The sequence below is a fragment of the Paracoccus nototheniae genome (genome assembly GCF_004335005.1).
Taxonomy (GTDB): domain Bacteria; phylum Pseudomonadota; class Alphaproteobacteria; order Rhodobacterales; family Rhodobacteraceae; genus Paracoccus; species Paracoccus nototheniae.
The window spans coordinates 1-55,968 of record NZ_RQRT01000004.1; the positions used below are offsets into that span (position 1 = coordinate 1).

The following is a 55,968-nucleotide window of genomic DNA, read 5'->3' on the forward strand; positions in this document are numbered from 1 at the left end:
CGGATGCGGGGGGCACGGACAACGACGCCGCCGGGGGCACCGGCGGCAGGTCGGACAGATGCGGCAGATCGGCGGCCTGCCCCTTGTGCCGGGCATCCAGAGGGGATGCGGTGCGGGCGATCCGGGACCACAGGTCGCGATCCTCGGGGGACAGGCCCCTCGGGCGGCGCATCACTCAGCCAGTCGCGACAAGCTGCCAGTTCGGATCGTCCTGACCCATGTGGCGGGCAAAGGTCCACATGTCCTTTTGCTTGCGCGAGGCCTTGGGATCGCCCTCGATGACCTTGCCGTCGGCGTCGCGGGTCGCGGCGATCAGCTCGCCGACGAACCGGACCGACACCTCGGCCAGTCCGGTGGCAGGGTCGTATTCGGCCAGCGCCAGCGAGGTGTCGCGGGTGCCCAGATATTGCGCCTGCACGGTCCAGCCGTTGGCGGCGCGCTGGTCGATCACCGACTGGAACGCCTCGGCGACCGGATCAGACAGAAAGGCGCGCACCTCGGACAGATCGCCGCGCTCAAAGGCCATCAGGATCATCTCATAGGCCTGACGCGACCCGGACAGGAAATCGCGCAGTCCAAAGGACGGCTCGGCCTGCTTCATTGCGGCCAGCGCCGTGGCACTGGCGGATCCGGCCTCGGCATGGTCCAGAATGTCATGGTCGGGTTCGTCGGCGCTGCCCTCGATCACCTCGAAGCGGGTTTCGGTCCGGGCGGGCTGGTCGACCTGCGGCGGCTCGAAGCCGTCGCGCGTTCCCAGCACATTGCGCAGCCGGAGGATCAGGAAGATCGCGATCCCGGCAAGGACGATCAGCTGGAGAAGCGGGTTGGACATACGGGCAACCTCTGGTCAAACGGGTCGTTGGTATCGGACGGTCTGTGCGTTATGTAGGGAGTGCCATGGCGCAAGTCCAGTTTCCGCGCCGTGCAGGAAGGGGAATTCGCATGCGGTTGCTTGCATTGTTTCTGGTGATCCCGGTCATCGAGATCGCCTTGTTCATTCAGGTCGGCGGCCTGATCGGCCTGTGGCCGACGCTGGCCATCGTGCTGCTGAGCGCCGTGATCGGCGTCGCGCTGATGCGCAGCCAAGGCGCGCATGCCTGGGCGGAAATCCAGCGCAGCTTCAGCGAAATGCGCGATCCCACCCGGCCTTTGGCGCATGGGGTGATGATTCTGGGCGCCGGCATGCTGTTGCTGACCCCGGGGTTTTTCACCGATGCGGTGGGCATGGCGCTGCTGATCCCCGGCATCCGCAATGCGGTAATGCGGCAGGTCGGCAAGCGCATGACCGTGACCCGTGTCGGCATAGGTGGTGCGACCATGGGCCGCGACCCGCACCGCCCGCCCTATGACGATGGCGTGATCGACGGCGACTTCGTCGTCACCGACGACGAGCCCGGTCGCACCGACCGACGCCCGCCGGTCGATCTGCCGCATGAGATCGACGACCAGACGCCGCCGCGCGCGCCGCGCGGTTCCGGCTGGACCCGGCATTGAGCGCGCAGGCGCGGGCTGATAGAAGGCCCGTCAAGACCGCATCGAGAAGGTAGACCCATGGCCGAAGAAGACACTCCGCAGAACAACGGCGCCGCACAACCGCAGCCCAGCCCCCCCCAGCCCCGCATGCAGATTCTGGCGCAGTTCATCCGCGATCTGTCATTCGAGAACGCGGTCGCCCAGAAAGGCGCGCCGCAGGGCGAGGTTCAGCCCGAGATCACCGTGCAGGTCAGCCTGGATGCCCGCAAGCGCGGCTCGGACACGCAATACGAGGTGATCACCAAATATCGCGTCACCTCGACCAACAAGGGCGACGGCGCGACGCTGTTTCTGGCCGAGCTGGATTACGGCGGGGTCTTTCAGATCGACGGGGTCGCGGCCGATCAGCTGCATCCCTTCCTGATGATCGAATGCCCGCGCATGCTGTTCCCCTATGTCCGCCGGATCATTTCGGACATGACGCGCGATGGCGGTTTCCCGGCCTTCAACATGGACCCGGTCGATTTCGTGGCCCTGTATCGTCAGGAACTGGCGCGGCGCGCGCAGCAGACCGCGCAGACGCAGGTGCCTGCCGACCAGAAGCTGTCGTAAGGGGCGATGGCGCCCCCGCCCCGGCGCGCCTGGCAGCGGATGCTGTCAGGCCGCAGGCTGGACCTTCTGGACCCGACGCCGGTCGATATCGAGATCGGGGACATCGCCCACGGCCTGGCCTTTGTGGCGCGCTGGAACGGGCAGACGCAGGGCGACTGGCCCTATTCGGTCGCCGAACATTCGCTGCTGGTCGAACAGATCTTTGACCGGATGCAGCCCGGCGCCGATCCGCACTGGCGGCTGGCGGCGCTGCTGCATGATGCCCCCGAATATGTGATCGGGGACATGATCTCTCCGGTGAAATCGGCTTTGGGGCGGGAATATGGCGCGATGGACGAACGGCTGGCTTCGGCCATCCATCGTCGCTTCGGGCTGCCCGCGACGCTGCCCGTGCCCGTCAAGCGTCGAATCAAGGCCGCCGACCGCGTCTCGGCCAGGCTGGAGGCCGTGTCGATCGCGGGCTTTGGCGCCGCCGAGGCGCAGCGGCTGTTTCCCATCCCCGACACGCAGTTGCTGGACGGACTGGCCATCACCCTGCGGCCCCCTGCCGAAACGCGACAGGCCTTTCTGGCACGTTTTGCCGATCTGATCGTACTGATCGACGCGGCGGCATGACGGGCCGGGCCACATGACAGGCGCGGCGGCATGACAAAAGGGGGCCGACCGGCCCCCTTTCTTCAAAGCAACAGACGTGGAATTCAGATCGCCAGGTCTTCCAGTTCCTTGCCCTCTTCCAGGCTTTCCACAACCCATTTGGGTTTGCGGCCGCGTCCGGTCCAGGTCATCGTCGGATCGGCGGGATTGGCGTATTTCGGCGCGACCGATCCGGTCTTCTTAGGCTTCGAGCCGGTCAGTTCGGCCAGATTGAAACCATGTTCGCGGGCGGCCTCTTCGATAGCGGTCATGGCCTCGCGGCGCTTGCGGTCCTCATAGGAATTGATCGCGCGGTCCAGACGAACCCGCAGATCGCGCATTTCCTTGAGAGACATCTTGTCGAAATCAATGCTCATGTTCACGTTTTCTTTATATTGAGTGGTTTATCTTCCCCCTGAATATAAGCATGATTTTATTTCTTCAAGATAAGAATATGATTATCTCGGCCCGCGCTTGGCAAGAATACGCTGAAGGGTCCGGCGATGCATATGCAATCGCCGCGCCGTTTCGCTGACATTGCGTTCGCATTGCTCATAAACGCGCTGGATATGTTCCCACCGCACACGGTCCGCGGACATGGGATTTTCCGGCGGGGGCGGCAGGAATTCGCCGCTGGACAAAAGCGCGGAGGTCACGTCATTTGCATCCGCCGGCTTAGCCAGATAATCGGTGGCACCCATTTTCACGGCGGCAACCGCCGTCGCAATCGCGCCATAACCGGTCAGAACGATAATGCGGGCATCGGCGCGCTTGTCGCGCAGTGCCTCGACCACGTCCAGACCGTTGCCATCCTCCAACCGCAGATCGATGACGGCATAGGCCGGGGCGCGACGTTCGATCAGCCGCATCGCGGCGGCAACGCTCAGCGCGGTTTCGGTTTGAAAGCCGCGCTTTTCCATGGCGCGGGCCAGCCGGGTCAGGAAAATCTCGTCATCGTCGACCAGCAGCAACGAAGGGTCGGCACCGATCTGCAGGTTCATGTCATCCATTTCGGGGCCCTCTGGCGCTAAAACTTTTCGTTCAGATGGGCAGTATCGCAAGGAAAATCAAACCCTGTGCGACAAACTGCCTTAGGTTGCGGCGTCCATATAACAGGCGACCGTCTCGGCCATTTGTTCGGGCGGAGTATCGCGGGAAAAGAACTCGACCGTTTGTTCTCCTGGCATGACCAGATAGGTATTGGTCATGTGATCGACCAGATAATATTCCTGATCTTCCTCGTCATTCGCCTTATAGTAATTGCGCCAGCCTTTGTTGACGGCGGCGATTTCCTCGTCGCTTCCGGTCAGGCCGATCATATCGTCGGAAAACAAACTGGTATAATCAGCAAGGATCTCGGGCGTATCACGGCGGGGATCGACGGTGACAAAGACGGTCTGCACCTCCTTGCCGCTTTCTTCCAGAAGGGTCGCGGCCTCGGCATTGCGGGCGCTGTCCAGCGGGCAGACATCGGGGCAGAACGTATAGCCGAAATACAAAAGCGAGGGCCGGTCGAACACCTCGGCCGAGGTCACGCGCTGGCCGTCCTGCCGGGTCAGGGTGAACTCTGTCCCGAAACTGTCCATGCCCCCGGCCACGGCGCTGTTCGAACAGCCGCTTGTGTCGGTGCCGCCCTGCAGCGTCAGGAACAGCGCCCCGCCCGCCAGCACGCCGATGGCCGCCGCAGCGCCGATCAGCAGGATTTTCCGGTCCGCCGTCATGGCATCCCCCTTGGTGTCAAATGCCCGCATTGATCGCCCATCGCGGCGCGGGTATCAAGGCTGGGCAATGTCGCAGCCAAGGGCCGCCGATGAACCGTCAGGATGCCGTGCCGCCTCTGCCCGACCCGATCGAGCCCTTGCTGATCGAGACCCCCAAGGCCGAACCGATCCGCATGCGGACGCTGGTGCATCTGCGCTGGTTCGCCATCGGGGGTCAGATGGCGGCGGTGCTGGTGGCATGGTCGATGGGCATCGGCTTTCCCAAGCTGCCGATCATTCTGCTGATCTCGGCCTCGATCATGATGAACCTGTGGCTGTTCCTGCGTCCGCCCAAGCGGACCTCGGCGGGGCGCGCGGTGGGGCAGCTCAGCTTTGATCTGGTGCAGATCTCGACCTTGATGGCGCTGACCGGGGGGATGGCCAATCCCTTTGCGCTGCTGGTGCTGGCGCCGGTGACCATCGCCGCCGCCTCGCTGAACGCGCGCCAGGTGCTGGCCTTGGGGCTGGCGACGGTGGCGCTGATCTCGGTCGCGGCGGTCTTTGGGGTGCCGCTGCGCGAACCGGGCGGAGAGATCCTGCGGATGGAACCGATCCTGGCGCTTGGCCACTGGGTCGCGCTGGTGATCGGGGTGGTGTTCTTTGCGGGCTATGCGCATCGGGTGACGGCGGAACTGTCGGACACCTCGGGCGCGCTGTTCGCGACCCAGATGGCCCTGTCGCGCGAACAGCGGCTGCAGCATCTGGGCGGCGTGGTGGCGGCGGCGGCACACGAGATGGGCACGCCGCTGGCCACCATCAAGCTGATCGCCGGAGAGCTGGCGGACGAACTGAGGGACGATCCCGACCTGCATGCCGATGCCATCGCGCTGCGCGTGGCCGCCGACCGCTGCGCCGCGATCCTGCGCAGCATGGGCCGCGCGGGCAAGGACGACCTGCACATGCACACCGCCCCCTTGCGCGCCGTGCTGGAGGATGCCGCCCAGCCCCATGCCGATCGCGGCCCGCTGGTCGAGATCCATGCCGAAGGCCCCATCATCCGCCGCGATCCCGCCATCACCCATGCCCTGCGCAACCTGATCCAGAACGCCGTCGATTTCGCCGAAAGCCGGGTGGTGATCGAAACACAGATCACCAAGGGCGCGCTGGTCGTGACGGTGCGCGACGACGGTCCGGGCTATCCGGTGCAGCTTCTGTCGCGGATCGGCGACCCCTATCTGACGCGGCGCGCCGAGGCGCAGCGCGGCAGCTATGAGGGGATGGGGCTGGGCCTGTTCATCGCCAAGACCCTGCTGGAACGGTCGGGCGCGCGGCTGACCTTCGCGAATGGCGGGCCGGGGGCGGTCGTCTCGGTCCGCTGGCCGCTGGAACGGATCGTGGCGCAGGGTCAGGGCCGGGCGGCGCTGGCCCATAATCCGAACTTCGAAGGCTGACCGCCTTAACCACATCTTAAGGTTCGCCCGGCTATGGTCGCCTGCAAGATCCATGAGGGGGCGTGGCGCGATGATGGTTCAGGGTGCGGGCTTGGTGGTGACGGCGGTCCTGTGCGGGACGCTGTCGGTCCTGCTGGCGGCGGCGGTCATCCGCCTTTGGGACTGGCGCCGCAGGGCGGTGACGGGCCGGATCAGGCTGGCGCCCCCGCCGCTTGAAGGGCAGGTCCAGCCGATGGTCTTTCTGTTTCAGGCCGGGCGGCTGGTCGATGCGACGCCCCCCGCGCGCGCGCTGCTGGACCGGGGCGGGCCGGCGGATGACGACTGGACCCGCCTGATGCGGTGGATCGGTCCGCGTTTTCCCGACGCACCCACGCGCCTGACCCATCTGCCCCGGCGCGGCCGGGTCGAGATTGTGGGTCAGCAGGGTCAGGGCCACGCCACGCTGCGCCTGCTGGCCGAGGAACTGGGCCACGGACTGTCGCGCCTGACCGTCACCGATCCGGGCGCGGACCATGCCGGGATCGTCGTCGATTCGATGTCCCTGCAGGCGATGGAGGAGGAATTGCAGCTGCTTCGCGGCGCCCTGGATCAGACCCCCATGCTGGTCTGGCGGCAGGATGCCGACGACCGCGTCACCTGGGCCAACGGCGCCTATCTGCGCCATGCCGAAACGCAGGATGACGGCGCGCTTGGCTGGCCCCTGCCCCGGCTGCTGGATGTGCCGCGCCCGATTCCGGGCACCGAACCCGCGCCACGCCGCGCCACGCTGGAGGATCGGGGGATCGTGTCGTGGTATGACTGCCACAGCCATCCGATGGGCGATCAGGTGATGATGTTCGCCCTGCCCGCCGATGCCGCCGTGCGCGCCGAACGCAGCCTGCGCGAATTCGTCCAGACGCTGACCAAGACCTTTGCCGACCTGCCGATCGGGCTGGCGATCTTTGATCAGGGCCGCAAGCTGCAGCTGTTCAACCCGGCGCTGATCGACCTGACGCATCTGCCCACCGGCTTTCTGACCGCCCGGCCCTCGCTGATGGATTTTCTCGACCAGCTGCGCGAACAGCGGATGGTGCCGGAACCCAAGGATTACCGCAGCTGGCGCCAGCATATGACCAATCTGGAAAGTGCCGCTGCCACCGGCCACCATGCAGAGACGTGGTCCCTGCCCGGCGGCCAGACCTATCGCGTGACGGGCAGGCCGCATCCCGGTGGCGCCGTGGCTTTCCTGTTCGAGAATATCACCACCGAAATCTCGGTCACCCGCAGGTTCCGGGCCGAACTGCTGCTAAGCGCGCAGGTGCTGGACGGGCTGGACGATGCCGTGGCGGTTTTCACCGCGGCCGGTCAGATGGTGCTCAGCAATCGGGCCTATCGCAAATTGTGGGGCCCGCCGCCTGCCAGTCTGGCCGACATGATTGCCGGATGGCAGGCCGCCAGCCCGCCCCATCCGGGGCTGACCGCGCTTTGCGCGGCGCTGACCCTTGCCGACGAAGCGCCCGAAGGCGCCGCGCAGGACGGCGAGGCGATGACCGGGCTGCAGGGCCAGGATCTGAACTGGACCGTGACCGACCTGTCCGGCGGGCGGCGCATGCTGCGGTTTCACACCGCACAGGGCCATGCCCCCGTCGCGCAGGGCAGTGTGGCGCAGATGCCCGCCCCGCATTACCCCTCCAGCCGGAGCGGTGGCTGACGCGCGCTTTTCGTCACCGCGCGCCCCGGGCAGACGCCCGGAAGCCCGGCCCTTGGCCCTTTCGTCGAATGCCGCGCCGACCGGTGAACAGAGCCTCAGTAATCCCGTTCGAAGAAGACCCCTATGGAACTGCCGCCTTCGTTGCCCACCGATCCCCGCGCCCGCAGCGATCGGGTGATGTCCAGGTTCAGGTTGATGCTGGTCCGCCCCCCCTCGCCCACCGACAGGTCGGTATAGACATTCTCGGACAGATAGCGCCCGGCGCGCAGCTCGATATTGCCATCATCGTCGGTGGTCAGGTCCAGATCGTCCAGACCGGCGCTTTCACGCAGATTGCCGATGATTCCGTCGCCCCCGCGCCCGGCCAGCACCGCGATGGCATTGGCCAGCTGCGCGGCCTGCAGCGGGCTGATGCTGTCCAGACCGCGTCCGAACAGCAGCTGGGACAGAACCTCTTCCTGCGGCAGTTCGGGCGAGGATTCGAAGGTGATGTCGGGGTCGCGGACCTCGCCGTCGATGATGATGCGGGTGGTGATGCTGTCCCGCTCGGTCTCGGCGACCAGACGGATGACAGGGATCAGGCTGCCCTGCAATTCGACCAGCCCCTCGGTCAGCACGAAGCGGTTGCCCAGCAGATCGACCCGGCCGCGGATCAGCTGCAGATTGCCGATCGGAATGGCATTGCGGGCCGTGCCCTGAATCTGGAAGCCCCCGCCCAGTTCGGCATCGACCCCCCGCCCCCGGATGAAGACCCGGCTTGGCGCATTGATCACCAGATCAAGCGCCGGCGGACGTCCCGGCGTGGCCGGCGGACCCGACATGCCCGCATCGCGCGAGGCCTGGCTGGGATAGGGCTCCAGTCCTGCCTTGGCGCGGGTGGCGCGGACCGGCGGGCGCTGGTTGCCGACATGGCGGATATCGGGGATCGCCTGTGCGCCCCCCAGCCCGGTCGAGGGGATGCGGATCTCGGTCTCGCCCAGATCGATCTGCCCCGAGATCAGCTGCCCGCTGGCGGCAGAGCCGCTGAAGCGCACATTCCCCGTCACGCTGGTCTGATAAAGATTGGGATCGCGCAGCACCACCTCGGCCAGCACCACCGCGATATCGACGGCGCCATTGGTCAGATCGACCGGTCCGTTCAGCGTCACCCGCCCCCCCGACGAGACATTGGCGGCCCCGTCGATCTGCAGGCGTTCGCCCTGAAAGGCGGCGGTGACGTTGATCGCCTCCAGTCGCAGGCCCAGACCGGGATCGGCCAACTGGCCATCCTGCAGCCGGACCTGCCCCGACAGCGCCTGTAACGACGGGGCGCCCTGCAGCCGCAAATCGATCAGCAGCGGGCCGGAAACGCTGCGGGTGCGCAGCGTCGTATTGGCCAGCGCCGAATCGGCGCGGCCCGCAATGGCCAGATCGGTGGTCGATCCGTCCCGCGCCGCCGTCCCCGCAATGGTCAGTTCGGTGCTGCCCGGCGCAGTCGCGCGCAGATCCAGCGCGAAATTGGCACCCTGTTCGCGCACCGTCCCGGTCACCGCGACGGGCCCGGGAAATTCGGGCACGATCAGGCCCAGATCGGCAAGCCGCGCCTGCAGGTTGATGCCCGAAGCAGGCGCCCCATCCGCGCTGACCTGCAGCTGCGGGTTCGTCACCTCCAACCGCTGGACCGAAAGGCCATCGGCCCCCTGACTGGCGGCGATGTCAAAGCTGGTCTGCCCGGCCAGAACCGGATCGATGCGGGGCTGGCCGACCGACAGGCCGCTGGCCGAACCGGTCGTCTCGACCCGCCGCGTGGTGCCGTCATCTGTCAGCCGGGCCGTGGCGGTAACCGCGCCGCCGATGCCGTTGCCCAGAAAGCGCAGGTCGCTGGCGTTCAGATCCGCTGTCACATCGGTCGCGCCCACACCGACCTGTCCGGTCGCGCTGGCGCCAAGACGCGGGTTTTCGATCTGTGCGGTGTCGATGGTAAAGATACCATCCCGTTCGGTTCCGGTCACGGCAAGCCGCGTCTCGCCGGCCAGGGCGCCATCGACCTGCGCCTGGCCAAAGGACAGATCACGCCCGGTTCCGGTCAGTTCCAGTTGGCGGACCCCCTCGGCGGCCTCGCGAAAGCTGCCATCGGCCTGCAGGCTGCCGCGCCAGCCGGGACCGAAGGGCGCCAGCGACGCGACATCGACATCGCCGGTCAGATCGGTCACGCCCTCGCCATAGGTGCCCTGCACCGTGGCGCGCATCTGGTCATTGCTCAGCCGGCCTTCCGAAATGGTGATCACGCCGGCCTGTTCGAACGCGCGCAGGGTCAGCTGGGTGGTCCCGGTCAGGGCGCCATCTGTCGTGCCCTGCCCAAGCGACAGATCCTGACCGCTGCCGGTCACTTCGATCAGGCGGGCGCCGTTCTTTTCGCTCAGGGTGGCGCTGGCCTGAAAGCCGCCCGCCCAGTCCGCCCGGATTGATGACAGGTCGGTCACCGCAAACCGGGCCACGGCATCCAGCGCGCCCTGGGCAAAACTGCCCTCGGCCTCGGCGCTCAGCTGCGGGTTGGTCAGGGTGAAATCCTCCAGCCGGAAACCGTCGCGCGCCTGTGCGGCACTGACGGTCAGCTGGGTCTCACCCGCCAGCGCGCCGTCCAGTGCCGCGATGCCGACGCGCAGATCCTGCGCCTGACCGGTCATGGCCACCTGCCGCTGGTTCTGCGGGCCGGTCAGCCGGGCCTCGGCCTCCAGCGAGCCGCCGAAATCGGGACCGGCATCCTCCAGCGAGGGCATCGAGATGCGCGCCTGCAGCGTGCTGGAGGCGCGGTCGATCAGGCCCTGCGCCGTCGCGGTCAGGCGGTTGGCGTTGACGCGGAAATCCTCGATCTCCAACCCCAGCTCGTCCCGGCGGGCCTGCAGAAGGATGGTCGAGGCCCCGCCCAGCAGCGGATCCAGCTGCGGCTGGTTCAGCGTGATGTCGCGCCCCTCGACGCGGGCATCGATATCGAAGCTTTTGTTCAGAAGAACGTAATAGCCCTGAACGGTGGCATCCGCCGCCCCGGTCAGGGGCCGTCCGGCCAGACCCGACAAGCGCGTCAGATCGGTATAGCGCCCACCCGCATCGACGGACAGGGTGATGCCGCTGCCCAGACCCGAGACGATGAAATTGCCGTCAGCGCCGTAATCGGCCCCGCGGATCCGCAGGTTCGTGACGTCCAGCGCATTGCCGGGGGTAAAGCCAAAGCCGGTCCGCCCTTGGATCTGCGGGCCCACGGCTTCGGCCAGCGACGGGTCGTCGAAGGCCAGATCGCGGACCGCGAAATCCAGCGCGCCGATGATTTCGGACAGGGCGCCGTCCGACTGGAACACCTGCCCCCGTCCGGCCAGATCAACCTCGCCCAGGGCGACATCGCCGACGTCCAGCGCGCCGACACGGCCATCCAGCCGCCAGCCATCGCTGCGCGCGGCGTCGAACTGAAACGACAGGCGGCCCGTTTCGACGGTCGCCTCTTCGCCCGCAAAGGGCAAGGGGACCGGCACCTGCGTGGCCCCGGCATCGCGGCCAAGCGTCACCTGCAGCTCGGCCCGCTGCGGCGCCGACTGGTCGTTCGTGGAAAACGAGCCTGCGATACGCAAAGCCTCGGTCCGGATGTCCAGACGGGGGATCTCGATCCGTCCGGTCTCGGCCCGCCAGCCCTCGGCCAGCAGCTGGGTTTCACGGCCAAAGAACGCCCGGTCCTGCGGGCGCAGCAGCGAGGCCACGTCGCCGCCCAGTTCGAACCGGAATCCGGTCCCGGCCGAGCCATCCTCGCCCGTCTGGCCATTGGCGCTGACCTGACCGGTGATGCGCGGCTGACCGTTGGTGGCCAGCCGGATATCGGCGGCGAAATCGCGGATATTGCCCTCGCCGCTGATCTGGGCGGTGACGGCGGGGCGGTCGTACAGGTTGACCAGATTGACCAGCAGCCCGTCGGCGGCCTCGTCCAGACCCAGATTGAGGCGCAGCACCTCGGTTTCATTGCTGTAACCGGTGTCCAGCACGAACTGGCCGCGCGGGCCGTCCAGCCGGTCGATGGTCAGCTGCGCCGTCCCCTCTCCGCCTTCCAGACTGAAGCCGCCCGCGATGCGCAGCGCGGCCTCGACCCCGATCACCGGCTGGCCCAGTTCGACGCGGTCGACGCTGATCTGTTCGATGTTCAGGGAAACCGGCAGTTCCGGCAGCGCAAAGACCGGAGCCTCGGCCTGAACACCGGTATCCTCGCCCTGCGGCAGGCGGGGCAGGATGATGGTCTCGGCCGACAGTTCGGCGATCTCGACCCGGCGGCGCAGCAGGGCCGAACGGTTCCACTGGATCGCGCCGTTGCGCAGGGTCAGCCACGCGCCGTCATCATCGGAAATGCGCAGTTCGGTAAAGGTCGCGCGGGACGACAGCGCGCCTTCGAACCCTTCGATGACCACCTGACGCCCGGCCCCCGACAGGTTGCGTTCCAGAAGGCCGGTCAGAAAGCCGCGATCATCCTCGGCCCCGGCGGCCAGTTCGGTCAGGCTTTGCGCCAGCACGGCCAGCGGGAACAGGATGGCGAACAGGGTGATCCAGAAGGTGCGCATCAGAATGCCTGCCCCAATCCAAGGTAAAGTTGCACGCCGCTGCCGGTGTCGCCGCTGACCGGCCCCGCCACGTCAAAGCGCAGCGGTCCGATGGGTGTGTCATAACGCACGCCCAGGCCCGCCCCCGTCTGATCGCCGCTTTCGCCGCCAAAGCTGCCTTCGGTCCAGACGCGCCCGTAATCGGCAAATGCCACCAGCCCGATTTTTTCGCGGACCTGCATGCGGATTTCGGCGGTGGCGCTGGCGACCGACAGACCGCCGGTCTTGATCGGCACGCCGCCCGGCCCCGAGATTTCCTCGACCCCAAGCGATTGATAGGGATGGCCGCGCACGGTGCCGCCGCCGCCCGAAAAGAACAGATAGTTGCGCGGCGTCGTTTCGATGTCGGTTCCAAAGACCGACCCGGCTCGCGCCCGGCCCGCCAGCGTAAAGCGGTCATCCGCGCCAAACGACCGGAACGCCCGCCCCTCGCCCAGGGCACGCAGACCCGAGCTGGTGTCCTCGAACCCCGTAAAGGGGGTCACCTCGGCGGACAGATAGAAGCCCCGCTTGGCGTTGTTCTGATCCTCGCGCCGGTCCCAGATCACCTCGGCAGGCAGGGCCAGAACCTTGAAATCGGTCCGGCCATTCGCGTCGAAAACCCGGCTGTACTGGTATTCCAGCGCGATATCGGCGGTCAGGCGGTCGCTGAAGATGTGGTTCAGACCAAAGCCAAGCGTGGCGGTGTCCTCGTCATAATCCTCTTCGCGCATCTGCTGGACCTCGGCCTCGACAAAGGCGGTGGTGTCGGCGGTGATCGTGGCGGGGCGGTCCAGACGGATGGTCAGTTCGTCATCGCGGTCGCTGGTTTCCGATCCGATATCCTTGACGCGCCCGTCGATGCGCAGCCGCTCGCCGCCGCCCAGCAGGTTGCGGTGCATCCAATAGGCCGACAGCAGCGCCCCGTCGCTGGTCGAGATTTCGGCCCCCGCGCCGATGCGCCGGGTGGCCTGTTCGACCACGGTCAGATCGACGTCCAGCGTGTCGCCCGGTCCCAGATCGTCGGCCTCTTGCAGGGTGATGGCGGAAAAGATGCCAGTGCGGCGCAGGCGCTGGCGCACGGTTTCCAATTCGTCGGGGTCGAAACGGGTGCCCTCGGGATAGCCTGCGATCTTGCGCAGGCGGCGTTCGTTCAGGCGCTGATTGCCGCCGACCGTCATGCGGCCAAAGGTGACGGCGGGGCCGGGCGCCAGGGCGATCTGGCTGTCGACCTGCGCCGCATCGTGATCGGCCACGATCTGCTGGTCGCCCACATCGGCCTTGGCATGGCCTGCATTGCGCCAGCCATCGACGCCCGCCAGCGCGGCGCGGCGCATCAGGCCGGTGCCGGCGATCTCTCCGCTGGCGTAATCGGTGGGGATCTCGCTGTCCGGGGCGACCGGGGCGATGGCGGCGCGGGAAAAGCGGAAGGTGCGGCCCGGTTCCACGGCCACCACGACGCGGGCGACCTGCGCCGGCGCATCCAGCGGCGCGACCCCGGCCGCCTCGATGCCGTCCAGCGTGATGCTGATCGCGGCGTCATAGAAACCTTCGTCATAGAGCAGCCCCAAGACGCGGGCGTAATCGCCGCGTGCGGCGGCCAGAATATCCTGTCCGGTGGTCCGATCCTCGTCCAGCGCGCCGGTGACCAGCAGGGATTGCCGGATGCGCCGGGTCAGCGCGCCATCCTCGCCCCCCTCATCGCCCGAGACCTGCACGTCCAGCGCGACCGGTCCCTCGGCCCGGCTGCCGCCGCCGAACAGGCCCGAAAAGGGCGACGAGCTTTGCGCCAGCGCCCCACCGCCCATCCAGGCCGCCCCGCCAAGGGCCGTCCCGGCCATCAGGATCGCCGTGAGATATGCCCGCATCTGCCCCGCCCGTCTTTTTTTGCTTGGGGCAATAGAAACAGGAACGAACCGGTGAATCCAGTAAACTTTGGGCTTTGACCGGTATTAACGGCTAACCTTTGTCAGGCCGACACAGGGTCAGGACAGGGCGGCCAGACATCCCTGCAGCGCCGCCATATCGTCGCGGATCAGGAAAACCGGCGTGTTTTCCGGGATATGGCGCATATGCGCCTCGGCCAGAAAGGCCGGTTCGAACAGCCCCATCCGGTCGGCGATGCTGCGGCCCACGCTGCCCGCCAGAAACAACCCCTCCAGCGGCATGAAGCGCAGCGCCAGCTCGCGGCACAAAAGCCCCACCAGTTCGGCAAACAGATCATAGGTCGCCACGGCCTGCGGATCGCCCGCCTCGGCGGCGCGGGCGATCTCCTCGCTGCGGATCGGATCGGTTCCGGTCAGCGCCGCATGCAGGCGCGACAGGCCCCGCCCCGCAAAGGTTTCCTCGGTCGAGAAGAAACCCTGTGCGGCGTCGCGGCCGACGCGATCCGTCAGCAGGGCCATGATATTGGCGGGCAGATGGGTGTGGCCCTCTTCGGCCTCCAGCACTGTGATGGCGCCGCCGGGCAGCACGCGCACGGCGCAGACGTTGAAGCCGGTGCCCAGTCCCACCACCAGCGCCTGTCCGTTGCGCGACCGATCCGCGGGGGCGGCGCGCAGCGTGGTCAGCTGATCGCCGGTCAGCGCAGGCGTGGAATAGCCAAGCGCGGACAGATCGTTGATCAACCGCACCTGATCGGCATCGGTCAGCCGCGCCAGATTATCCTCGTCAAAGGACCAGTCGCGGTTGGTCAGCTGCGCACTGCCGCCGCTGACCGGCCCCGCCACGGCGATGCACATGGACGAGATATGGGGCTGATGCTGATGCGCCATGAACTGGCGCACCACATCGTCGAAGCTGGCATAATCGTCGCCCTTGAACCGGGTGACGGTGGCCGCATCGATGGTCCCGTTGCGCGCGATCGCCAGCCGCGCATTGGTTCCGCCCACATCGCCCAGAAGCATCGCCATTCGTTCACCCCGTCAGTTCAACCGTTCCCCGTCTGTAGGCGAGAAATACGACACTTTCGAGAGGTCGAATGCCAGAGGGAACATCTGACGGGCCTGAACCGCGCTTTCGGCGCGCAGCCGCGCGGTGACCGCCTTGCCGCCCAGATGGGTGACGGCAAAGGTGTCGGCGCCTGCCGGTTCGACGATCTCGATCATCACGTCGCCGCCCGCGCCATGGGCGGTGCCGGGCAGATGGGCGTTGCCGGTGGCCTCGTGGATATCCTCGGGGCGCACGCCCAGCACGATCTGGTCGGGCAGGTCGCGGGCCACCGGATCGGTGATGATCAGGGGCGCCGCACCGTCGCGTTCGATCGCGATCCGGGTCTGGCCGCCTTCGGACCGGACGCGGGCCGGGATCAGGTTCATCGCCGGACTGCCCATGAAATCGGCCACGAACATATTGGCCGGACGGTTGTAGATTTCCGCCGGGGTGCCGATCTGCTGGATCACGCCGCCCTTCATGACGACGATCTTGGTGGCCAGCGTCATCGCCTCGATCTGGTCATGGGTGACATAGACGATGCTGGCGTTCAGATCCTGATGCAGCTTCTTGATCTCGGTCCGCATACTGACGCGCAGTTTCGCGTCGAGGTTCGACAAGGGTTCATCGAACAGGAACAGCTTGGGGTCGCGCACGAGCGCCCGGCCCATCGCGACGCGCTGGCGCTGGCCGCCCGACAGCTGCCCCGGCTTGCGGTGCAAAAGCGGTTCGATCTGCAACTGGCGCGACACCTCGGCCAGTTTGGCAGCCTGCGTGGCCTTGTCGACGCCGCGCACCTTCATGCCGAAGGTGATGTTCTTGGCGACCGTCATGGTCGGGTACAAGGCATAGGACTGGAACACCATCGCGATGTCGCGGTCCTTGGGACTGACGCCCGTCACGTCGCGGCCCGCGATCTGGATATCGCCGCCGGTGATCGGCTCCAGCCCCGCGATGCAGTTCAGCAGCGTCGATTTTCCGCAGCCCGAGGGGCCGACCAGAACAAGGAAATCGCCCTCTTCGATGCTGATGTTGATGTCATGCAGAATATGGGTGTCGCCATAGGCTTTCTGCAGGTGGTCGATCTGAAGGATGGGCATGGGTTATCCCTTGACGCTGCCGGCGGTCAGGCCGCGGATGAAATACTTGCCGGCGACGACATAGACCAGCAGCGTGGGCAGGGCGGCGATGATCGCGGCTGCCATGTCCACGTTGTAGGCTTTGACGCCGGTGGTGGAGTTGACGATGTTGTTCAGCGCGACGGTCACGGGTTGCGACCCGGCCCCGCTGAAGCTGACCCCGAACAGGAAGTCGTTCCAGATCTGCGTGAACTGCCAGATGACCGACACGGTGATGATCGGCAGCGAGATGGGCAGGAAGATCGACCAGAAGATGCGGAAGAACCCCGCCCCGTCGACCTTGGCCGCACGGACCAGTTCCTGCGGAATGGTGACGTAATAATTGCGGAAGAACAGCGTGGTGAATCCCAGCCCGTAAACGACATGGACGAAGATCAGCCCCGGGATGGTGCCCGCGATTCCCATCAGGCCCAGCATCTGCGCCATCGGCAGCAGCACGACCTGAAACGGGATGAAGCAGCCGAACAGGATCGCCGCGAACAGCAGGTTCGCGCCCCGGAATTTCCATTGCGCAAAGACATAGCCGTTCAGCGCCCCGATCACGGTCGAGATCATCACGGCGGGCACCGCCATCAGGACCGAATTCCAGAAGAACGGGCGCAGGCCTTCGCATTGCGTGCCCGCGCAGGCGGTGGACCAGGCCTCGGCCCAGGGGGCGAAGGTGATGTCGCGCGGCAGGGACAGCAGGCTGCCGGTGCGGATCTCCTCGAGGCTTTTCAGCGAGGTCGTCAACATGACGAACAGCGGCATCAGATAGAACAGGGCGAACAGGATCAGGATCCCGTAAAGGCCCCAACGCAGCAGGGTTTTACTGGTCACGGCGGGGCCTCAATTCACTGTAGAGATAGGGGACGACGATGGCAAAGATGACCATCATCATGATCATGGCGCTGGACGCCGCCTGCCCCAGATCACCGCGCGAAAAGGCCATCGCATACATATAGGTTGCGGGCAGATCGGTGGCATAGCCGGGGCCGCCACCGGTCAGCGCGATGACCAGATCAAAGGCCTTGATGGCCAGATGGGCCAGCACGATGAAGGCCGACAGAAAGATCGGCGCCATCGTCGGGATGATGATCGCGGAATAGATGCGGTGGGTGGGGATGCCGTCCACCTGTGCGGCGCGGATGATTTCGCTGTCGACCGACCGCAGACCGGCCAGAAACAGCGCCATCACGAACCCCGAGGCTTGCCAGACGGCGGCCAGAACGACGGTATAGATCGCCATGTCCGGCTGGATCAGCCAGTCGAAGGTGAAATCCTCGAACCCCCAGCCCCGGATGGCCTGCTGGATGCCCAGACCGGGGTTCAGGATCCATTTCCACGCCGTGCCGGTCACGATCAGCGACAGGGCCATCGGATACAGATAGATGGTGCGCAGCACGCCCTCGGCCCGGATCTTCTGATCCAGAAAGATCGCCAGCATCAGCCCGATCACCATGGAAATCACGATGAACAGTCCGCCAAAGATGAACAGGTTGTTCATCGCCACATCCCAACGCGGCGCGGCGAACAGGCGGGTGTATTGCGTGACACCGTCCAGTTCATAGCGCGGCATCAGCCGCGAGCGGGTAAAGCTGATCCATGCCGTCCAGGCGATGAAGCCATAGACAAAGACCAGAATCGCCACAAAGGACGGTGCCAGGACCACCTTGGGCACATTGCGTTCAAGCCATTCCATTTCCGGTATCCCCAAAGAAAAACCCCGCGCCCGGACCGGGGCGCGGGGGGTGGTCAGGCCGTGATCACATCGCGTTGGCGACGGCGTCCGACAGTTGCTGAACGGCGTCATCCGACGACATGTCGCTGTTGAAATGCGCGGTCACCACATCGGTGATCGCACCGGCGGGCGCGCCGCGCAGGGCCATGCCATGGGCATAGCTGGGCAGCAGCGATCCGTCTTCGGCATCCGCCGTCATGTCGGCATTGGACTGGGTGGCGCAATCGTCGAAATCATCCAGCGCCACATCGGTGCGCGCCGGGATCGAGCCCTTGTTCAGGTTGAATGTGTGCTGGAATTCCGGCCCCATGATCAGGCTGGCCAGCAGCGCCTGCCCTTGCTGCTTGTCCTCGCCGTCCAGCTCGAAAAAGGCAAAGCTGTCGACATTGTACAGGAAGCCCTCGCCCGGGGTCGGGGCGCAGACGAAATCGACGCCCGGCACCTTGCCTGCGGCCAGAAACTCGCCCTTGGCCCAGTCACCCATGATCTGGAAGGCGGCCTCGCCGTTCATGACCATCGCCGTGGCCAGATTCCAATCGCGACCCGAGAAGTTGTCATCGACATAGCCGCGAATGACCCGCATCTCGTCAAAGACCGACTTCATCGTGTCCGAGGTCAGCGCCTCGGGGTCCAGATCGACCAGCGACTGCTGATAGAATTCCGGCCCGCCCAAGCCCAGCACGACGGTTTCGAAGATCGTCGCATCCTGCCAGTTCTGGCCGCCATGGGCCAAGGGCGTCACGCCCGCCGCCTGCAGCTTTTCGGCAGCGGCGTTGAATTCTTCCCAGGTGGTCGGCATGGTGATGCCGTTATCGTCCAGGATCTGCTTGTTGCCCCAGATCCAGTTGACGCGGTGCACATTGACGGGCGCGGCACACCACTGGCCTTCGCATTTCATATGCTCGGCGATCTGGGCGGGCAGGACGGCGTCCCAGCCATTTTCCTCGGCCACGGGGCCGATATCGGCCAGACCGGTTTCTTCGTACCACTCCTGAATGGCGGGGCCCTTCAGCTGCACGGCGGTCGGGGCATTGCCCGACAGGACGCGGGCGCGCAGCGCGGTCATCGCGGCGTCACCGCCGCCGCCTGCCACGGGCATGTCGGTCCAGGTGCCGCCCTGGGCTGCGAACTGCTCCTGCAGCACGGCGACGGATTTCGCCTCGCCGCCCGAGGTCCACCAATGCAGGACTTCGGCGGTGGGTTCGGCCATGGCGGGCACGGCCAGCATCACGGCAGTCGAGGCTGCCAGTACGGATTTCAGGGTCATGGATCCTCCCAGATCTTGCTTGCGCGGATGATCGCCTCCGCGTGTGGCAGGATCATGCCAAATCCCCAGCCATGTCCGCAACGCAGGACAGCCATGCAAAATGCAGATTTCGGATCGTTACGTTACAGTCTGTTACGCAAGCCCCCCGGTCCGGTGTAGAACGACCGCAAGGGAGGATCCGTCATGAGCCTGCACCCATGAGCCTGCACCGACTGCTGCTGGTCGAGGATGATGCCGACATGGCCGCGATGCTGGCCGCCTATCTGCAACGGCAGGGCTTTCACGTCGCCTGCGCCCATGACCGGGCGGGCGCGCTGGCGGCGCTGCGGGGCGGGCGTGTCGATCTGATCCTGCTGGACGTGTCCCTGGGCGATGACAACGGCGTGCAGATCTGCGCCGAGATCCGCGAGGCGCAGGACGTGCCGATCATCATGGTCAGCGCGCTGTCTGCGGATCATCAGCGCATGGCGGGATACGAGGTCGGCGCCGATGATTACATCGCCAAGCCCTTCAACCCCGACCTGCTGCTGGCCCGCATCCGCGCGGTGCTGCGCCGGGCCGGGCGCGTGCCCAGCCTGTCGCACCGGCGTCGCGACAGCCTGCTGCGCTTTGCCGGCTGGCGCTATGACGCCCGGCGCGACGAGGTGACGGCGCCCGGCGGCTGGCAGGTCTCGCTGTCCTCGCGCGAGACGGCGTTGCTGCGGGTGTTTCTGGCCAATCCGCTGATCCCCCTGACGCGCGAGGAAATCGCCGCCGCTCTGGACGATGACGAGACTGCGGACGGGGCCGCCGATGGCGCTGCCGGGGGCCGCGCCATCGACATGCTGGTGGGCCGCCTGCGCCACAAGACCGAGGCCGGTCTGATCCGCACCGAACGCGGCCTTGGCTATGTGCTGACGACCGAGGTCACGCGTGAGCCTCAGTGACCGGCTCAGCCTGCGGGGGCTGGCCAGCCTGTGGGTGGTGCTGGCGATGGTCGCGGGCGGCGCGGCGGTCTGGCTGTGGATGGCCAGCGACGCGGCATGGCGCGCGCATCTGGACCGCGCCTATGTGGCCGGGCTGGCGCTGGCCGACGGTCTGGACAATGGCAGCCCCCTGCCCGACGGTCTGGCGCTGATCCAGCTGGATGCGGCGCCCGGCCTGCCGCCCGGATGGCGCCAGACGGTGCTGACCCTGACCGGCGGCGGACGCCCCGATCTGGCGCGCGGCGCGCGGCTGTCGCTGCGCATCCAGTCGCCCGACATCCTGTATCCGGCCGCCGGGGTGGAGAGCTTCGGCGGCGGCAGTCAGGCGACGGGGCTGGCCTCGGTCACCCGCCTTCTGGCGCGGTTCTGCAGCGATCCGCGCCTGTTCGTACAGCAGGACAGCGGGCCGTGGATGCGCATCGACGGGGCGGCGGTCTGGGGCTGCGATGCGGCACCCCCCGACCGGCGGCTTTGGGCCGGGGCGCTGGCCCTTGGCGCGCTGGCGCTGCTGCTGGGCTGGGTGGCGGGGATTTCCGGCGCCTTTACCGATTTCGCCCGCGCGCTTGGCGATCACCGGGCGCGCAATGCCGCCCTGCCGGTGGGCGGCGTGGCCGAGCTGCGCCAGACCGCGCAGGCCGTGAACGCCTATGTCGCGCAGGACCGCGCCGCGTTGGAAAACCGCGCGCTGGTCCTGTCGGGGGTCAGCCATGATCTGGGCACCCCCGCCACCCGCCTGCGCCTGCGCTGCGCGATGATCGGGGATGCCGATCTGCGCGCCCGGCTGGAACGCGACATCGACCAGATGACGGTGATGATCGACGGTGTGCTGACCTATACCCGCGCCGAGATCGGGGCAGAGCCGTTCCGCGATCTGTCCCTGACCTCGCTGGCCGAGGCGGTGGTGGCCGATTATCAGGATGTCGGCCTGCCCGTGTCCCTGCGCGCAGCCGCTGCCCGGCCCACCCGTGCGGGCACGCTGTTTTCCCGACAGACCAGCCGTCCGGCGGCCCGCACAACGGCAGAGCCCCATGCAATGCTGATGCGCGGCCAGCCCACCGCCCTTCGGCGCGCGCTGTCGAACCTGATCGACAATGCCCTGAAATACGGGCGAGAAGCCGTGGTGATGTCCGATGCCGATGCGGACGAGGTCTGGATCACCGTCACCGATCGCGGATCGGTCCTGACCGGCGACGATCTGGCGCGGCTGACCGGGGCCTTTCAGCGCGGCGAGAATGCGGGTGCGGCGACCGGGGTGGGTCTGGGTCTGGCGATCGTGTCCACCATCGCCGCTCAGCACGGTGGCAGGCTGGAATTTCACCGACGCTCCGAGGGGGTCGAGGCGCGTCTGATCCTGTCGCGGCGTTGGGCCTGACGCGCCTGCCGGATCGGAGCATAGGCAGAAAAACGGAACCTTGCGGTCAAACTCTGCGTTTTCAACACATAGACGCATTAAAAGGCCTTTCATCATGACCCGCACAGATCGCATCGTCCGCCTTGGCATTGCCGGCAGCGTCGCCTTGCTGAGCGCCATGCCCGCCCTTGCGGCCAGCCCCTCGGATCCGACCGTGCAGGTCTGGAGCGCGATGCGGGGCACCGAACCCGCCGCCCTGCTGGCTTCGATCGACAGCTTGCCGGTGTCGGAGCTGGCCATCGACGATCAGCCCTATTGCGCTGCCGATGGCGAAATCGCGGCGACGCTGGAACAGGATTTCAACGAACATCCCGTCGATCTGGACAATGCCAGCGGGACCGAGCTGTGGGGGTCCGATCTGATGGGCACCTGGACGCTGGTCGCCCCGCGCGAAGATGACACGAGTTGCATCATCGCCAGCGGCATCGGTTTCACGACCGACAAGACCGCCGAGGCTTTCTACACCATCGCCGGTCTGTAAGTCAGGCGCCTAGCCGACCCGGCGCAGAAATGCGCGGGTCCGGTCGTCCTGAGCGTTTCCGAACATTTGTTCCGGTGGCCCCTGTTCGACGATCCTTCCGCCTTCCATGAACACGATCCGGTCCGCGATCTCGCGGGCGAACTGCATTTCATGGGTGACGATCAGCATTGTCTGGCGACCATCGGCGATGCGGCGGATCAGGTCCAGAACCTCGCCCACCCATTCGGGGTCCAGCGCGCTGGTCGGTTCGTCAAACAGCATCAGATCCGCATCCAGCGCCATGGCCCGCCCGATTCCGACGCGCTGTTGCTGACCGCCCGACATGGCGGCGGGATAGCTGTCGCCCCGGTCGGCCAGCCCGATCTGGGCCAGAATATCGCTGGCCCGCGCATCGGCCTTGGCCTTGGACCAGCCGCGCACGGTCGTCAGCCCCTCGGTGATATTGGCCCGCGCGGTCTTGTTGGCAAACAGCGCATAGTTCTGAAACACGAACCCCGTCCGCCGCCGCAGGGCCAAGATATCCGACGCCTTGGCACGCGCGGCGTCCACGCTGACGTCGCCCATACGGATGATCCCTTCCTCGGGTCGATCCAGATAGTTCAGGCAGCGCAGCAGGGTCGATTTGCCGGTGCCCGAGGGGCCGATGATCGCCACCCGCTCTCCGGGTTCAAGACACAGGTCGATGCCGTTCAGCACGGTGTTGGTGCCGAACCGCTTGACCAACCCGGTGATCTCGATCTGACAGCTCATCGTGCCACCGCCTTTCCAAGGCTCAGTTCAAGCCGCCTTTGGCCCACCGACAACGTCTCGACGATGACCCAGTAAGACAGCGCGACGACCAGAAACGCCTCCAGATACAGGAAACTGCCGGCGGCTTCCTTTTGCGCGGCGCCCATCATCTCGGTCACGCCAAGGGTAAAGGCCAGCGAGGTGCTTTTGATCATGTCGATGAAATAATTCATCAGCGTCGGCGCCGCCGTGCGCGCGGCTTGCGGCAGGATGATCCGGCGCAGCAGCTGGCCCCGCGTCATGCCAACCGATTGGGCGGCCTCCCACTGGCTGCGATCGACGCCCAGAATGGCGCCCCGGATGCTTTCCGCCATATAGGCCGAGAAATGCAGCGTCAGACCGATGATCGCCGCCGTCACGCCGTCAATCCCGGTCATCGCGGGAAAGACCTGCGGCAGGCCGAAATAGAACAGGAACAGCTGCACCAGCAGCGGCGTGCCGCGAAAAAAGCTGATGAACACCGCCACCACGCGATCCAGCACCGGCACGCGCAGCACCCGCACGATGGCCAGCGCCGACCCAAGGGTCAGCGCCGCGACCATCGCGACCACCGCCATGAACAGCGTCAGGGGCACATATCCCGCGATGACCGGGACCAGATCCCACATATAGGCGGTGTCCAGCGGGCGCATCTATTCGGTCGCAGGCGCGGTCACGTCCGCATCAAGCCATTTTTCCGAAATCCCGGTCAGGGTGCCATCCTCTTTCAGCGTGGTGATCGCGGCATCCACGCGGTCGCGCAGGGCCTGACCTTCGGCATCGTTGCGAAATGGCAGGGCGTTGCGGATTTCCGAGAAGGGCTCCCCCGCCAATGCCAGGGGCAGCGGGCTTTGCGCGATGACCTGAGCGGACGACACGCGGTCCATCACAAAGGCATCGACCCGGCCAAGGGCGGTGTCCTGTTCGATATTGCTTTCATAGGTGCGGATGTCGATCTGATCCGCGTTCGGCAGTTCCCGCAGCAACTGTTCAAAATTCGACCCCAGATTGACCGCGACGGTCTTGCCCGACAGGCTGTCGGGACCGGTCACCTCGGCCTCGTTGCCGGCGCGGGTCACGACCTGCGCGCCGTCAAAGACATAGGGCTGGGTAAAGGCGAAGGCCGCCTCGCGTTCCGGGGTGATGGTGATCTGGTTGGCGATCGTGTCGATGCGGCCCGATTCCAACGCGCCGATCAGGCCGGAAAAGGACATGGTCACGAATTCGACCTCGTCCCCGGTCTCTGCGGCCACGGCGTTGAGGAAATCGACCTCGAACCCCTGCAGCTGGTCGGCACGGGTGAATGTAAAGGGGAAATAGCCCCCCGACATGCCGACGCGGATCGTGTCGGCTGCGGCGGGCAGGGCAGTGGTCAGGGCCAGAACGGCGGCGACGGCAAGTTTGCGCATCGGAAATCTCCTTTGGGTCTTGGCCCTTACCTGCGATCTGACGCATCGGTTCACAAGGCTGTGGCGATCAGAAAAGAACGAACATCCCGGCCCGGCGCCGCTTGGCACACCGGCCTTGCGGGCGAAACGACGGGCCGCGAACATCGTTCCGCGCCGGGCACCGGGTTCTGCGATGCGACCAGCCCGGCCGGGTCATGCCCCGACTTGGCCCGACATGCCGCGCGATGCCGCGCGGGGGGGGCAGACCGCACGACGACGGCTCCGTCGGGGCGGCCGATCGTCAGCAGGGACAGGCCCGCCCGATGCCGGCTGCGGATCACGACTTGTTCCCTTTCCCTTTCGGCGGCACTGTGTCAGGAATGCCACGCCACTTGGAATTGCGAAAGGTTTTCATCATGCACCGTCCCCTTGCAACCTCGGCCATCGCGCTGATTCTGGCTGCAGGCCCCGTGTTCGCGGATGTGACGCCGAACGAGGTCTGGCAAAGCCTGCAGGACAGCTATGAGGACATGGGCTATCAGGTCGATGTCGGAACCGAGGAAGGGTCCGGCGACACGCTGACGCTGACCGATGTGACCCTGACCGCCGCCGAAGACGACAGCACCGACATGACGCTGATCATGCCGCGGATCGAATTCACCGCGACCGGTGATGGCGGCGTGCGGTCGGTGATCGACGGGCAGATGACGCTGGAAATGCGCGACACCGGCCCCGAGGGCGAGGAAATCGGCTTTGCCATGACCATGGACGCGCCGGGGAACGAGACGATCTCGACCGGCACGCTGGAGGCGATGCAGCACGATTTCACCATGCCGACGCTGATGATCGAAGGCCGCGCGCTGGATGATGTGAACACTGTCCCGGTGACCGCGACCCTGACCAATGTCACCGGCACCCAGACCGTCACCACCGCCACGGACGGCAGCGCGACCCAGACCGGTCAGGGCCGGGCAGAGGCGGTCGAGATGCAGATCACCGCGACCGGCCCCTCGCCGACGCTGGAAGACCCGACACTTGAAGACCCGGCGCTGGAAGACGACATGACGAATGGCGCGGGCGATGATGCGGCGACGGAGGGCACGGCCACCGCCGAACCCGCACCGGACGCCACCGACAGCTTTGGCGCGACCCTGCGCATCGCCGATCTGACCTTCGAGGGCGAAGGCACCACCCCGGCAGGCGAGGTCAGCTTTGGCAGCCAGCCCTCCGAGGCGCTGAAGGCCGGATTTTCCGGTCGGGGCAGCTTTGCCACGGGCGAAATGACCGGCCAGTTCACCTCGGACGTGGCGGCGCTGGAGGGCGGGTCCAGCCAGTCCAGCGGCGATTTCAGCGCCGCCAGCGGCACGCTGGCCGTGTCGATGAGCGAGGAGGGCCTGACCTATGAGGGCTCGACCACCGACATGCAGACCAGCCTGACCTCGACCGATATGCCCTTCCCGATCTCTTATGTGGCGGCGCTGAACAGCTTCCGGCTGGCGATGCCGGTCGTCGCATCCGAGGCGGAGCAGCCGTTTTCACTGCGCTATGTGCTGGAAGGTCTGACGCTGGACGACGCGATCTGGCAGGCGATGGACCCCGAAAGCACGCTGCCCCGCGATCCGGCCAGCCTGTCCATAGATCTCGAGGGGCAGACGGTTCTGACCCAGGATTTCATGGACCCCGACTACATGGAAGGCACCGCGACCGGACCTGACGGCGAACCGCAGATGCCGTTCCTGCCGCGCAGCCTGTCGATCAAGGACATCTCGCTGGATGCCGTCGGCGCCAGCATGCAGATGGCGGGCGATCTGACCTTTGGCGACGATCCCAGCCAGCCGGTCGGCACGGTCGAGGGCACGTTCTCGGGCATCAACACGCTGCTGGATCGTCTGGTGCAGATGGGCGTCGTCCCGCAAGAGCAACTGATGGGTCCGCGCATGATGCTGGCGATGTTCGCCCGCCCGGTCGAGGGCAACCCCGACCAGCTGCAGACCGAGCTGGAGTTCCGCGAGGGCGGATCGATCTTCGCCAATGGCCAGCAGATCCAGTAATCTGCGCGCTTGGGGCCGGGGCGTCATGCGCCCCGGTCTTTATCATCTGCAAACCTTTTTCCGGTAAGAACCCCCTCATGACCAGCGATCCCGCAGATCCCTTTCGCCTGAAGCGTCTGGCCGAGGCGCTGATCGATGCCGCCCGCAAGGCCGGGGCCGATCAGGCCGACGCGCTGGCCGTCGATGGCCGCGCGATCGGCATCGACGTGCGCGCGGGCGGGCTGGAACAGGCCGAACGGTCCGAAGGGATCGAGATCGGGCTGCGCGTTCTGACCGGCGGACGGCAGGCGGCAGTGTCGTCATCGGATCACGGGGACGCGGCCATCGCCCAGATGGCCGCCCGCGCCGTCGCCATGGCGCGCGAGGCGCCGGTGGACGATCATCTGGGGCTGGCCGATCCATCACAACTGGCCACGCGCCGCGATGCCGCTTATCTGGACATCGCCGAGGATGCGCCGGAACCCGACCCCGCCCATCTGCAGGACATGGCCTTGCGCGCCGAGGCTGCCGCCCTGTCCGTGCGTGGCATTGCCCAGGTCGAGGCCGCCAATGCCAGCTACAGCCACCGCCGCATGTGGCTGGCGGCGTCGAACGGGTTTTCGGGCGGCTATGCGCGGACAGGGCATGCCCTGTCGGTCGTCGCCATCACCGGCGAAGGACTGGGGATGGAGCGTGACTACGCGGGCGAATCCCGCGTCTATGCCGCCGATCTGCCCAGCCCGGAAGAAATCGGCGCCTTGGCCGCCGAACGCACGCTGGCCCGCGCCGGGGCTCGAAAGCCGCCGACCGGCGCGTTTCCGATCCTGTATGACCGCCGCGTTTCGGCCTCGCTGATCGGGCATCTGCTGTCGGCGGTGAATGGCAGCGCCATCGCGCGCGGGGCCAGCTGGCTGCGCCGCGATCTGGGCGAGGGCGTGCTGCCCCCCGGCATGGATCTGACAGAAGACCCGCTGCGCCCGCGCTATCCCTCGTCCCGGCCCTTCGATGCCGAGGGGCTGGCGACGCGGTCGCGGCTGATCGTCGCCAATGGCGTTCTGCAGGGATGGACGCTGGATCTGGCCACCGGGCGCAAGCTGGGGATGGACAGCACCGCATCCGCCGCGCGGGGGCTGGCCTCGGCCCCGCAGCCCAGCCACAGCAATGTCGTGCTGACGTCGGGCCGGTTCAGCCAGCCCGATCTGATCGCCCAGATGGGGCGCGGGCTGGTCGTGACCTCGATGCTGGGGGCCTCGGTCAATGGCACGACGGGGGATTATTCGCGGGGCGCTGCCGGGTTCTGGGTCGAAAACGGCCAGATCGCCTATCCGGTCAACGAATGCACCATCGCGGGCAATCTGCGCGAGATGCTGATGACCCTGATCGCCGCCGACGATGCCCTGCCCTGGCGCGGGACCGAGGTGCCCAGCCTGCTGGTCGAGGGCATGACCGTTGCCGGTGCCTGAGGCCGATCTGGCCCTGCTGACCGAAGCGGCCCGTGATGCGGGCCGGATCGCCCTGCGATACTGGCGCCGCGATCCGCAGGCCTGGGACAAGGGCGGCGATGCAGGCCCGGTGACCGAGGCCGATCTGGCCGTCAACGACGCGCTGGAGGCCCGGCTGATGGCCGCGCGGCCCGATTACGGCTGGCTGTCCGAGGAAAGCGAGGCCGATCCGGCACGGCTGGATGCGCGGCGCTGTTTCATCATCGACCCGATCGACGGCACCCGCGCCTTTATCGACGGGCAGGACGGGTTTTCCCATTCGCTGGCGATTGCCCAGGGCGATGACATCATCGCCGCCGTCGTGCATCTGCCGGTACTGGATCTGACCTATACCGCCTTTGCCGGGGGACCGGCACTGCTGAACGGCGCGCCCATCGCGCCCACCGATGCCGATATCGACGGCGCGCGGGTGCTGACCTATCGCGCGGTGACCGAGGATGCGAACTGGCGCGGCGCCCTGCCGCCCTTTCGGCGGGAATTCCGATCCTCGCTGGCATGGCGGCTGTGTCTGGCGGCCGAGGGGCGGTTCGACGCGGCCCTGTCGCTGCGGGCCGCGTGGGAATGGGACATCGCGGCGGGCAGCCTGATCGCCGAACGCGCGGGCGCAACGGTCAGCGACCGGCGCGGCCAGCCGATGCGGTTCAACAGCCCCCGCGCGCAGGTCGACGGGCTGGTCGTCGCGGGCGCGCGGCTGCATGGGCAATTGCTGGCAGAACTGGCCTGACAGGCCGTCTCAGACCCCAACCCTGATCAGAACAGCGGCGGCAGCTCGAATTCATTCCCGGCGGGCACGGTGGTGGCGATCGTGGCGCCCGGCCCCGACAGCTGCGCGATCTGCTGCGCCAGCAGAGAGATCGCCTGACTGGCCGCAGCCGCCGTGGCCGCAGGCCCCTGGGCGGTCATCGGCACGCGGATATCGAAGCTGCGCGCATGATTGGTCCCGCCGCCGGACAGACCGTCATCGGACACGAAATACCGTCCCGACAGGCGATAGCTGTTATCGGCCCCGGCCAGCGCGCGTTCGACCCGCACCTCCAGCCGCCGGGCCGGGGGCTGGGCCAGCGGCCAGGGTTCGCCGATGACAGTCGCGCCGGACACTTCGCCGATGGCGCGGGCCAGCGTGGTGGTGAAGGCGCGCGACGGGCTGTCGGCCCACAGATCGTCGGGGTTCGAGCGCACGGCGCCGTCGGGGGTCTGGTACGCGACCTCCTGATCGCCTGCATATTCGGGCAGGGACACGTCCTTCAGCTCGGCCGTGCCAAGGCGGTTCGGCACCTGCACCCCGGCGGTGGGCGGGTCGATCAGATAACGGCCCGTATCCTCGGGGTTGGAACAGGCGGCCAGAAGGCTGGTGCCAAGCAGGGCCAGAAGGGGCAGGGCGGAATGCATCATGTCTATCGTCCCAGGATGAAGGCGCGGGGATTGCGTTCGATCAGCCGGGCGACCGAGCCGATGGATTGGGTGGCACGACGCAGCTCGCGGAGCGCGCCGATCAGTTCACTGTTAAAGGCCGAACGGTCGCCATAGCTGGCAAACAGCGTATCGGCGCGCACGGCAGTCTGTTGCAGCCGCGCGATCAGGTCGGGCAGCTGCTGGACGGACGCGGCGATCTGATCCGCCGCCGTGCTGGCCGAATCCAGCGCATTGTTCAGGCTGCCGACCGCCCCGCCATCGCGCAGATCGTTCAGCAGACCGGTCGCGGCCTCCAGTGTGCTGGACAGGTTGCGGGGCAGCTGTTCGGCATCTTCGCTGCCCAGCATGGCGCGCAGATCGGCCAGGATGCCCTCGGCCTGCAGGCTGATCTCGGCAAAACCGAATTCCTCGACCGAGGCGGCGGCGATCTCGATCTGTTCGACCATTTCGGGGACGCCGACCGTCGCCTCGCTGACGGCGGTAAAGGCGGCAGAGGCCTCGTCCAGCATCCGGGCCAGCGTCTGGCCGCTGTCGGCCTCGCGCAGATCGGTGGTGATCGCGCTGATATCGGCCAAAGCCAGACTGCCGCCCTCGATCGCCTCGCGCAACGCGGCGGGGATGGCGCGGGTGTCCTGGGACGTGGCCAGCGCGGTCACGCTGTCCATCATGTCGCGGGCCGAAGTCAGAACCTCTTCGATGGGCAGATTGCCAAGGCGGTTGACCAGACCCTGCGCGCTGGCGGTGAAATCGTCCAGATCCCCCTCGACCGAGGGGATCAGCGGGTTCGGTTCGGCCGTGGTATCGATGCTGGCGGCTTCCGCGCCGGGGATCTGAACCAGTTCGACCATCAGGGTGGTGCCAAGGAATCCGGCGCTGGCGACGCGCCCGCGCAAGCCATCCCGGACCTCTTCGGTCAAAAGCGCCAGCGCATCGGCGGCGGTCGAGCCGTCCGGCAGGCCCAAGCGGCGCGGCGAGATCATCATCGTCACCAGCTGGCGGGGCTGCACGTTTCCGTCGCCTTCATCGGTCAGGCTGACCGCCAGATCGATGACCCGCCCGACCCTCAGGCCCTGATATTGCACATCGGCGCCCTGCTCCAACCCTTCCAGACTGTCGTCGATCAGCATGCCAACCCGCAGCAGCGACGTGTCGTCATCGTCAAAGCGAGAGGCCCGCGCCGTGCCCTCGTCGGGCTGAACGGTGAATTCCTGACCGGGCTGGATTGGCGCACCGCCGCTGACGAAAGTCTCGAACGCGATGCCGCCCTGCAGCAGCGAGGACAGCGAATTGACATTCAGCGCCACGCCCTGCGCACCAAGCGACACCGAAAAGCCCGACGTGTCCCAGAAGACGCTGGCGCTGGTCAGCCGTTCGTTATGCGGCGCGTTCACGAAGGCATCGGCCAGTACGCGGTCGCTGCCGTCATCAAGCCGGATGTTTTCCATGCGACCGACCTCGACCCCGCGAAACAGGATCGGGGCGCCTTCGGACAACCCGTCGGCAGTGTCCATCGCCAGCGTGACCCAGCTGCCGGGCTGATCCTCTCGGACCAGGGGCGCACGTTCCAGTCCGACGAAGCGTTCCGCCGGGGCCGATACCTGGGAATCCCAGTAACCCTCGATAAAGGCACCGCTGAGCACCGTGTCCAGACGGGTCACCCCTTGGGCGCTGACCTGCGGGCGCACGATCCAGAAGGCGGCCTGATCGTCGATATATTGCGCGACATCGGTATCGACGCGGACAGAGACGACGACGCGGGACAGATCCTCGGTAAAGCGCACGCCTTCGACCCGGCCCACGGTGATCTCGCGAAAGCGCAGGGTGGTGTCGCCGGGGGTGATGCCGGTGGCGTCGGCAAATTCGATCTCGACGACGCTGCCGCGATCGCGAAACGCGTTCCATGCGATGCCAAGCGTCACGATCAGCGCCACGATCGGCACGATCCAGACGACGTTGATCCCGGCCTGCGCCGCGCGGTTGGCCGTCTTGCGCACCGGGCTGGCAGGTTGCAGGGGCGGGGGGGCATCACTCATCGGGTCGCTGTCCTTGGCCGTCATTGTCGGGATTCATTCAGTCGGTCTTGCTGCGCAAGGGCAGGCCGCGCCAGATCAGCCGGGCGTCGAAACTTTGCGCGGAAAGCATGGTGAAGGCAACCGACAGGGCAAAGGACGCCGCCGCCGGACCGGGATGGATCGAAGCCACAAAGCCCAGCTGCACCAGCGCCGACAGGATCGCCACGACGAACACGTCGATCATCGACCAGCGCCCGATGAATTCCACGACCTCATAGATCTTCAGCCGCGTATGCGCCTGATCGACCGAGGCCGGGCGCCCGGCAACCCGGGCCAGCCAGGCGATGGCGATGAACTTGCCCACCGGCACGATGACCGAGGCGACAAAGACGATGATCGCGATGTCATAGCTGCCGTGGTGCCACAGCTCGACCACGCCGGCCAGGATCGTCGCCTCGGAATTGCCGGCAAGGCCCGCGAAGGTCTGCGTGCTCATCATCGGAAAGACGTTGGCGGGGATATAGGCGATCAGCCCGGCCAGCCACCATGCCCAGACCGATTGCAGGCTGCGCCGGTCAGGTGGCACCATATGTGCGCCGCAGCGCTGGCATTTGACCTGATCGGATGGCCAGACCCGCCCGCAACGCGCGCAACCCGCCAGACCGGCGCGATGCGCGGTCAGGATCGGGGCGGCAGGCTGTTCGGACGGCGCGCTCATGCGTCCTCGGGACGGGGCAGGGTTTGCGGGGCCGGGGTGACGGGCGGGCCGAATTCGGTTTCCAGCCCGGCATCCTCGATCGCGTCCCAGATCGAGGTCTGGCACATGAAGGCGCGACTGGCCAGATTGACGAAGATCAGCGCGCAGAAGGCCCAGAAGGCCGGGCCCAGATGCACCGTCGCAAGGCCCGCGACCTTGACCAGCGCGACCGCCGTGCCGATCACGAAGATCTCGGCCATGGACCACGGGCGCAGGATTTCCGACCAGCGATAGGCGCGGGCGGCATGGCGATGCGGCGGGCGCCCCTGCGCCAGCGGCACCAGCGTGTAAAGCAGCAGGAAGGACCGCAGGATCGGCAGGCCGATGATCATCGCCAGCACCGCCAGCACCAGAGGCAGCAGCACCCCTTCGGCAAAGGCCAGCGCGACGTCGAACAGGGAACTGGCATTGCCGAACCCCATGGTCGAGACTTCCAGAAAGGGAAAGAACACCGCGCCCACCAGCAGCACGACCGACGTGAAGGCCAGCGCGATCAGCTGCGCGAAAGCCCCGTCGCGCGGCTTGGCCAGAACCGTGCCGCAGCGGATGCACCGCGCGGTTTCGCCCAGATCAAGCTCTTCCTCGACATGCAGGGCGTCGCAGCGGGGGCAGGCCATCAGTCCCCGGCCGGTCGACAGATCGAAGCTGTGTTCATGTTCCATGGTGCAAAGATAAACCAGCACAACCGCAGCGCAAGCGCGCCGCGCGCGCACCACGAGAATTTGCACATCTGCGCGGCTTCAATGTCGAGATCCGGCCCTTGCGGCCGAGGTCAGGACCACCTGACGGGGGCTGCCCGCCGGGCCGGCATGACCCTGCGCCAGCCGGAAGGCCAGCGTCAGGGAATAGGCGCCGTCTTCCTCGGTGGTGTCGATATCGCCTTCCAGCTGCATCGCAAAGGCCTCGATCAGCTGGCTGCCAAGGCCCGTCCCCCCGGCAGCGCCGCCCGGACCAGTGGAATTCACCACGCTGAGCAGGCCCTTGCCCGGCTCCGGCGTGGTCAGCGAGACGCGGACCCAGGGGCGGCCCCCGCCACGGGTCATGCCCGCATATTTCACGGCATTCGTAAAGGCTTCGGTCGCAAGCAGGGTCAGCGGCACGGCCTGATCGGGCAGCATGGTCAGCGGTTGGATATCGACATCGACCTGCAGATCCCGCCCGGCCCCCTGCGTGGCCCCGGTCAGCTGCGCGATGATATCCATGATCAGCCGGTCGGCATGGACCGCATCCAGCTGTTCGGCCTGATAGAGGTTGCGATAGATCGTCGCCAGCGCCGCGACCCGGTCCTGAACCGACCGCAGCACCCGCTTGGCGTCGGGATCGTCGATCAGCCGGCTTTGCATGTTGATGATCGAGGCGATCAACTGCAGGTTGTTCTTGACCCGGTGATGGACCTCTTTCAGCAGGACCGTCTTTTCGGCAACGGCCTGTTCCATCGCCTCTTCGTCACGGATCAGGATGCGGGCCATGTTGTGGAATGTCTGGCTGACATCGGCGATCTCGGTCGGGGCATCTTCCAGCACCGGGGGGGCAGTGTCGCGGTTGCCGATGGCAAAGCGGCGCATCTGGCCGCGCAGCACGGTGATATGGCGCAGAACAAGCCGGAAGACCGCGAAATAGGCCACCGCCAGCGACACGACCCACAGCGCGGCGGGCAGCAGCACGGCTCCAAAGCGCGACAGCTGGAACAGCCCGACCCCCGCGATGCTGGGGCTCCAGCTGCCCAAGGCATAGACCAGCCCCGGAACGACGGGGACGACCGTAAAGACCCGGAATTCGCCATTGTTGGCGGTGGCGCGGAAGGTCACCTCTTCATCGCCGGCCAGACTGGCCAGCGTCACGTCGCGCGGCAGCAGATCGACCGGATCGCCGCCAGGCGCATCATCGGCGATCAGCACCCGACCGGCATGGTTGAAGGTCAGGATGCGCGCGCCTTCGGTCCCCAGATCCAGCGCATGGGTGGATCGCAGCAGTTCCTGCGTCAGCGACAGGGTGGTCAGACCCAGAAGTTCCCGGTCGCGGTACAAAGGCTGCAGCACGACGATCACCGGCTGGCCGCTGACCGGACCCCGCGCCAGCGAAGTGACGGTGGTCTTGGGCGTCGCCATCAGATCGGAAATCAGGGTGCTTTCGGTCAGATCCAGCGTCGGGGCATCCGCATCGGCGGACTGGCATTGCACCCGGCCATCGACCGGGATGAAGATCGCATGACGATAGGTGCCGCTGCGCTGCACGAAATTGCGCAACAGATCCGAACAGGCCTCGGGGCGGTCCAGACTGTCCAGAATGGCGGGCCCCAAGGCATCCGCCGACCCAAGCGCGCTTTGCAACAGCGCCCGTTCACCCGCCGCAGCCGAGGCCGTGCGGCCCAGCAGCGCGATTTCGGCGCTGCGTTCCGCCTCTCGTGACAGATGCAGGTTCTGAACCAGCGAGATCAATCCGATGGGCAGGATTGCGACCGACAACAGCATCCCGAGGCGGAATCCGAGACGGCGGGTAAATTCCATCCGTTCGGTGATCCGCCTCAGCACCGGCCAGCCTCAGCGCGAGCTGTAGTTGTTCTGGGCCATCACGGCGAGGGTCGCCTGATCGGTCATGTTCAGTTCCTCGCCCTGTTCCAGATGCAACAGTTCGGCCAGCTTGCGTCTGCCCCGGTTGGCCCGCGACTTGACGGTTCCGACGGCCACGCCGGTCATCTCTGCAGCCTCTTCGTAGGAAAAACCCGAGGCGCCCACAAGGATCAGCGCCTCTCGCTGTTCGTCGGGCAGCTTCTGGAAAGCGGTCCGGAAGTCGCGCAGCGCCAGGCGTCCGTCATGATCGGGACGGGTCGCCTGCCTAGCCGCGTGGATGCCGTCGCTGTCGCTGACCTCGCGTTTGGTCTTGCGGCGCGAGGAATAGAACGTGTTGCGCAAAATCGTGAACAGCCAGGCCCGCAGGTTCGTGCCCGCCTGAAACTTGTCCATGTTCGTCCATGCCTTGACGATGGTGTCCTGCACCAGATCGTCGGCTGCCGCGCCTTCGCGGGTCAGCGACAGGGCAAAGGCCCGCAATGCCGGCAGATGATCGACCAGCTGATCGCGGGGATGGACCGTGGGGGATTGGGTCATGGGACTGTTTTACCGGATTGCAGGCGCAAAAAGAAGGGTGCTGACCGGAAGGCGGATCATTCCTGATCCTTCAACTTCTTCAGCAGATCAAGGAACCTGTCCGGAATCTGATCCGTCGCGTCCTGTTCGTAAACCCGCTTGAGGTTCTCATCGATCTGTTTTTCCACTGCCGCTCTCCGGCGATCATCTCGCTTAGGTGTCATATTCGTGTTAGTCCCGACAAACTTGTGCGCACAGCATGCAACCGATTGGCGGTTCCGTTGGTTCCTTGCAATATGCGAATAATGAGGATGTGTGATGACTGTTGCCGATCTGGCCCAATCCATCGGGCGTGAGCTTCCGTTCCTGCGCCGCTACGCGCGCGCCCTGACCGGCAGCCAGCGTGCCGGGGACAACTATGCGGCCGCCACGCTGGAGGCGATTCTGACCGACCGCAGCGTGCTGGACGGCGAGGATGATCTGCGCATCGCGCTGTTCAAGACCTTCCACGCGATCTGGCAAAGTTCCGGCCAGCCGGTCGAAGAGGCCGACATGACCGCCCGCGAACGCCGCGCGCAGGATCATCTGCGCGGCCTGACCCCCAATTCGCGCGAGGCCTTGCTGCTGCGCACCATCGAGGAGCTGCGCAGCGACCAGATCGCCCGCGTCATGCAGATCGACGTGGCCGAAGCGGACGAACTGGTCCAAATCGCGCTGAGCGAGATGGGCAATTCGCTGCGGGGCAAGGTCATGGTGATCGAGGATGAGATGATCATCGCGATGGACCTCAAGGGCATCGTGCAGGCCATGGGCCATGACGTGACCGGCGTCGCGCGCACCCATACAGCCGCGATCGAGCTGGCGGGCAAGCAGCGCCCCGACCTGATCCTGGCCGATATCCAGCTGGCCGACGGATCGTCGGGCGTGGATGCCGTCAACGAGCTGCTGGGCAGCATGGGCGACATCCCGGTCATCTTCATCACCGCCTTCCCCGAACGGCTGCTGACGGGCGACCGTCCGGAACCGGCCTTCCTGATCTCCAAGCCGTATAGCGAGGAACAGGTGCGTTCGGCGGTCAGTCAGGCGATGTTCTTTGCCTCGACCGAGGGGCTGGAGGGCTGAGCCCATCCCGACCCGTTGATCCGAAAGGCGCCCTGCGGGGCGCCTTTTTCATTTGGCCTTGCCCGATGCCAGTTCGGTAAAGCCGCGCCGCGCCTCGCGTGCGGCCCTCAGGCGGCGGCGGCGCGCCAGTTCGACGTTGATCAAGGCCCCCAGCAGGACCGAGAACCCCGCCAGATAGAACCACATCAGCAGCGCCACGACCGTCCCGATCGAGCCATAGATCCGGTTATAGCTGTTGAAGCTGCCCAGATAGGCCGAGAAGGCGATGGATCCCGCCGACCACAGGACGGCGGCGAACAGCGCGCCCCAGGTGAAGATCGGCGTCCGGGGCGTCTTGACGTTGGGGCCATAGCGATACAGCACCCCGATGGTCAGGATGACCAGCAGGAACATCCCCGCCCAAGGCAGCACCGTCAGCAAGGATGACCGGAAGGGTGCAAAGACCATGAAATTCAGCACCACCGGCACCACAACGATGGTCGCCAGCCCGGCCAGCGAGATCCCCACGATCACCAGCGTCAGCAGATAGGCCAGCAGAAAGCCGAAGATCGTGGAATGCGCCCGCACCCCATAGGCCGCGTTCAGGCCCCGGATCAGCGCGTCGACCCCGGCCCGCGCCGCGATCGTCGCGATCAGGAAGGACACGAAGGATGTCCAGCCGACCGAGGTCTGGCCGTTATCGGTCAGGTTCGTGACCTGATCATCGACGATATCGGACGCCCCTGCGGGCAGGAATTCATGCGCCACATCCAGATAAGTCAGCACGACAAGGGGATCGAACCACAGGCTCCACAATGCGATGATGGCGGCAAGGCCGGGAAAGACCGCGAACATCGCATAAAAGGCAACCCCTGCGGCAATCAGGGTCATATGGGTCTTGTCCATCCGTTCGAAGATGGCGCCCCAGAACGATCCGAATTCGCGCAACCAGTCCAGCATCATGCCCCACACCGCTTTGATCCAGCATGAGGCGCGACCGCCCGTCGCGCAAGGCCGCCGTCAGGGTGCGACAAATCGCGTCCAGACGGCCTGTTCGCCAAGACCCGCCACGAATTCGGCATGCGCCTGTGCCTCGGCCCCGGTCAGGCGGGGCGGCAGGGGGCGCGGACGGGCCGCGCGAGGCTGGATCTGGCCGTCCGCGCCACGGGTTTCACTGTCCGCCGATGCGGGTCGGTCCAGCACCAGATCGGGCTGGCGGCCGCCGATCAGCTCCAGATACACCTCGGCCAGCAATTCGCTGTCCAGCAGGGCACCGTGCAGATCCCGACCGCCATTGTCCACGCCGAAGCGGCGGCAGAGCGCATCCAGCGATGCCGGAGAGCCGGGGAATTTCTCTCGCGCCAGCATCAGCGTATCCAGCGCCCGTGACCAGGGCAGGACCGGATGACCTGCGCGTTTCAGTTCGGCATTCAGGAATTTCATGTCGAAGCTGGCATTATGGATGACCAGTTTCGCATCCGGCCCGATGAAATCGATGAAATCGCGGGCGATAGCCGCGAATTTCGGCTTGCCGCGCAGGAAATCGTCACCCAGCCCGTGAACGTCGAACGCTTCTTTCGGCATCGGGCGTTCGGGGTCGATATAGACGTGAAAGGTTTGCCCGGTGGGCAGGTGGTTGAACAGCTCCAGCGCGCCGATCTCGACGATGCGGTCGGCGCCTTCGGCGTCGAAGCCGGTGGTTTCGGTGTCCAGAACGATCTCACGCATGGGGCAGAACCTCTTTCACGATGCGGGCGACGGCGGCGCGGGCGCTGTCCGGGCTGTCGGTCGGAATGATCCAGTCGGCACGGGCGCGCTTTTCCACATCCGGCATCTGCCGCGCAAGGATCATCTGCAGCATGGCAGGCGTCATGCCGGGTCGGGCCAGCACCCGCGCCGCCTGCGTGGCGGCATCGGTGGAGACGACCGCGACCCCGTCCAGATCCGGCGCGCTGGCGCTTTCGAACAGCAGCGGGATGTCCAGAACGACCAGAGGCCGGTCGGCATGGCGGATCAGAAAGTCCTGACGGTCCTGCGCCACCAGCGGATGGACCAGCGCCTCCAGCCGGGCGAGGGCGCCGGGATCGGCGGCCAGCGCGGCTTTCAGCCCCGCGCGGTCGATGCCGCCATCCTTCAGCGCGGTCGGAAAGGCCTGTGCCACGGGTGCCACGGCGCCGCCGCCGGGGGCATAAAGACGATGCACCGCCTGATCGGCATCCCAGACCGGATGGCCCAGATCGCGGAACATCTGCGCGGTCGTGGATTTGCCCATGCCGATGCTGCCCGTCAGGCCAAGCCGAAAGCTCATCCCAGGGCGACCCTGCGGGCTTCGTCGTCAATCTCGGGGCGCTGGCCAAACCAGCGTTCAAAGCCGGGCGCCGCCTGATGCAGCAACATGCCCAGACCATCGACGATCCGGCAGCCGCGCGCCTGCGCCTCGGCCAGAAAAGGGGTCATCAGGGGCGTATAGACCAGATCGGTGACCAGAGCATTGGGCGACAGCGCATCCATGGGCACGCGCAGGGGCTGTTTCCCCTGCATCCCAAGCGAGGTGGCGTTGACGACCGTGGTCGCGCCTTCCAGCATGTTGCCGACCTGCGCCCAGTCATAGACGACCAGCCGCGCGCCGAATTCCGCCCTGATCTGTTCAGCCCGCAGACGGGTGCGGTTGGTTATGCGCAATTCCTTGACGCCGCTGTCCAAAAGCGAGGCGACCACGGCCCGCGCCGCCCCGCCTGCCCCGATCAGCGCCGCCGGGCCCAGATCGGGCTGCCAGTCGGGCGCATATTGCCGCAGATTGGCGATGAACCCATAGCCGTCGGTATTGTCGGCATGGATCTTGCCGTCCGGACGAAAGATCAGCGTGTTCGCCGCCCCGATCAGCGCGGCGCGATCGGTGACGGTATCGGCCAGCGTCAGCACGGCCTCTTTATGCGGGATGGTGACATTGGCGCCGACGAAACCCGCGCGCGGCAGGATGCGCAGCACCTCGGCCAGATGTTCGGGCATGACCGGCAGCGGGACGTAATGGCCTGGCAGGCCATAACGCGCCAGCCAATGAGCGTGCAGACGGGGTGAACGGGAATGCGCGATGGGCATGCCGATCACCCCGGCAAGCGGCGCGTGGATTATCTGGCTGGCTGGCAGGTCGTCTGGCATGGGCATGTTCATCGCTGACCGTTTCAGATCACAGAGTAAGGGCAGGCCGCGCGGGGCGAAAGCCCTGACCGGCCACATGCAGCATTTGCTGTGGCTGGGACGGCGCAGGTGCGGCCTGTGGACAAAAGCCGGGGGAATCGGGGCGGGGCCTGAAGACAACCCGCGTCAAGCCCTGACAGCCGCAAACTTTGCCCTGGAACGGAGCCGGAACGAGGATGGGTTGCGCACAGGTGGACAACCGGGCGCGGCACGGCGGGCCTTCTGTGGGCAAGTTTGGCACGGGACTCTTATCCGCAAACTTATCCACATTTCACCGCTTTGTTTACAAACATTTTTCAGGCTCTGTCATGGGTTCCGCACATCCTTGTCCACAGTGGGCGATTCTGAGGAAATCCCGGTGGGTAGAGTCCACATCCTTGTGTCCACAGGCCCTACTACAACAACATTCCTTTCTCTCTTCTTTCTATTTAAGTGGGGAAGACGGAAAGGAACCGCGATGTTCGACGGATTGGCGCTGATCTATCCCTATGTGAAGGCATTCCATGTGATGGCGGTCATCTCGTGGATGGCGGGCCTGTTCTATCTGCCCAGATTGTTCGTCTATCACGCCGAACGCGGGGCCAGCGGGTCCGAACCGGTCAGCAGCTTCGTGATCATGGAAGACAAGCTGCTGCGCGTGATCATGCGCCCGGCGATGATCGCGACCTGGATCAGCGGGCTGTCGCTGGTGCTGACGCCGGGGATCGTCAGCTGGTCGATGACCTGGCCTTGGGTCAAGGCCGTCTGCGTGATCGCGATGACCGTGTTTCACATGTGGTGCGCGGCCGAACGGCGGCGTCTGGCGGCCGGATCGGCGCAGACCGGGCGGCGATATCGCATGATGAACGAGGTTCCGACCCTGCTGATGGTGGGGATTGTCACCTCGGTGATCGTCAAGTTCTGATCGAAAAGATTGACTCGAGGGGGCGGGCGGCTTATTTGCGCCCCAACCCCGGCCGTCCGGTACGGGATTTTCCACACACAACGTCTTGTCCGCCCGATCTGTCGCGCGGCCGAAAGTATTTGCCAAGATGACCGAAGAACGCCTGAATCTGATCGACCTGAAAGCCAAAAGCCCCGCCGACCTGCTGTCGATGGCCGAGGAATGGGATGTCGAGAACGCCTCGACCATGCGCAAGGGCGAGATGATGTTCTCGATCCTCAAGGAGCATGCCGAAGAGGGCTGGGAGATCGGCGGCGAAGGCGTTCTGGAGGTCGTGCAGGACGGTTTCGGCTTTCTGCGGTCGACCGAGGCGAACTATCTGCCCGGACCGGACGATATTTACGTCAGCCCCGACATGATCCGGCAGCATTCGCTGCGCACCGGCGATTCGGTCGAGGGCGTCATCCGCGCACCCGGCGAGAATGAGCGGTATTTCGCGCTGACCAAGGCCGAAAAGATCAATTTCGAGGATCCCGAAAAGGCCCGCCACAAGGTCGCCTTTGACAACCTGACCCCGCTTTATCCCGATGAGCGGCTGAACATGGAAATCGAGGATCCGACCCTGAAGGATCGCAGCGCGCGGATCATCGATCTGGTCGCACCGATCGGCAAGGGCCAGCGGTCGCTGATCGTGGCCCCGCCGCGGACCGGCAAGACGGTGCTGCTGCAGAACATCGCGCATTCCATCGAACGCAATCACCCCGAATGCTATCTGATCGTGCTGCTGATCGACGAGCGGCCCGAGGAAGTGACCGACATGCAGCGCAGCGTGCGCGGCGAGGTCGTGTCATCGACCTTTGACGAACCGGCCAGCCGCCACGTCGCGGTGTCCGAGATGGTCATTGAAAAGGCCAAGCGTCTGGTCGAGCATAAACGAGATGTTGTGATCCTTTTGGATTCGATCACAAGACTTGGGCGCGCCTTCAACACTGTTGTGCCCAGCTCGGGCAAGGTGTTGACCGGTGGTGTCGATGCGAATGCGTTGCAGCGCCCCAAGCGGTTCTTCGGTGCCGCGCGGAATATCGAAGAGGGCGGCAGCCTGACCATCATCGCCACCGCGCTGATCGATACCGGATCGCGTATGGACGAGGTGATCTTTGAAGAATTCAAGGGCACCGGCAACAGCGAGATCGTTCTGGATCGCAAGGTCGCCGACAAGCGCGTCTTCCCGGCCATGGACATCCTGAAATCCGGCACCCGGAAAGAAGAGCTGCTGGTCGATGCCAAGGATCTGCAAAAAACCTATCTGCTGCGTCGGATCCTGAACCCGATGGGGACGACCGATGCGGTCGAATTCCTGATCTCGAAGCTGAAACAGACCAAGAGCAATGCCGAGTTCTTCGACTCGATGAACGCCTGACGGGGCAGCGATGGACCTGATCTTTGCAGAAGCCACCCCGCCCGGGCGGGGGGGCGTTTCGATCATTCGCCTCAGCGGGTCGGGTGCAAGATCGGCTGCCGAGCGTCTGGTCGGTCCCATGCCTTCGCCAAGGGTCGCATATTTCCGCGATCTTGCGGATGCGGATGACCTGATCGATCAGGTTCTGGCGATGTGGTTCGCAGACGGGTCCAGCTTTACCGGTGAGGAAGTCGCCGAGTTGCACCTGCATGGCGCCCCCGTCATTGCGCGTCGGGTGGGGCGTGCCTTGGTGGATCTTGGGGCGCGTCCGGCAGAGGCCGGTGAATTCACGCGGCGTGCTTTCCTGAACGGGCGCATGGATCTTGCCTCGATCGAGGGGCTGGGGGATCTGCTGGCAGCCGAGACGGAAGAGCAACGCAAGCTTGCGCTTCGGACAGCGTCGGGTGAGTTGGGGCGCAAAGCCGAGGATTGGCGCAGGTTGCTGGTCGAGGCCGGAGCGCTTGTCGAGGTCAGCGTCGATTTCGCGGATGAGGATGTGCCGGATGACGTCCCGCAGCGGGTCTTCGAGGCGATCGAGGAACTGCAGATTGCACTGCGTCGGGAATTGGACGGTTTCGGTGCGGCCGAACGCTTACGCGCAGGGTTCGAGATTGCGATCGTTGGGCCTCCGAACGCTGGAAAATCAAGCCTTTTAAACCGTTTGGCAAAACGGGAGATGGCGATTGTTTCCGAAACAGCCGGAACGACTCGTGATGTGATCGAACTGCGATATGACCTTCACGGGCTTGCTGTCACCTTTCTGGACACGGCGGGACTGCGGGATGCCGAGAACGCGATTGAGGCCGTAGGCATTGAACGCGCAAGGCAGCGAGCAGCGTTGGCCGACCTTCGGATCCATTTGTCCGTTGACGGAACACCAGTTCGGGATCTGTGGTTTGAAGGTGATCTTGCTGTGCAAGGGCACGCGGACAAGCTGGCGCATGTCTCTGGTCTGGCCGTGTCACCGATAACAGGTCAAGGTGTTGAGGCTTTGCTCAGTACGCTTCATGCCCGGTTGCAACAGCGTGTCGCGCATGCAGGTGTTATCAGCCATGACAGGCAACGCGCAGAATTGGCAACGGCCCTGTCCGCGCTTGAGAATATTGGCGATTTTCCCGCCGAATTGATTGCCGAATCGCTGAGGATCGCGGCATCCTCATTAGACCGGCTTGTGGGACGGATTGGGGCCGAGGACTATCTGGACCTGATCTTTTTGTCTTTCTGCATCGGTAAGTAGGAGTTGTTCCACGTGAAACATTACCATGTCGCCGTGATCGGTGCCGGCCACGCCGGTCTTGAGGCCGCGACGACTGCTGCCCGGATGGGCGTGTCGGTTTTGCTGATTACGATGCAACAATCCGATATTGGGGCTTTGTCTTGCAACCCGGCCATTGGTGGCTTGGGAAAGGGGCACCTTGTTCGCGAAATAGACGCCCTTGATGGAGTCATGGGCCGCCTTGCAGACCGGGCTGGCATTCAGTTTCGCCTTTTGAACCGCAGAAAAGGACCGGCAGTCCGAGGCCCCCGGGCGCAGATGGACAGGTCCTTGTATCGGGATGCCGCTTGGACGCTGATCAGCACTTACCCTGGCGTCGATCTGAAATTCGCCGAGGTTACGGAGCTTCTGGGAAGCGAACGAAGTGTAACCGGCCTTCGCTTGTCAAATGGGGAGGAAATCGTCTGCTCGACCGTCATTCTGACCACCGGCACGTTCCTGAACGGGCTTATTCATATCGGTGATGTGACGCGTGCGTCTGGCCGGTGGGGTGATGCGTCCGCAAACGGCCTTGCAGAGTCGCTGAAGAAGTTCGGATTGCCTTTAGGGCGCCTGAAGACCGGGACGCCACCGCGCCTTGATGGCCGGACCATCAACTGGCCGGTTCTTGAGCAGCAACTTGGCGATGAAGAGCCCGCCACCTTTTCCTACATGGACGCCGGACCTTTGTCCGAGCAGATTTCTTGCGGAATTACTCATACGAATGAGACCACGCACAGGATCATTCGCGACAATCTTCATCGCTCTGCCATGTATGGCGGCCATATTTCTGGTCGCGGTCCCCGCTATTGTCCCTCGATCGAGGATAAGGTCGTTCGCTTTGCGGATAAATCATCCCATCAAATATTCCTGGAACCGGAAGGCTTGGACAGCCATTCCGTCTATCCGAACGGGATCTCGACGTCATTGCCGGTCGAAGTTCAGCGGGCCTACGTTCGATCCATCCAAGGGTTGGAGAATGTCGATATTCTGCAGCCCGGCTATGCGGTCGAATATGATTACATCGATCCCCGCAGCCTTGATGCATCGCTGGCCGTAAGGACCGTCGATGGACTTTACCTTGCTGGCCAGATCAACGGGACGACCGGGTATGAAGAGGCGGCGGCCCAGGGGCTTGTGGCGGGCCTGAACGCGGCCTTGGCAGCGACCGGACGTGATCCTGCGATTTTCAGCCGCGCGGAAAGCTACATCGGGGTGATGATTGACGATTTGACCAATTTTGGGGTGACTGAACCTTACCGCATGTTCACGTCGAGAGCAGAGTTCCGACTGACGCTGCGGGCTGATAATGCGGACCAGCGCCTGACGCCCTTCGGCATCCAATTTGGATGCGTCGGTGTAGAGCGTCAGGTCATGTTCAATGCACGGCAAGACCGTTACACCAAGGCTCGGGCTTTGGCGGAAGCGACCAGCCTGACCCCAACCGAGCTTGCGCGGTGCGGCGTCAATGTGCGCCAAGATGGGCGCGCAAGGTCGGTGTTCGATTTGCTTGCAGTTGTCGAAATTGAAGATTCCACTATTCGCCAGATCGCACCTTGCTTGGGTCAGGTCTCTTCAGTGACGCTGAATCAGCTTCGGAATGACGCCATTTATGCCCAATATGTTAAGCGGCAAGAAAAAGATGTCGATGATTTGAAGCAAAGCGAGGGGTTGGTTCTGCATGTGGATATGGACTACCAGTCCCTCGGTGGCCTATCCAATGAGATCTCCCGCAAGCTGGCGGACATCAAGCCCCGCAATCTGGCTGAGGCGGCGAGGATCGAGGGCATGACGCCAGCGGCGCTGACTCTTCTGATTGCAGCCACCAAGCTAAAGATGCGCCATTCAGCATGACCAATGTTTCACGTGAAACAGAAAACTTGCTGCTGGCATATCAGTCTCTGGTCGCCAAATGGAATCCAAAAATCAATCTGGTCGCCGCATCGACCATTCCGGACTTTCGCTTTCGCCATATCCAAGACTCGCTGCAGCTTGTTGCGCTTGCTGATCCTTCAGGTGGGCATTGGGTCGACCTGGGGTCTGGCGGCGGTCTGCCCGGCATCGTTATCGGGATCATGACCGCTGGTTCGGCCCTAACGGTTCATTTGGTTGAAAGTGATCAACGCAAGGCGGCGTTTCTTCGGACTGTTGTGCGCGAACTTGAACTGCACCAAGTGACTGTCCTGTCTGAACGGATCGAGTCCACCGAACCGTCCCGCGCGGATCACCTCTCGGCACGCGCTTTGGCGCCGTTGCCCAAACTTCTTGAAATGGCAGAAAGACATTTGAAGCCGGGGGGAACCGCATGGTTGATGAAGGGTCGGACATGGAAGGCCGAGTGCGAACAAGCCTCTGTCGATTGGCGATTTGATTTCGCCGCATACCCGAGTAGAACGGATCCAGAAGCCGCAATCCTGAAAGTGACCGGAGTGTCTCATGCCTGAGCAGCATATCGTGGCCATCGCCAATCAAAAGGGCGGCGTTGGAAAGACGACGACCGCTGTAAACCTTGGGACAGCGCTGGCGCAGGCGGGCCATTCGACGATATTGGTTGATCTTGACCCTCAGGGCAACGCATCGACCGGCCTTGGCATCAGTGGCGATCAACGCGATTACACGATCTATGATCTCCTGACCGGAGAGGTCGACCTTCAGACCGCCGCCTTGGAAACGGACATCAGGAACCTCCGTGTCGTCCCGTCCACGTCCGATCTTGCATCGGCAGATGTTCAACTGTCTCAGGCACTTGATCGGACCAGATTGCTGGAACGGCAGCTTTCCTCGGCACCTGCGGGAACGATCATTCTGATCGATTGTCCACCTGCGCTTGGTTTGTTGACGGTCAATGCGATGGTTGCGGCCACCAGCGTGCTGGTTCCACTGCAGGCCGAGTTCTATGCGCTCGAGGGTCTTTCCCAGCTTCTTGCGACCGTCAAGCAGGTCCGGCAGGGTGCAAATCCCCGTTTGCGCATCAATGGCATCCTGCTGACCATGTCGGATTACCGCAACAACCTCTCCCAACAGGTGGAGGCGGATGCCAGGGAAACCTTGGGCGATCTTGTCTATCCGACCGTCATTCCCCGGAATGTGCGCGTGTCAGAGGCGCCGTCGCACGCACAGCCGGTTTTGATCTATGACCCCTCGTCCAAGGGCAGCGTCGCGTATCGTCAGTTCGCGGCCGAATTTACGGCGCGCCTGAACCTTCAGCCGGAGAATGCCTGATGTCGGATAACAAACTTGCAAAGCGCGGTCTGGGGCGTGGCCTGTCCGCCTTGATGGCCGATATGGATCTTGACGGCAGCCCGGCAGCCGCACCCGTCCGCGACCGGACGTTGGTGCCGATCGAACAGATCACCGCCAACCCCGACCAGCCACGGCGCAGCTTCGATCCCGAGGCGCTGGAAGAGCTGGCGGCATCGCTGAAGCAACGAGGCATCCTGCAGCCTTTGATCGTGCGGCCGCACCCCGACGACAAGGCGCTGTTCCAGATCGTCGCCGGGGAACGTCGCTGGCGCGCCGCACAGATGGCGCAACTGCATGAAATTCCGGTCATTATCCGTGAGATGACCGATACCGAGGTGCTTGAAGTTGCGATTATCGAAAACATTCAGCGCGCGGATCTGAATGCCATCGAAGAGGCCGCATCCTTCCGCCAGCTCATGGACCGCTTTGGCCACACTCAGGAACGCCTGGCCGAGGCGTTGAACAAAAGCCGCAGTCACATCGCCAACCTGCTGAGGCTTCTGACTTTGCCTGAACAGGTTCAGGACATGGTCAAGTCCGGCAAGCTCAGCGCGGGCCATGCCCGTGCGCTGATCACGGCGCCCAACGCGCCGCAACTGGCCATGAAGATTGCCGAAAAGGGCCTCTCGGTCCGCGAGACAGAGGAAATGGTCCGCAATCAGGCGCAACCGTCCGATGCCAAGGCCCGGAAGGCGTCGCGGCACACGGAGAAAGATGCGGACACGCGGGCGCTCGAGGCTGATCTTTCTGCGCATCTCAAGATGAGGGTCGACATCTCGCATGTCGGGACCGAGGGCGGCCATATCACGATCACCTATCGCGAACTCGACCAGCTCGACCAACTCTGCCAGCTTTTGGGTGGTCAAGGCTAACCAGATATAGACCGGATTTCGAATTTTTATCTATATGCAGTCATGCTTCAGGCCGGGTGATCAAGAACGCCGCAACGCTCGCGCAGATCCCGGCCTGCGTGGCAACGACCCATCCGGGCATGCCCGCATACCATGACAGCCCGACCCCGGCGCTCATCGCGGTGATCGCCCAGATCTTCGCCAGCCTGCTCACCGCTCCGCGTTCCTGCCACGCCCTGACCGAGGGGCCATAGGTCGGATGATCCAGAATGCGGCGATGCAGCACGGGGGATGACCGCGCAAAGGCCCAGGCCGCAACCAGCAGAAACGGAACGGTCGGCATGACGGGCAGGGCCACACCGATGATGCCCATGCCCAGAAACAGCCATCCGACGATCAGCCACAGCTGCTGACGCATCGCTCAGACCGCCAGATCGCGCAGGATGGCGTTCAGGACGGGACGCCCCTGTCGGGTGGCCATCAAACGGCCATCCTGACGGCGGATCATGCCCATTTCCGACAGCGAGGCGACCACATCGTCGTCAAATCCGCGGCCCGCCAGTGCGGCATGCCGTGCTTCGTCTAATCCTTCGCCAAGGCGCAGGGCCATCAGCAGATACTCCGTCGCCTGTTCGTCACGGGGGATGAACTCGCGCAGGCTCTCGCCCGTTCCGCCTGTCTCGACGGCAGCCAGCCACGCGCCGGGCATCCTGTGTGCTTCAGTCGCCACGCGGCCCGATGCAAGCGTCAGGCGGCCATGCGCACCGGGCCCGACCGCAGCCCAATCCCCCTGCCGCCAATAGACCAGATTGTGCCGGCTTTCCGACCCCGCCCGCGCATGGTTCGAGATTTCATAGCAGCCCATCCCGGCGGCCTCGCAAATCTCCTGCGTGTCGAAATACAGATCCGCGGACAGGTCGTCATCGGGCAGATCGCGCAGCTTTCCGGCCGCCGCGCGGGCGCCAAAGACGGTGCCCGGCTCGATGGTCAGCTGGTACAGCGACAGGTGATCGACGGCCATATCCAGCGCCTCGCGCAGCTCGGACCGCCATGCGGCGCGATCCTGACCCTGACGCGCATAGATCAGATCGAAACTGACCCGTCCAAAGACCTCGCGGGCCACGTCAAAGGCGGCGCGGGCCTCGGCCACCGAATGCATGCGCCCAAGGCGCCGCAGATCGGCATCGTTCAGGGCCTGCACGCCCATGGACAGGCGATTGACCCCCGCATCGGCAAAGCCGCGAAAGCGGCCCTTTTCGACGCTGGTCGGATTGGCCTCCAGCGAGATTTCGATGTCATTAGTAAACCCCCACCCGGCCTGCGCCGCGCGGATCACCGCATCCACCGTCTCGGGCAGCATCAGCGAGGACGTGCCGCCGCCAAAGAAGATGCTGCCCAGATGCCGGTCCGGCGTCTCTGCCGCGACCCGCGCGATTTCGGCGCACAGCGCCGCGGCCCACCTTTGTTGATCGACATGGGCGGTGACATGGCTGTTGAAATCGCAATAGGGGCATTTGGCCGCACAAAAGGGCCAATGGACATACAGACCAAAGCCGCCCGCGCGCCAGTCCTGAGACAGGTCGGTCATCCCCGGAACGCCGTCGCTTCGATCTCGATCTTCATTTCCGGGCGGATCAGACCGGCCACGATCATCGTCGCAGCGGGCCGGATGGCGTCCAGCGCTTCGGACAGGGCCGGGGCCAGCGCCTCGATCAGACCGGCATCCGTGATAGTGTATTGCACGCGCATGATGTCGTCGGGGGCGAACCCGGCCTCGGCCAGAACGGAAAAGATCGTTCGGAAACAGTTTCTAGCCTGCTGGGCAATATCCTCGGGCATGGTCATGGCGGCATAGTCATACCCCGTCACGCCCGAGACAAAGCTCCAGTCGCCGCGCACCACGGCGCGGCTATAGGCCAGCTTTGCCTCGAAGGGCGATCCGTTGGTCAGCTTACGCAAAGGCGGCCTCGATCATCTGCTCCACGGCGCGGGCGCGATGGCTGAGGCTGTTTTTCAGCGCGGCAGGCATCTGGCCCAGGGTGATGTCATGGCCGTCGGGCTGAAACACCGGATCATAGCCATGCCCCTCGGCGCCGCGCGGGGGCCAGACGACCTGACCGGGCAGCACACCCTCGAACACCTCGTCATGCCCATCGGGCCACATCAGGACAAGCGTGCAACGGAACTGCGCATGGCGCGGGGCAGGGGCGTCGATGGCCTCCAGCTCGCGCCATGTGCGGGCCATGGCCATCGGGAAATCGCGGCCCGACCCGGTTTCGGCCCAATCGGCGGTATAGACGCCCGGCGCGCCGCCAAGCGCATCGACACTGATGCCGCTGTCATCGGCCAGCGCGGGCAGGCCCGTCGCGGCCACGGCGGCGCTGGCCTTGATGCGGGCATTGCCGACAAAGCTGTCTTCGGTCTCGGCAGGCTCGGCCAGGCCCATTTCGGCGGCGCCGACGACCTCGACGCCGTAGGGGGCCAGCAGGGCGCGCATCTCGGCCAGCTTGCCCGCGTTATGCGTCGCGACCAGCAGACGCTTTTCGGCGAATGTCCTCATCCGATGGCGGCCTTTTGGGCGGCGACCAGATCGGCCATGCCCGCCTCGGCCAGATCCAGCAGCTGCCCCATCTCGCCGCGCGAGAATGTCGCGCCCTCGGCGGACATCTGCACCTCGATCAGGCGACCGCCGCCGGTCAGGACGAAATTCCCGTCGGTCCCGGCCTCGCTGTCCTCGGCATAATCCAGATCCAGCAACGGCTGGCCCGCATAGATGCCGCAGCTGACGGCGGCCACATGATCCAGAATCGGGTCGCTGGTGATCGCGCGGCCGGCCAGCAGCTTGTTCACGGCCAGACGCAGCGCGACCCAGCCTCCGGTGATCGACGCGCAGCGCGTGCCGCCATCGGCCTGAATGACATCGCAATCGATGCTGATCTGGCGTTCGCCAAGCGCGCTGCGGTCGATGCCGGCGCGCAGGCTGCGCCCAATCAGGCGCTGGATTTCCTGCGTGCGGCCCGATTGCTTGCCCTGCGCCGCCTCGCGGCGGTTGCGCGTGTTCGTCGCGCGTGGCAGCATTCCGTATTCGGCGGTGACCCAGCCAAGCCCGGTGCCCTTCAGAAAGCGGGGCGGGTTGTCCTCGATCGTGGCGGTGCACAAGACATGCGTATCGCCGCATTTGATCAGGCACGAGCCTTCGGCGTGCCGCATCACCCCGGTTTCAATTGAAATCGGACGCATTTGGGCTAGATTCCGGCCTGACGGGCGCATGACTTTTCCTTTTCGTGAAGATACGTTGCCCCATACCGCCCGGGGGCACCATCACGCAACCCCACGAGGGGTCACAAGACGAGGGCCATGGGTCAGGAAACGCTGCTGAACGAGCTGAACGACCGGTCCCGCGAAGTGTTTCGCCGGGTCGTCGAATCCTATCTGGACACCGGAGAGCCGGTGGGATCGCGCACCCTGACGCGGGCGCTGTCGGAAAAGGTCAGCGCCGCCACGATCCGCAACGTCATGCAGGATCTGGAACTGATGGGTCTTCTGGACAGCCCCCATGCCTCGGCCGGGCGGCTGCCTTCGCAGATGGGGCTGCGCCTCTTCGTCGATGGCATGATGGAGATCGACGCCGTCGCCCCCACCGACCGCGCCGCGATCGACCAGACGCTTGGCAATGACGATCCCGAAACCGGCGTGCTGCTGGACCGGGTCAGCACGGCCCTATCGTCGATCACGCGGGGCGCGTCCCTGGTGCTGATGCCCAAGCACGAGGCACCGATCCGGCATATCGAGTTCGTCAGTCTGGGCATCGACCGGGCGCTGGTGGTTTTGGTCTTTGCCGACGGGCATGTCGAAAACCGTATCTTTACCCCGCCGCCGGGCCAGACGCCCTCCTCCATGCGCGAGGCCGGGAATTTCCTCAACGCCATGGCCGAGGGCAAGACGCTGGCCGAACTGCGCGGCGGGCTGGCCCATCAGATCAGCACGCGGCGGCGCGAACTGGACGTTCTGGCCGCCGAGCTGGTCGAATCGGGCATCGCGCTGTGGGGGGCCGAGGCGGCCGATCCGCGCCTGATCGTGCGGGGCCGGGCGAACCTGCTGGACAGCGAGGCCGCCGATCTGAACCGCATCCGCATCCTGTTCGACGATCTGGAACGCAAGCGTGACATCGTGGAATTTCTGGAACTGACCGAACGGGGCGAGGGGGTGCGCATTTTCATCGGGTCCGAGAACAAGCTTTTTTCACTTTCGGGTTCCGCTCTGGTGGTTTCACCCTATATGAATGCCGACCGGAAAATTGTCGGCGCGGTGGGTGTCATCGGGCCGACCCGGCTGAATTACGGTCGGATCGTGCCGATTGTCGATTATACCGCGCAGCTGGTCGGGCGGGTGCTGTCTGGCCGGAAAGGATGAAGTGAAATGAGCGAGCAGAACGAACAGCCGATGGACGAATTCCTGGACGACCCCCTGGCCGATCCCGATGACGAGGTGACGCGCCTGATCGCCGAGCGGGACGAGATGCGCGACAAATGGATGCGGGCGCTGGCCGATGCGGAAAACTCGCGCAAGCGGGCCGACAAGGACCGCCGCGACGCCGAACAATATGGCGGCTCGCGTCTGGCCCGCGACCTGCTGCCGGTCCATGACGCGCTGACCCGTGCGCTGGATGCGGCGGGCGAGGAACAGCGCGCCAGTGCCGCCGCCCTGATCGAAGGGGTGGAACTGACCCTGCGGGAACTGTCGCATGTGTTCACCAAACACGGCATCACCATCATCCGCCCCGAGGCGGGCGACCGCTTCGACCCCGCGATCCACGAGGCGATGTTCGAGGCTCCGGTCCCCGGCACCGTCAAGGGGCACATCATTCAGGTGATGGATAACGGCTTTCACCTGCATGACCGGCTGCTGCGCCCGGCCAAGGTGGGCGTGTCTTCGATGCCTGCCAGCTGATACGCCTGATGCTGATGCAGCCCGGCCCTGGTGCCGGGCTGCTGCCACCTTCCGCTGACTTGCCGATTGTTCCCAATGGCGCGACCTTTGGTCACGTCCGGCCCGCCCAAGGCCCGCCGGTCAGTCAGAGGAGGGGATGATGACGAATTCCGATGGGGTGCATATCCACCCGGCTGTCGACCATGGCATCAAGCAGGGCAGTCCGGGCTTTTCCGGCGGCGTGCTGACCTGTCATTGCGCCTCGAACCCGGTCAAGGTCCGGGTCAGCGCGCAGACGGCGCATAACCATGTCTGCGGCTGCACCAAATGTTGGAAGCCCGATGACGCGGTGTTCAGCCAGGTTGCCGTCGTATCGCGCGATGCGGTCGAGGTGCTGGAAAACGGCGACAAGCTGCAGGTCGTCAATGCCGACGCCCCGATCCAGCGCCATCGCTGCCGCGATTGTGGCGTCCACATGTACGGCCGGATCGAGAACAAGGACCACCCGTTCTATGGGCTGGATTTCATCCATACCGAACTGTCGCCCGAAGGCGGTTGGTCGGCACCGGAATTTGCCGCCTTTGTCAGCTCGGTGATCGAATCCGGGGTCGAGCCGTCGCAGATGGACGGCATCCGGTCGCGCCTGCGCGAGCTGGGGCTGGAACCCTATGATGCTTTGTCCCCACCGCTGATGGACGCGATCGCGACCCACGTGGCCAAGCGGTCCGGCGCGCTGCCCGCTTGACGCCATGCCTGCCCGAACCGACAACGGACGGGACCGCAAGACCTGACAAAAGGGGCCGCTTCGTCGGCCCCTTCGCCCTGACAAGCCCCTAAGGGAGCGAGAGGAGAAGACCGATGAGAACCCGTGCCGCCGTGGCCCTCGAGGCCGGCAAGCCGCTGGAAGTGATGGAGGTCAATCTGGAAGGCCCCAAGGCCGGAGAGGTCATGATCGAGATCAAGGCCACCGGCATCTGCCATACCGACGAATTCACCCGATCGGGTGCCGACCCCGAGGGGATTTTCCCCGCGATTCTGGGCCATGAAGGCGCAGGCATCGTGGTCGAGGTCGGCGAGGGCGTCAAATCGCTGAAGGTCGGCGATCATGTGATCCCGCTTTATACCCCCGAATGCCGCGAATGTGCGTCCTGCCTGTCGGGCAAGACGAACCTGTGCACCCGCATCCGCGCGACGCAGGGGCAGGGCCTGATGCCCGACGGCACGACCCGGTTCAGCATGCTGGATGGCACGCCGATCTATCACTACATGGGCTGCTCGACCTTCGCGAACCACACTGTTCTGCCGGAAATCGCGGTGGCCAAGGTCCGCGACGACGCGCCCTTTGACAAGATCTGCTATATCGGCTGCGGCGTGACCACCGGCATCGGCGCGGTCATCAACACCGCCAAGGTCGAGATCGGCGCCAAGGCCGTGGTGTTCGGTCTGGGTGGCATCGGGCTGAACGTCGTTCAGGGCCTGCGTCTGGCGGGCGCCGACATGATCATCGGCGTCGATCTGAACAACGACCGCAAGGAGATGGCCGAACGCTTCGGGATGACGCATTTCGTCAACCCCAAGGAAATCGACGGCAATATCGTCCAGCACATCGTCGAGATGACCAAGACGCCCTTCGATCAGATCGGCGGCGCCGATTACAGCTTTGACGCCACCGGCAGCACCAAGGTCATGCGCGACGCTCTGGAATGCACCCACCGGGGCTGGGGCGTGTCCGTCGTGATCGGCGTGGCCGCGGCAGGGGCCGAGATCAGCACCCGTCCGTTCCAGCTGGTCACCGGGCGGGTCTGGAAGGGCACGGCCTTTGGCGGCGCGCGCGGGCGGACCGATGTGCCCAAGATCGTCGACTGGTACATGGACGGCAAGATCGAAATCGACCCGATGATCACCCACACCATGCCGCTGGAAGACATCAACAAGGGCTTCGATCTGATGCATCATGGCGAATCCATTCGCTCGGTCGTCCTTTACTGATCCTTCATCGCTGCTTAGGTAAAAGAACGGCGGGGCCCCGGTCCCGCCGTCGCCATAAGAGAGAACAAGGAGCAGGCCGATGCGTCACCAGTGGTTGAACGATGACGACGACGACGAACCGGAAGAGGGCGACCGCCGCCACCAGAGCGACAAGGACGGCGGACTGGGCCTTCCCGAAGGCGACAAGATCGGCAAGCTGTATTTCAAATCGCGCACGGTGATCGTGGCGGGCGCCATCAACGACAAGCTGGCGCAGCGCACCGTGGCGCATCTGCTGGCCCTGGCCGAGGATGGCGACGGGCCGATCAACATGCTGATTTCCTCGCCCGGCGGGCATGTGGAATCGGGCGACATGATCCATGACGTGATCAAGTTCATCCGACCCACGGTCCGCACAATCGGCTCGGGCTGGGTGGCCAGTGCGGGCGCGCTGATCTTTGTGGCGGCGAAAAAGGAAAACCGGTTTTGTCTGCCCAATACGCGGTTCCTGATCCATCAGCCCTCGGGCGGGATCGGCGGCACCTCGTCGGACATGATGATTCAGGCTGAACAGGTGCGCCTGATGCGCGACCGTCTGAACCAGGTCTTTGCCGAGGCGACCGGCCAGAGCGTCGAGCGGATCGAAAAGGACACGCAGCGCGATTTCTGGCTGAACACGCAAGAGGCGCTGGATTACGGCCTGCTGGGCCGGGTGATCCGCACCGTGGACGACCTGAAATGACCGGGTCTGGCGGGGTGGTCATCCGCCCCGCCACCCCCGACGATCACGACGCCATCTGGGATATCCTGCGCCCCGTCTATCGCGCGGGAGAAACTTATTGCATCCCCCGCGACATCACCCGGGACGAGGCGCTGGCCGACTGGTTCGCCGCACCCTTCACGGCGTTCGTGGCGCTGGCCGGGGGCCGCGTTCTGGGCACCAGCCATGTGGGCCGCAACCGTGCGGGGGGCGGCGCCCATGTTGCCAACGCCTCGTTCGCCACCCATCCGGCGGGCCGGGGCAAGGGCATCGCCCGCGCCCTGGCCGGTCATGCGAAATCCTGGGCGCAGGCGCAGGGTTTTCGTGCCATGCAGTTCAATTTCGTCGTCTCAACCAACAGCGATGCCGTCCATTTGTGGCAGACGGTCGGGTTTGAGGTTGTGGGCCGCCTGCCAGAGGCGTTTCTTCACCCACAGCTGGGACCGGTCGATGCGCTGGTCATGTTCCACATCCTGAAGGGAGAGACGAATGAGCTTTGAGACCCTATCCGAGACCCGCAGCTTTGGCGGCACGCAGGGCGTCTATCGCCACAAGTCGCAGGCCACCGGCACCGACATGACCTTTGCCGTCTACCTGCCCGAGATGGCGCAGCACGGGCGTGTGCCGGTCCTGTGGTATCTGTCCGGTCTGACCTGCACCCATGACAATGCGATGACCAAGGCCGCCGCCCAGCAATGGTGCGACGAGGCTGGCATCGCCATCATCTTTCCCGACACCTCGCCGCGCGGCGAGGGGGTGGCCAATGACGAGGCTTACGATCTGGGGCAGGGCGCGGGCTTTTACGTCAACGCCACGCAGGATCCGTGGAAACCGCATTTCCAGATGTGGCATTACATCGTGCATGAACTGCCGGAACTGATCAGCGACAATTTTGCCATCGACCGCGATGCCATGGGCATCACCGGCCATTCGATGGGCGGGCATGGCGCGCTGACCATCGCGATGACCCATCCCGACCGCTATAAATCCGTCTCGGCGTTTTCGCCCATCGCGAATCCGACGGAATCGGACTGGGGCCGCAAACAGTTCACCGCCTATCTGGGCGAAGATCGCGACGCGTGGCGCGCCCATGATGCGACGATCCTGATGACCGAGAAGGGCTATCCCGGCGAGGTGTTGATCGATCAGGGCGCGAACGACCAGTTTCTGGACCTGCTGCGCCCGGAATCACTGGCCCATGCGATGATGGCGCGGCGCCAGCCGGGTCAGTTCCGGATGCATCCGGGCTATGATCACAGCTATTTCTTTGTGCAAAGTTTCATGGCCGACCACGTCTTCT

The 55,968-nt window shown here is 65.1% G+C and carries 56 protein-coding genes (1 of these 56 only partly in view); 26 read left to right on the plus strand and 30 right to left on the minus strand.

Annotated elements, in window-relative coordinates; all coding sequences use genetic code 11:
- Positions 1-175 precede the first annotated feature (175 nt).
- Positions 176-832 carry a Tim44/TimA family putative adaptor protein gene (locus EG885_RS03015; protein ID WP_131573001.1) on the minus strand — a complete coding sequence of 219 codons (657 nt, stop codon included), beginning with the start codon at positions 830-832 and terminating at the stop codon, positions 176-178.
- Positions 833-942: 110 nt separating this feature from the next.
- On the opposite strand from EG885_RS03015, the gene EG885_RS03020 reads away from it, so the two are divergent.
- The 3 genes from EG885_RS03020 to EG885_RS03030 are packed head-to-tail and all read left to right on the plus strand — an operon-like array spanning position 943 to position 2,700.
- Positions 943-1,494 (plus strand): FxsA family protein, encoded by a 552-nt coding sequence (locus tag EG885_RS03020; RefSeq protein WP_131573002.1) that lies wholly within the window; start codon positions 943-945, stop codon positions 1,492-1,494.
- Positions 1,495-1,551: 57 nt separating this feature from the next.
- Positions 1,552-2,085 carry a protein-export chaperone SecB gene (gene secB / locus EG885_RS03025; protein ID WP_131573003.1) on the plus strand — a complete coding sequence of 178 codons (534 nt, stop codon included), beginning with the start codon at positions 1,552-1,554 and terminating at the stop codon, positions 2,083-2,085.
- 6 nt (positions 2,086-2,091) lie between these two features.
- A complete protein-coding gene (locus tag EG885_RS03030; protein WP_131573004.1) occupies positions 2,092-2,700 on the plus strand; it encodes an HD domain-containing protein in 609 nt (202 codons plus the stop codon).
- 83 nt (positions 2,701-2,783) lie between these two features.
- Here EG885_RS03030 and EG885_RS03035 read toward each other — a convergent pair whose 3' ends face one another.
- The 3 genes from EG885_RS03035 to EG885_RS03045 form a co-directional block, all read right to left on the minus strand.
- Positions 2,784-3,095, minus strand: coding sequence for an H-NS histone family protein (locus tag EG885_RS03035; RefSeq protein WP_131573005.1), 312 nt, complete (start codon positions 3,093-3,095; stop codon positions 2,784-2,786).
- A gap of 81 nt (positions 3,096-3,176) precedes the next feature.
- Entirely contained in the window at positions 3,177-3,728 is a 552-nt protein-coding gene (locus EG885_RS03040; protein WP_131573006.1) for an ActR/PrrA/RegA family redox response regulator transcription factor, read from the minus strand.
- A gap of 81 nt (positions 3,729-3,809) precedes the next feature.
- Positions 3,810-4,439 carry an SCO family protein gene (locus tag EG885_RS03045; protein ID WP_131573007.1) on the minus strand — a complete coding sequence of 210 codons (630 nt, stop codon included), beginning with the start codon at positions 4,437-4,439 and terminating at the stop codon, positions 3,810-3,812.
- An 89-nt stretch (positions 4,440-4,528) separates the two neighbouring features.
- Between EG885_RS03045 and EG885_RS03050 the strand changes: the two genes are divergently transcribed.
- Positions 4,529-5,869 (plus strand): ActS/PrrB/RegB family redox-sensitive histidine kinase, encoded by a 1,341-nt coding sequence (locus EG885_RS03050; protein WP_131573008.1) that lies wholly within the window; start codon positions 4,529-4,531, stop codon positions 5,867-5,869.
- Between the two features lie 52 nt (positions 5,870-5,921).
- The gene (locus EG885_RS03055) at positions 5,922-7,559 is read left to right on the plus strand and encodes a PAS-domain containing protein (RefSeq protein ID WP_131573009.1); all 1,638 of its coding nucleotides are present in this window, start codon (positions 5,922-5,924) and stop codon (positions 7,557-7,559) included.
- A gap of 95 nt (positions 7,560-7,654) precedes the next feature.
- Here the strand turns inward: EG885_RS03055 and EG885_RS03060 are convergent, their stop codons facing one another.
- The 7 genes from EG885_RS03060 to EG885_RS03090 form a co-directional block, all read right to left on the minus strand.
- Positions 7,655-12,133 (minus strand): translocation/assembly module TamB domain-containing protein, encoded by a 4,479-nt coding sequence (locus EG885_RS03060; RefSeq protein WP_131573010.1) that lies wholly within the window; start codon positions 12,131-12,133, stop codon positions 7,655-7,657.
- The gene (locus EG885_RS03065) at positions 12,133-14,019 is read right to left on the minus strand and encodes an autotransporter assembly complex protein TamA (protein WP_131573011.1); all 1,887 of its coding nucleotides are present in this window, start codon (positions 14,017-14,019) and stop codon (positions 12,133-12,135) included. Before EG885_RS03065 ends, EG885_RS03060 begins: the two co-directional genes overlap by 1 nt.
- 117 nt (positions 14,020-14,136) lie before the next feature.
- Positions 14,137-15,063 (minus strand): glucokinase, encoded by a 927-nt coding sequence (locus EG885_RS03070; RefSeq protein WP_131573012.1) that lies wholly within the window; start codon positions 15,061-15,063, stop codon positions 14,137-14,139.
- A gap of 12 nt (positions 15,064-15,075) precedes the next feature.
- The gene (locus tag EG885_RS03075) at positions 15,076-16,182 is read right to left on the minus strand and encodes an ABC transporter ATP-binding protein (RefSeq protein ID WP_131573013.1); all 1,107 of its coding nucleotides are present in this window, start codon (positions 16,180-16,182) and stop codon (positions 15,076-15,078) included.
- A gap of 3 nt (positions 16,183-16,185) precedes the next feature.
- Complete coding sequence (locus EG885_RS03080; RefSeq protein ID WP_131573014.1) at positions 16,186-17,040, minus strand: carbohydrate ABC transporter permease; 855 nt, start codon at positions 17,038-17,040, stop codon at positions 16,186-16,188.
- Positions 17,030-17,902, minus strand: coding sequence for a carbohydrate ABC transporter permease (locus EG885_RS03085; protein WP_131573015.1), 873 nt, complete (start codon positions 17,900-17,902; stop codon positions 17,030-17,032). Before EG885_RS03085 ends, EG885_RS03080 begins: the two co-directional genes overlap by 11 nt.
- Positions 17,903-17,966: 64 nt before the next feature.
- Complete coding sequence (locus EG885_RS03090; protein WP_131573016.1) at positions 17,967-19,208, minus strand: ABC transporter substrate-binding protein; 1,242 nt, start codon at positions 19,206-19,208, stop codon at positions 17,967-17,969.
- A gap of 197 nt (positions 19,209-19,405) precedes the next feature.
- Between EG885_RS03090 and EG885_RS03095 the strand changes: the two genes are divergently transcribed.
- The 3 genes from EG885_RS03095 to EG885_RS03105 all read left to right on the plus strand — a co-directional run bounded on the left by EG885_RS03095 (position 19,406) and on the right by EG885_RS03105 (position 22,065).
- Complete coding sequence (locus EG885_RS03095; protein ID WP_131573017.1) at positions 19,406-20,134, plus strand: response regulator transcription factor; 729 nt, start codon at positions 19,406-19,408, stop codon at positions 20,132-20,134.
- The gene (locus EG885_RS03100; protein ID WP_242679475.1) at positions 20,121-21,545 is read left to right on the plus strand and encodes a sensor histidine kinase; all 1,425 of its coding nucleotides are present in this window, start codon (positions 20,121-20,123) and stop codon (positions 21,543-21,545) included. Before EG885_RS03095 ends, EG885_RS03100 begins: the two co-directional genes overlap by 14 nt.
- Before the next feature lie 94 nt (positions 21,546-21,639).
- Positions 21,640-22,065 carry a hypothetical protein gene (locus EG885_RS03105; RefSeq protein WP_131573018.1) on the plus strand — a complete coding sequence of 142 codons (426 nt, stop codon included), beginning with the start codon at positions 21,640-21,642 and terminating at the stop codon, positions 22,063-22,065.
- 9 nt (positions 22,066-22,074) lie between these two features.
- On the opposite strand, the gene EG885_RS03110 is transcribed toward EG885_RS03105, so the two are convergent.
- From EG885_RS03110 to EG885_RS03120, 3 genes are read right to left on the minus strand one after another with little or no spacing between them, the layout of a single operon-like run.
- Complete coding sequence (locus EG885_RS03110; protein WP_131573019.1) at positions 22,075-22,815, minus strand: amino acid ABC transporter ATP-binding protein; 741 nt, start codon at positions 22,813-22,815, stop codon at positions 22,075-22,077.
- Positions 22,812-23,486, minus strand: a complete 675-nt coding sequence (locus EG885_RS03115; protein ID WP_131573020.1) for an amino acid ABC transporter permease — start codon at positions 23,484-23,486, stop codon at positions 22,812-22,814. Before EG885_RS03115 ends, EG885_RS03110 begins: the two co-directional genes overlap by 4 nt.
- Positions 23,487-24,242, minus strand: a complete 756-nt coding sequence (locus EG885_RS03120; protein WP_131573021.1) for an amino acid ABC transporter substrate-binding protein — start codon at positions 24,240-24,242, stop codon at positions 23,487-23,489.
- Between the two features lie 395 nt (positions 24,243-24,637).
- Here EG885_RS03120 and EG885_RS03125 point away from each other — a divergent pair, with 395 nt between their 5' ends.
- From EG885_RS03125 to EG885_RS03135, 3 genes are all read left to right on the plus strand, one after another.
- The gene (locus tag EG885_RS03125; protein WP_165571020.1) at positions 24,638-26,272 is read left to right on the plus strand and encodes a DUF2125 domain-containing protein; all 1,635 of its coding nucleotides are present in this window, start codon (positions 24,638-24,640) and stop codon (positions 26,270-26,272) included.
- 77 nt (positions 26,273-26,349) lie between these two features.
- Entirely contained in the window at positions 26,350-27,714 is a 1,365-nt protein-coding gene (locus EG885_RS03130; RefSeq protein WP_131573023.1) for a TldD/PmbA family protein, read from the plus strand.
- Positions 27,707-28,477, plus strand: a complete 771-nt coding sequence (locus EG885_RS03135; RefSeq protein WP_131573024.1) for a 3'(2'),5'-bisphosphate nucleotidase CysQ — start codon at positions 27,707-27,709, stop codon at positions 28,475-28,477. Before EG885_RS03130 ends, EG885_RS03135 begins: the two co-directional genes overlap by 8 nt.
- A gap of 26 nt (positions 28,478-28,503) precedes the next feature.
- Here EG885_RS03135 and EG885_RS03140 read toward each other — a convergent pair whose 3' ends face one another.
- The 7 genes from EG885_RS03140 to EG885_RS03170 all read right to left on the minus strand — a co-directional run bounded on the left by EG885_RS03140 (position 28,504) and on the right by EG885_RS03170 (position 35,209).
- Positions 28,504-29,145: a PqiC family protein gene (locus EG885_RS03140; protein ID WP_242679476.1), complete on the minus strand. Its 642-nt coding sequence runs from the start codon at positions 29,143-29,145 to the stop codon at positions 28,504-28,506.
- A gap of 2 nt (positions 29,146-29,147) precedes the next feature.
- The gene (locus EG885_RS03145) at positions 29,148-31,199 is read right to left on the minus strand and encodes a PqiB family protein (protein ID WP_242679477.1); all 2,052 of its coding nucleotides are present in this window, start codon (positions 31,197-31,199) and stop codon (positions 29,148-29,150) included.
- Positions 31,200-31,236: 37 nt separating this feature from the next.
- Positions 31,237-31,896: a paraquat-inducible protein A gene (locus tag EG885_RS03150; protein WP_131573026.1), complete on the minus strand. Its 660-nt coding sequence runs from the start codon at positions 31,894-31,896 to the stop codon at positions 31,237-31,239.
- A complete protein-coding gene (locus EG885_RS03155) occupies positions 31,893-32,597 on the minus strand; it encodes a paraquat-inducible protein A (RefSeq protein WP_131573027.1) in 705 nt (234 codons plus the stop codon). Before EG885_RS03155 ends, EG885_RS03150 begins: the two co-directional genes overlap by 4 nt.
- A gap of 78 nt (positions 32,598-32,675) precedes the next feature.
- Entirely contained in the window at positions 32,676-34,466 is a 1,791-nt protein-coding gene (locus EG885_RS03160; RefSeq protein ID WP_131573028.1) for a histidine kinase dimerization/phosphoacceptor domain -containing protein, read from the minus strand.
- A 9-nt stretch (positions 34,467-34,475) separates the two neighbouring features.
- Positions 34,476-35,042 (minus strand): RNA polymerase sigma factor, encoded by a 567-nt coding sequence (locus EG885_RS03165; protein ID WP_131573029.1) that lies wholly within the window; start codon positions 35,040-35,042, stop codon positions 34,476-34,478.
- 56 nt (positions 35,043-35,098) lie between these two features.
- Positions 35,099-35,209 (minus strand): NepR family anti-sigma factor, encoded by a 111-nt coding sequence (locus EG885_RS03170; RefSeq protein ID WP_228461377.1) that lies wholly within the window; start codon positions 35,207-35,209, stop codon positions 35,099-35,101.
- 130 nt (positions 35,210-35,339) lie between these two features.
- Here EG885_RS03170 and EG885_RS03175 point away from each other — a divergent pair, with 130 nt between their 5' ends.
- Positions 35,340-36,143 carry a response regulator gene (locus tag EG885_RS03175; protein ID WP_131573031.1) on the plus strand — a complete coding sequence of 268 codons (804 nt, stop codon included), beginning with the start codon at positions 35,340-35,342 and terminating at the stop codon, positions 36,141-36,143.
- Between the two features lie 48 nt (positions 36,144-36,191).
- Here the strand turns inward: EG885_RS03175 and EG885_RS03180 are convergent, their stop codons facing one another.
- From EG885_RS03180 to EG885_RS03195, 4 genes are read right to left on the minus strand one after another with little or no spacing between them, the layout of a single operon-like run.
- Positions 36,192-37,085: a YihY/virulence factor BrkB family protein gene (locus tag EG885_RS03180; RefSeq protein WP_131573032.1), complete on the minus strand. Its 894-nt coding sequence runs from the start codon at positions 37,083-37,085 to the stop codon at positions 36,192-36,194.
- Between the two features lie 57 nt (positions 37,086-37,142).
- A complete protein-coding gene (gene dnaQ / locus EG885_RS03185) occupies positions 37,143-37,850 on the minus strand; it encodes a DNA polymerase III subunit epsilon (RefSeq protein ID WP_131573033.1) in 708 nt (235 codons plus the stop codon).
- A complete protein-coding gene (gene coaE, locus EG885_RS03190; RefSeq protein WP_131573034.1) occupies positions 37,843-38,430 on the minus strand; it encodes a dephospho-CoA kinase in 588 nt (195 codons plus the stop codon). Before coaE ends, dnaQ begins: the two co-directional genes overlap by 8 nt.
- On the minus strand, positions 38,427-39,281 hold the full coding sequence (locus tag EG885_RS03195; RefSeq protein ID WP_131573035.1) for a shikimate dehydrogenase: 855 nt from the start codon (positions 39,279-39,281) through the stop codon (positions 38,427-38,429). The genes coaE and EG885_RS03195 overlap by 4 nt, the downstream gene beginning before the upstream one ends.
- A 496-nt stretch (positions 39,282-39,777) precedes the next feature.
- Here EG885_RS03195 and EG885_RS03200 point away from each other — a divergent pair, with 496 nt between their 5' ends.
- From EG885_RS03200 to EG885_RS03230, 7 genes are all read left to right on the plus strand, one after another.
- On the plus strand, positions 39,778-40,224 hold the full coding sequence (locus EG885_RS03200) for a CopD family protein (RefSeq protein WP_131573036.1): 447 nt from the start codon (positions 39,778-39,780) through the stop codon (positions 40,222-40,224).
- Between the two features lie 127 nt (positions 40,225-40,351).
- A complete protein-coding gene (gene rho / locus EG885_RS03205) occupies positions 40,352-41,623 on the plus strand; it encodes a transcription termination factor Rho (RefSeq protein WP_131573037.1) in 1,272 nt (423 codons plus the stop codon).
- A 10-nt stretch (positions 41,624-41,633) separates the two neighbouring features.
- Positions 41,634-42,899: a tRNA uridine-5-carboxymethylaminomethyl(34) synthesis GTPase MnmE gene (gene mnmE / locus EG885_RS03210; protein ID WP_131573038.1), complete on the plus strand. Its 1,266-nt coding sequence runs from the start codon at positions 41,634-41,636 to the stop codon at positions 42,897-42,899.
- Between the two features lie 12 nt (positions 42,900-42,911).
- Entirely contained in the window at positions 42,912-44,771 is a 1,860-nt protein-coding gene (mnmG, locus tag EG885_RS03215) for a tRNA uridine-5-carboxymethylaminomethyl(34) synthesis enzyme MnmG (protein WP_131573039.1), read from the plus strand.
- A complete protein-coding gene (gene rsmG, locus EG885_RS03220) occupies positions 44,768-45,361 on the plus strand; it encodes a 16S rRNA (guanine(527)-N(7))-methyltransferase RsmG (protein ID WP_131573040.1) in 594 nt (197 codons plus the stop codon). The genes mnmG and rsmG overlap by 4 nt, the downstream gene beginning before the upstream one ends.
- Positions 45,354-46,139 (plus strand): ParA family protein, encoded by a 786-nt coding sequence (locus EG885_RS03225; RefSeq protein ID WP_131573041.1) that lies wholly within the window; start codon positions 45,354-45,356, stop codon positions 46,137-46,139. Before rsmG ends, EG885_RS03225 begins: the two co-directional genes overlap by 8 nt.
- On the plus strand, positions 46,139-47,032 hold the full coding sequence (locus tag EG885_RS03230) for a ParB/RepB/Spo0J family partition protein (protein WP_131573042.1): 894 nt from the start codon (positions 46,139-46,141) through the stop codon (positions 47,030-47,032). The genes EG885_RS03225 and EG885_RS03230 overlap by 1 nt, the downstream gene beginning before the upstream one ends.
- 40 nt (positions 47,033-47,072) lie before the next feature.
- On the opposite strand, the gene EG885_RS03235 is transcribed toward EG885_RS03230, so the two are convergent.
- The 5 genes from EG885_RS03235 to rph are packed head-to-tail and all read right to left on the minus strand — an operon-like array spanning position 47,073 to position 50,281.
- Positions 47,073-47,429: a YbaN family protein gene (locus EG885_RS03235; protein ID WP_131573043.1), complete on the minus strand. Its 357-nt coding sequence runs from the start codon at positions 47,427-47,429 to the stop codon at positions 47,073-47,075.
- A gap of 3 nt (positions 47,430-47,432) precedes the next feature.
- The gene (hemW, locus tag EG885_RS03240; RefSeq protein WP_131573044.1) at positions 47,433-48,599 is read right to left on the minus strand and encodes a radical SAM family heme chaperone HemW; all 1,167 of its coding nucleotides are present in this window, start codon (positions 48,597-48,599) and stop codon (positions 47,433-47,435) included.
- Positions 48,596-48,970 carry a RidA family protein gene (locus EG885_RS03245; RefSeq protein WP_131573045.1) on the minus strand — a complete coding sequence of 125 codons (375 nt, stop codon included), beginning with the start codon at positions 48,968-48,970 and terminating at the stop codon, positions 48,596-48,598. The genes hemW and EG885_RS03245 overlap by 4 nt, the downstream gene beginning before the upstream one ends.
- Positions 48,963-49,571, minus strand: coding sequence for a non-canonical purine NTP pyrophosphatase (locus tag EG885_RS03250; RefSeq protein WP_131573046.1), 609 nt, complete (start codon positions 49,569-49,571; stop codon positions 48,963-48,965). Before EG885_RS03250 ends, EG885_RS03245 begins: the two co-directional genes overlap by 8 nt.
- Complete coding sequence (gene rph / locus EG885_RS03255; protein WP_131573047.1) at positions 49,568-50,281, minus strand: ribonuclease PH; 714 nt, start codon at positions 50,279-50,281, stop codon at positions 49,568-49,570. Before rph ends, EG885_RS03250 begins: the two co-directional genes overlap by 4 nt.
- An 87-nt stretch (positions 50,282-50,368) precedes the next feature.
- On the opposite strand from rph, the gene hrcA reads away from it, so the two are divergent.
- The 7 genes from hrcA to fghA all read left to right on the plus strand — a co-directional run.
- Positions 50,369-51,424, plus strand: coding sequence for a heat-inducible transcriptional repressor HrcA (hrcA, locus tag EG885_RS03260; RefSeq protein ID WP_131573048.1), 1,056 nt, complete (start codon positions 50,369-50,371; stop codon positions 51,422-51,424).
- Positions 51,425-51,430: 6 nt separating this feature from the next.
- A complete protein-coding gene (locus EG885_RS03265; RefSeq protein WP_131573049.1) occupies positions 51,431-51,961 on the plus strand; it encodes a nucleotide exchange factor GrpE in 531 nt (176 codons plus the stop codon).
- Positions 51,962-52,100: 139 nt separating this feature from the next.
- The gene (gene gfa, locus EG885_RS03270; protein WP_131573154.1) at positions 52,101-52,685 is read left to right on the plus strand and encodes an S-(hydroxymethyl)glutathione synthase; all 585 of its coding nucleotides are present in this window, start codon (positions 52,101-52,103) and stop codon (positions 52,683-52,685) included.
- A gap of 113 nt (positions 52,686-52,798) precedes the next feature.
- Positions 52,799-53,929: an S-(hydroxymethyl)glutathione dehydrogenase/class III alcohol dehydrogenase gene (locus tag EG885_RS03275; protein WP_131573050.1), complete on the plus strand. Its 1,131-nt coding sequence runs from the start codon at positions 52,799-52,801 to the stop codon at positions 53,927-53,929.
- Between the two features lie 79 nt (positions 53,930-54,008).
- Positions 54,009-54,650 carry an ATP-dependent Clp protease proteolytic subunit gene (locus EG885_RS03280; RefSeq protein WP_131573051.1) on the plus strand — a complete coding sequence of 214 codons (642 nt, stop codon included), beginning with the start codon at positions 54,009-54,011 and terminating at the stop codon, positions 54,648-54,650.
- Positions 54,647-55,168, plus strand: a complete 522-nt coding sequence (locus tag EG885_RS03285; RefSeq protein WP_131573052.1) for a GNAT family N-acetyltransferase — start codon at positions 54,647-54,649, stop codon at positions 55,166-55,168. The genes EG885_RS03280 and EG885_RS03285 overlap by 4 nt, the downstream gene beginning before the upstream one ends.
- Positions 55,158-55,968 carry the 5' portion of an S-formylglutathione hydrolase gene (gene fghA, locus EG885_RS03290; RefSeq protein ID WP_131573053.1) on the plus strand. The gene runs 23 nt beyond the window's last position, so only the first 811 of its 834 coding nucleotides appear in the window; its start codon is at positions 55,158-55,160; its stop codon lies off the right edge, out of view. The genes EG885_RS03285 and fghA overlap by 11 nt, the downstream gene beginning before the upstream one ends.

Excerpts from the sequence above, each read along its gene's own strand:
- EG885_RS03015 (WP_131573001.1), bottom strand. The coding sequence starts at position 832 with ATGTCCAACCCGCTTCTCCAGCTGATCGTCCTTGCCGGGATCGCGATC.
- EG885_RS03020 (WP_131573002.1), top strand. The coding sequence starts at position 943 with ATGCGGTTGCTTGCATTGTTTCTGGTGATCCCGGTCATCGAGATCGCC.
- secB (WP_131573003.1), top strand. The coding sequence starts at position 1,552 with ATGGCCGAAGAAGACACTCCGCAGAACAACGGCGCCGCACAACCGCAG.
- EG885_RS03030 (WP_131573004.1), top strand. The coding sequence starts at position 2,092 with ATGGCGCCCCCGCCCCGGCGCGCCTGGCAGCGGATGCTGTCAGGCCGC.
- EG885_RS03035 (WP_131573005.1), bottom strand. The coding sequence starts at position 3,095 with ATGAGCATTGATTTCGACAAGATGTCTCTCAAGGAAATGCGCGATCTG.
- EG885_RS03040 (WP_131573006.1), bottom strand. The coding sequence starts at position 3,728 with ATGGATGACATGAACCTGCAGATCGGTGCCGACCCTTCGTTGCTGCTG.
- EG885_RS03045 (WP_131573007.1), bottom strand. The coding sequence starts at position 4,439 with ATGACGGCGGACCGGAAAATCCTGCTGATCGGCGCTGCGGCGGCCATC.
- EG885_RS03050 (WP_131573008.1), top strand. The coding sequence starts at position 4,529 with ATGAACCGTCAGGATGCCGTGCCGCCTCTGCCCGACCCGATCGAGCCC.
- EG885_RS03055 (WP_131573009.1), top strand. The coding sequence starts at position 5,922 with ATGAGGGGGCGTGGCGCGATGATGGTTCAGGGTGCGGGCTTGGTGGTG.
- EG885_RS03060 (WP_131573010.1), bottom strand. The coding sequence starts at position 12,133 with ATGCGCACCTTCTGGATCACCCTGTTCGCCATCCTGTTCCCGCTGGCC.
- EG885_RS03065 (WP_131573011.1), bottom strand. The coding sequence starts at position 14,019 with ATGCGGGCATATCTCACGGCGATCCTGATGGCCGGGACGGCCCTTGGC.
- EG885_RS03070 (WP_131573012.1), bottom strand. The coding sequence starts at position 15,063 with ATGGCGATGCTTCTGGGCGATGTGGGCGGAACCAATGCGCGGCTGGCG.
- EG885_RS03075 (WP_131573013.1), bottom strand. The coding sequence starts at position 16,182 with ATGCCCATCCTTCAGATCGACCACCTGCAGAAAGCCTATGGCGACACC.
- EG885_RS03085 (WP_131573015.1), bottom strand. The coding sequence starts at position 17,902 with ATGGAATGGCTTGAACGCAATGTGCCCAAGGTGGTCCTGGCACCGTCC.
- EG885_RS03090 (WP_131573016.1), bottom strand. The coding sequence starts at position 19,208 with ATGACCCTGAAATCCGTACTGGCAGCCTCGACTGCCGTGATGCTGGCC.
- EG885_RS03095 (WP_131573017.1), top strand. The coding sequence starts at position 19,406 with ATGAGCCTGCACCGACTGCTGCTGGTCGAGGATGATGCCGACATGGCC.
- EG885_RS03105 (WP_131573018.1), top strand. The coding sequence starts at position 21,640 with ATGACCCGCACAGATCGCATCGTCCGCCTTGGCATTGCCGGCAGCGTC.
- EG885_RS03110 (WP_131573019.1), bottom strand. The coding sequence starts at position 22,815 with ATGAGCTGTCAGATCGAGATCACCGGGTTGGTCAAGCGGTTCGGCACC.
- EG885_RS03115 (WP_131573020.1), bottom strand. The coding sequence starts at position 23,486 with ATGCGCCCGCTGGACACCGCCTATATGTGGGATCTGGTCCCGGTCATC.
- EG885_RS03120 (WP_131573021.1), bottom strand. The coding sequence starts at position 24,242 with ATGCGCAAACTTGCCGTCGCCGCCGTTCTGGCCCTGACCACTGCCCTG.
- EG885_RS03125 (WP_165571020.1), top strand. The coding sequence starts at position 24,638 with ATGCACCGTCCCCTTGCAACCTCGGCCATCGCGCTGATTCTGGCTGCA.
- EG885_RS03130 (WP_131573023.1), top strand. The coding sequence starts at position 26,350 with ATGACCAGCGATCCCGCAGATCCCTTTCGCCTGAAGCGTCTGGCCGAG.
- EG885_RS03140 (WP_242679476.1), bottom strand. The coding sequence starts at position 29,145 with ATGATGCATTCCGCCCTGCCCCTTCTGGCCCTGCTTGGCACCAGCCTT.
- EG885_RS03145 (WP_242679477.1), bottom strand. The coding sequence starts at position 31,199 with ATGAGTGATGCCCCCCCGCCCCTGCAACCTGCCAGCCCGGTGCGCAAG.
- EG885_RS03150 (WP_131573026.1), bottom strand. The coding sequence starts at position 31,896 with ATGAGCGCGCCGTCCGAACAGCCTGCCGCCCCGATCCTGACCGCGCAT.
- EG885_RS03155 (WP_131573027.1), bottom strand. The coding sequence starts at position 32,597 with ATGGAACATGAACACAGCTTCGATCTGTCGACCGGCCGGGGACTGATG.
- EG885_RS03165 (WP_131573029.1), bottom strand. The coding sequence starts at position 35,042 with ATGACCCAATCCCCCACGGTCCATCCCCGCGATCAGCTGGTCGATCAT.
- EG885_RS03175 (WP_131573031.1), top strand. The coding sequence starts at position 35,340 with ATGACTGTTGCCGATCTGGCCCAATCCATCGGGCGTGAGCTTCCGTTC.
- EG885_RS03180 (WP_131573032.1), bottom strand. The coding sequence starts at position 37,085 with ATGATGCTGGACTGGTTGCGCGAATTCGGATCGTTCTGGGGCGCCATC.
- dnaQ (WP_131573033.1), bottom strand. The coding sequence starts at position 37,850 with ATGCGTGAGATCGTTCTGGACACCGAAACCACCGGCTTCGACGCCGAA.
- coaE (WP_131573034.1), bottom strand. The coding sequence starts at position 38,430 with ATGAGCTTTCGGCTTGGCCTGACGGGCAGCATCGGCATGGGCAAATCC.
- EG885_RS03195 (WP_131573035.1), bottom strand. The coding sequence starts at position 39,281 with ATGCCAGACGACCTGCCAGCCAGCCAGATAATCCACGCGCCGCTTGCC.
- EG885_RS03200 (WP_131573036.1), top strand. The coding sequence starts at position 39,778 with ATGTTCGACGGATTGGCGCTGATCTATCCCTATGTGAAGGCATTCCAT.
- rho (WP_131573037.1), top strand. The coding sequence starts at position 40,352 with ATGACCGAAGAACGCCTGAATCTGATCGACCTGAAAGCCAAAAGCCCC.
- mnmE (WP_131573038.1), top strand. The coding sequence starts at position 41,634 with ATGGACCTGATCTTTGCAGAAGCCACCCCGCCCGGGCGGGGGGGCGTT.
- rsmG (WP_131573040.1), top strand. The coding sequence starts at position 44,768 with ATGACCAATGTTTCACGTGAAACAGAAAACTTGCTGCTGGCATATCAG.
- EG885_RS03225 (WP_131573041.1), top strand. The coding sequence starts at position 45,354 with ATGCCTGAGCAGCATATCGTGGCCATCGCCAATCAAAAGGGCGGCGTT.
- EG885_RS03230 (WP_131573042.1), top strand. The coding sequence starts at position 46,139 with ATGTCGGATAACAAACTTGCAAAGCGCGGTCTGGGGCGTGGCCTGTCC.
- EG885_RS03235 (WP_131573043.1), bottom strand. The coding sequence starts at position 47,429 with ATGCGTCAGCAGCTGTGGCTGATCGTCGGATGGCTGTTTCTGGGCATG.
- hemW (WP_131573044.1), bottom strand. The coding sequence starts at position 48,599 with ATGACCGACCTGTCTCAGGACTGGCGCGCGGGCGGCTTTGGTCTGTAT.
- EG885_RS03250 (WP_131573046.1), bottom strand. The coding sequence starts at position 49,571 with ATGAGGACATTCGCCGAAAAGCGTCTGCTGGTCGCGACGCATAACGCG.
- rph (WP_131573047.1), bottom strand. The coding sequence starts at position 50,281 with ATGCGCCCGTCAGGCCGGAATCTAGCCCAAATGCGTCCGATTTCAATT.
- hrcA (WP_131573048.1), top strand. The coding sequence starts at position 50,369 with ATGGGTCAGGAAACGCTGCTGAACGAGCTGAACGACCGGTCCCGCGAA.
- EG885_RS03265 (WP_131573049.1), top strand. The coding sequence starts at position 51,431 with ATGAGCGAGCAGAACGAACAGCCGATGGACGAATTCCTGGACGACCCC.
- gfa (WP_131573154.1), top strand. The coding sequence starts at position 52,101 with ATGACGAATTCCGATGGGGTGCATATCCACCCGGCTGTCGACCATGGC.
- EG885_RS03275 (WP_131573050.1), top strand. The coding sequence starts at position 52,799 with ATGAGAACCCGTGCCGCCGTGGCCCTCGAGGCCGGCAAGCCGCTGGAA.
- EG885_RS03280 (WP_131573051.1), top strand. The coding sequence starts at position 54,009 with ATGCGTCACCAGTGGTTGAACGATGACGACGACGACGAACCGGAAGAG.
- EG885_RS03285 (WP_131573052.1), top strand. The coding sequence starts at position 54,647 with ATGACCGGGTCTGGCGGGGTGGTCATCCGCCCCGCCACCCCCGACGAT.